55 protein-coding genes, 2 tRNA genes and 2 pseudogenes (2 of these 59 running past the window's edge) are annotated in these 57671 nt (G+C 34.8%); 47 read left to right on the forward strand and 12 right to left on the reverse strand.

What is annotated here, in order from left to right; all coding sequences use genetic code 11:
- From D0S48_RS20210 to D0S48_RS20240, 7 genes are all read left to right on the forward strand, one after another.
- Positions 1-44, forward strand: partial view of a MarR family winged helix-turn-helix transcriptional regulator gene (locus D0S48_RS20210; protein WP_144535545.1) — the final stretch only. Its footprint begins 415 nt before the window's first position; 44 of the gene's 459 nt are visible here — the last part of the coding sequence; its start codon lies beyond the left edge, outside the window; the stop codon is at positions 42-44.
- Between the two features lie 9 nt (positions 45-53).
- The gene (gene racE, locus D0S48_RS20215; RefSeq protein WP_144535547.1) at positions 54-851 is read left to right on the forward strand and encodes a glutamate racemase; all 798 of its coding nucleotides are present in this window, start codon (positions 54-56) and stop codon (positions 849-851) included.
- Between the two features lie 65 nt (positions 852-916).
- The gene (gene rph / locus D0S48_RS20220) at positions 917-1678 is read left to right on the forward strand and encodes a ribonuclease PH (RefSeq protein ID WP_151113597.1); all 762 of its coding nucleotides are present in this window, start codon (positions 917-919) and stop codon (positions 1676-1678) included.
- The gene (locus tag D0S48_RS20225) at positions 1675-2268 is read left to right on the forward strand and encodes an XTP/dITP diphosphatase (RefSeq protein WP_144535551.1); all 594 of its coding nucleotides are present in this window, start codon (positions 1675-1677) and stop codon (positions 2266-2268) included. Before rph ends, D0S48_RS20225 begins: the two co-directional genes overlap by 4 nt.
- A 14-nt stretch (positions 2269-2282) precedes the next feature.
- A complete protein-coding gene (locus D0S48_RS20230) occupies positions 2283-2789 on the forward strand; it encodes a metallophosphoesterase family protein (protein WP_144535552.1) in 507 nt (168 codons plus the stop codon).
- Between the two features lie 76 nt (positions 2790-2865).
- Positions 2866-2939: transfer RNA gene (locus tag D0S48_RS20235), tRNA-Arg, on the forward strand.
- Positions 2940-3349: 410 nt separating this feature from the next.
- Positions 3350-3733, forward strand: coding sequence for a VOC family protein (locus D0S48_RS20240; RefSeq protein ID WP_144535553.1), 384 nt, complete (start codon positions 3350-3352; stop codon positions 3731-3733).
- Positions 3734-4028: 295 nt separating this feature from the next.
- Here D0S48_RS20240 and D0S48_RS20245 read toward each other — a convergent pair whose 3' ends face one another.
- Together D0S48_RS20245 and D0S48_RS20250 are read right to left on the reverse strand one after the other, a co-directional pair.
- The gene (locus tag D0S48_RS20245; protein WP_144535555.1) at positions 4029-4511 is read right to left on the reverse strand and encodes a hypothetical protein; all 483 of its coding nucleotides are present in this window, start codon (positions 4509-4511) and stop codon (positions 4029-4031) included.
- A complete protein-coding gene (locus D0S48_RS20250; RefSeq protein ID WP_144535557.1) occupies positions 4508-4714 on the reverse strand; it encodes a helix-turn-helix transcriptional regulator in 207 nt (68 codons plus the stop codon). Before D0S48_RS20250 ends, D0S48_RS20245 begins: the two co-directional genes overlap by 4 nt.
- Positions 4715-5015: 301 nt before the next feature.
- Here D0S48_RS20250 and D0S48_RS20255 point away from each other — a divergent pair, with 301 nt between their 5' ends.
- The 7 genes from D0S48_RS20255 (at position 5016) to D0S48_RS20285 (ending at position 10699) form a co-directional block, all read left to right on the forward strand.
- Positions 5016-5348, forward strand: a complete 333-nt coding sequence (locus D0S48_RS20255) for a hypothetical protein (protein WP_144535559.1) — start codon at positions 5016-5018, stop codon at positions 5346-5348.
- 39 nt (positions 5349-5387) lie between these two features.
- Entirely contained in the window at positions 5388-5720 is a 333-nt protein-coding gene (locus D0S48_RS20260; protein ID WP_144535561.1) for an antibiotic biosynthesis monooxygenase family protein, read from the forward strand.
- A 153-nt stretch (positions 5721-5873) separates the two neighbouring features.
- Positions 5874-6416, forward strand: coding sequence for a hypothetical protein (locus D0S48_RS20265; protein ID WP_144535563.1), 543 nt, complete (start codon positions 5874-5876; stop codon positions 6414-6416).
- A gap of 270 nt (positions 6417-6686) precedes the next feature.
- Positions 6687-7826, forward strand: coding sequence for an endospore germination permease (locus D0S48_RS20270; RefSeq protein ID WP_144535565.1), 1140 nt, complete (start codon positions 6687-6689; stop codon positions 7824-7826).
- The gene (locus D0S48_RS20275) at positions 7826-9292 is read left to right on the forward strand and encodes a spore germination protein (RefSeq protein ID WP_144535567.1); all 1467 of its coding nucleotides are present in this window, start codon (positions 7826-7828) and stop codon (positions 9290-9292) included. Before D0S48_RS20270 ends, D0S48_RS20275 begins: the two co-directional genes overlap by 1 nt.
- Entirely contained in the window at positions 9276-10424 is a 1149-nt protein-coding gene (locus tag D0S48_RS20280; RefSeq protein WP_144535569.1) for a Ger(x)C family spore germination protein, read from the forward strand. Before D0S48_RS20275 ends, D0S48_RS20280 begins: the two co-directional genes overlap by 17 nt.
- A gap of 201 nt (positions 10425-10625) precedes the next feature.
- Positions 10626-10699 (forward strand) — tRNA-Arg (locus D0S48_RS20285).
- Between the two features lie 705 nt (positions 10700-11404).
- Here D0S48_RS20285 and D0S48_RS20290 read toward each other — a convergent pair.
- Complete coding sequence (locus D0S48_RS20290; protein WP_144535571.1) at positions 11405-11935, reverse strand: GNAT family N-acetyltransferase; 531 nt, start codon at positions 11933-11935, stop codon at positions 11405-11407.
- A gap of 718 nt (positions 11936-12653) precedes the next feature.
- The gene (locus D0S48_RS20295) at positions 12654-13592 is read right to left on the reverse strand and encodes an RNA polymerase sigma factor (RefSeq protein ID WP_144535573.1); all 939 of its coding nucleotides are present in this window, start codon (positions 13590-13592) and stop codon (positions 12654-12656) included.
- A gap of 514 nt (positions 13593-14106) precedes the next feature.
- On the opposite strand from D0S48_RS20295, the gene D0S48_RS20785 reads away from it, so the two are divergent.
- From D0S48_RS20785 to D0S48_RS20325, 7 genes are all read left to right on the forward strand, one after another.
- Positions 14107-14265 carry a hypothetical protein gene (locus D0S48_RS20785; protein ID WP_154310494.1) on the forward strand — a complete coding sequence of 53 codons (159 nt, stop codon included), beginning with the start codon at positions 14107-14109 and terminating at the stop codon, positions 14263-14265.
- 468 nt (positions 14266-14733) lie between these two features.
- Positions 14734-14871 (forward strand): YfhE family protein, encoded by a 138-nt coding sequence (locus D0S48_RS20300; RefSeq protein ID WP_144535575.1) that lies wholly within the window; start codon positions 14734-14736, stop codon positions 14869-14871.
- Positions 14872-15151: 280 nt separating this feature from the next.
- The gene (locus tag D0S48_RS20305) at positions 15152-16705 is read left to right on the forward strand and encodes a phytoene desaturase family protein (protein ID WP_144535577.1); all 1554 of its coding nucleotides are present in this window, start codon (positions 15152-15154) and stop codon (positions 16703-16705) included.
- A gap of 77 nt (positions 16706-16782) precedes the next feature.
- Complete coding sequence (locus tag D0S48_RS20310; RefSeq protein ID WP_225321657.1) at positions 16783-17670, forward strand: phytoene/squalene synthase family protein; 888 nt, start codon at positions 16783-16785, stop codon at positions 17668-17670.
- A complete protein-coding gene (locus D0S48_RS20315) occupies positions 17670-19172 on the forward strand; it encodes a phytoene desaturase family protein (protein WP_144535579.1) in 1503 nt (500 codons plus the stop codon). The genes D0S48_RS20310 and D0S48_RS20315 overlap by 1 nt, the downstream gene beginning before the upstream one ends.
- A gap of 16 nt (positions 19173-19188) precedes the next feature.
- Positions 19189-20313 (forward strand): glycosyltransferase family 2 protein, encoded by a 1125-nt coding sequence (locus tag D0S48_RS20320; RefSeq protein WP_144535581.1) that lies wholly within the window; start codon positions 19189-19191, stop codon positions 20311-20313.
- Positions 20314-20323: 10 nt separating this feature from the next.
- A complete protein-coding gene (locus tag D0S48_RS20325; RefSeq protein ID WP_144535582.1) occupies positions 20324-20839 on the forward strand; it encodes a glycosyl-4,4'-diaponeurosporenoate acyltransferase CrtO family protein in 516 nt (171 codons plus the stop codon).
- 79 nt (positions 20840-20918) lie between these two features.
- On the opposite strand, the gene dhaK is transcribed toward D0S48_RS20325, so the two are convergent.
- Complete coding sequence (gene dhaK / locus D0S48_RS20330; RefSeq protein ID WP_151113601.1) at positions 20919-22670, reverse strand: dihydroxyacetone kinase subunit DhaK; 1752 nt, start codon at positions 22668-22670, stop codon at positions 20919-20921.
- Between the two features lie 432 nt (positions 22671-23102).
- On the opposite strand from dhaK, the gene D0S48_RS20335 reads away from it, so the two are divergent.
- From D0S48_RS20335 to D0S48_RS20355, 5 genes are all read left to right on the forward strand, one after another.
- Positions 23103-24326, forward strand: coding sequence for a DUF819 family protein (locus D0S48_RS20335; RefSeq protein WP_151113603.1), 1224 nt, complete (start codon positions 23103-23105; stop codon positions 24324-24326).
- A gap of 121 nt (positions 24327-24447) precedes the next feature.
- Positions 24448-24783, forward strand: coding sequence for a PadR family transcriptional regulator (locus tag D0S48_RS20340; RefSeq protein ID WP_144535586.1), 336 nt, complete (start codon positions 24448-24450; stop codon positions 24781-24783).
- A gap of 1 nt (position 24784) precedes the next feature.
- On the forward strand, positions 24785-25618 hold the full coding sequence (locus tag D0S48_RS20345; protein WP_144535588.1) for a permease prefix domain 1-containing protein: 834 nt from the start codon (positions 24785-24787) through the stop codon (positions 25616-25618).
- Positions 25619-26141: 523 nt separating this feature from the next.
- Entirely contained in the window at positions 26142-27323 is a 1182-nt protein-coding gene (locus tag D0S48_RS20350; protein WP_144535590.1) for a NupC/NupG family nucleoside CNT transporter, read from the forward strand.
- A 603-nt stretch (positions 27324-27926) separates the two neighbouring features.
- Positions 27927-29174 (forward strand): dicarboxylate/amino acid:cation symporter, encoded by a 1248-nt coding sequence (locus tag D0S48_RS20355; protein ID WP_144535592.1) that lies wholly within the window; start codon positions 27927-27929, stop codon positions 29172-29174.
- Positions 29175-29410: 236 nt separating this feature from the next.
- Here D0S48_RS20355 and D0S48_RS20360 read toward each other — a convergent pair whose 3' ends face one another.
- Complete coding sequence (locus tag D0S48_RS20360) at positions 29411-30415, reverse strand: nucleoid-associated protein (RefSeq protein ID WP_151113605.1); 1005 nt, start codon at positions 30413-30415, stop codon at positions 29411-29413.
- A gap of 392 nt (positions 30416-30807) precedes the next feature.
- Between D0S48_RS20360 and D0S48_RS20365 the strand changes: the two genes are divergently transcribed.
- From D0S48_RS20365 to D0S48_RS20380, 4 genes and pseudogenes are all read left to right on the forward strand, one after another.
- The gene (locus D0S48_RS20365; protein ID WP_144535596.1) at positions 30808-31713 is read left to right on the forward strand and encodes an HNH endonuclease; all 906 of its coding nucleotides are present in this window, start codon (positions 30808-30810) and stop codon (positions 31711-31713) included.
- Between the two features lie 604 nt (positions 31714-32317).
- Positions 32318-32916 (forward strand): annotated as a pseudogene (locus tag D0S48_RS20370) (YitT family protein).
- Between the two features lie 146 nt (positions 32917-33062).
- On the forward strand, positions 33063-34658 hold the full coding sequence (locus D0S48_RS20375) for an amidohydrolase (RefSeq protein ID WP_151113607.1): 1596 nt from the start codon (positions 33063-33065) through the stop codon (positions 34656-34658).
- Between the two features lie 32 nt (positions 34659-34690).
- On the forward strand, positions 34691-36154 hold the full coding sequence (locus D0S48_RS20380; protein WP_151113609.1) for an alanine/glycine:cation symporter family protein: 1464 nt from the start codon (positions 34691-34693) through the stop codon (positions 36152-36154).
- Positions 36155-36161: 7 nt separating this feature from the next.
- On the opposite strand, the gene D0S48_RS20385 is transcribed toward D0S48_RS20380, so the two are convergent.
- Positions 36162-36635 (reverse strand): pyrimidine dimer DNA glycosylase/endonuclease V, encoded by a 474-nt coding sequence (locus tag D0S48_RS20385; RefSeq protein ID WP_151113611.1) that lies wholly within the window; start codon positions 36633-36635, stop codon positions 36162-36164.
- 679 nt (positions 36636-37314) lie between these two features.
- On the opposite strand from D0S48_RS20385, the gene D0S48_RS21035 reads away from it, so the two are divergent.
- On the forward strand, positions 37315-37521 hold the full coding sequence (locus tag D0S48_RS21035; protein WP_151113612.1) for a hypothetical protein: 207 nt from the start codon (positions 37315-37317) through the stop codon (positions 37519-37521).
- Positions 37522-37549: 28 nt separating this feature from the next.
- Here D0S48_RS21035 and D0S48_RS20395 read toward each other — a convergent pair.
- Together D0S48_RS20395 and D0S48_RS20400 are read right to left on the reverse strand one after the other, a co-directional pair.
- Positions 37550-37663 (reverse strand): annotated as a pseudogene (locus D0S48_RS20395) (IS1595 family transposase); the annotation flags it as partial.
- A gap of 94 nt (positions 37664-37757) precedes the next feature.
- Positions 37758-38636: a LysR family transcriptional regulator gene (locus D0S48_RS20400; protein WP_186318038.1), complete on the reverse strand. Its 879-nt coding sequence runs from the start codon at positions 38634-38636 to the stop codon at positions 37758-37760.
- A 119-nt stretch (positions 38637-38755) separates the two neighbouring features.
- Here D0S48_RS20400 and hutG point away from each other — a divergent pair, with 119 nt between their 5' ends.
- Together hutG and gltS are read left to right on the forward strand one after the other, a co-directional pair.
- Positions 38756-39685, forward strand: a complete 930-nt coding sequence (hutG, locus tag D0S48_RS20405) for a formimidoylglutamase (protein WP_151113614.1) — start codon at positions 38756-38758, stop codon at positions 39683-39685.
- A gap of 10 nt (positions 39686-39695) precedes the next feature.
- The gene (gene gltS / locus D0S48_RS20410) at positions 39696-40880 is read left to right on the forward strand and encodes a sodium/glutamate symporter (RefSeq protein WP_144535615.1); all 1185 of its coding nucleotides are present in this window, start codon (positions 39696-39698) and stop codon (positions 40878-40880) included.
- A 147-nt stretch (positions 40881-41027) separates the two neighbouring features.
- On the opposite strand, the gene D0S48_RS20415 is transcribed toward gltS, so the two are convergent.
- Together D0S48_RS20415 and D0S48_RS20420 are read right to left on the reverse strand one after the other, a co-directional pair.
- Positions 41028-42836: a cache domain-containing sensor histidine kinase gene (locus tag D0S48_RS20415; protein WP_191963840.1), complete on the reverse strand. Its 1809-nt coding sequence runs from the start codon at positions 42834-42836 to the stop codon at positions 41028-41030.
- A 4-nt stretch (positions 42837-42840) separates the two neighbouring features.
- Positions 42841-43635: a response regulator transcription factor gene (locus D0S48_RS20420; protein WP_186318040.1), complete on the reverse strand. Its 795-nt coding sequence runs from the start codon at positions 43633-43635 to the stop codon at positions 42841-42843.
- Between the two features lie 277 nt (positions 43636-43912).
- Here D0S48_RS20420 and D0S48_RS20425 point away from each other — a divergent pair, with 277 nt between their 5' ends.
- From D0S48_RS20425 to D0S48_RS21165, 7 genes are all read left to right on the forward strand, one after another.
- Positions 43913-45289 carry an ABC transporter substrate-binding protein gene (locus tag D0S48_RS20425; protein ID WP_151113618.1) on the forward strand — a complete coding sequence of 459 codons (1377 nt, stop codon included), beginning with the start codon at positions 43913-43915 and terminating at the stop codon, positions 45287-45289.
- Positions 45290-45420: 131 nt separating this feature from the next.
- Complete coding sequence (locus tag D0S48_RS20430; RefSeq protein ID WP_151113901.1) at positions 45421-46266, forward strand: carbohydrate ABC transporter permease; 846 nt, start codon at positions 45421-45423, stop codon at positions 46264-46266.
- A 14-nt stretch (positions 46267-46280) separates the two neighbouring features.
- A complete protein-coding gene (locus tag D0S48_RS20435) occupies positions 46281-47162 on the forward strand; it encodes a carbohydrate ABC transporter permease (RefSeq protein WP_225321658.1) in 882 nt (293 codons plus the stop codon).
- A 13-nt stretch (positions 47163-47175) separates the two neighbouring features.
- A complete protein-coding gene (locus D0S48_RS20440) occupies positions 47176-48090 on the forward strand; it encodes a dihydrodipicolinate synthase family protein (protein ID WP_151113620.1) in 915 nt (304 codons plus the stop codon).
- A gap of 17 nt (positions 48091-48107) precedes the next feature.
- Positions 48108-48806 (forward strand): N-acetylmannosamine-6-phosphate 2-epimerase, encoded by a 699-nt coding sequence (locus D0S48_RS20445; RefSeq protein WP_151109259.1) that lies wholly within the window; start codon positions 48108-48110, stop codon positions 48804-48806.
- 12 nt (positions 48807-48818) lie between these two features.
- Entirely contained in the window at positions 48819-49700 is an 882-nt protein-coding gene (locus D0S48_RS20450) for an ROK family protein (RefSeq protein WP_151113622.1), read from the forward strand.
- 270 nt (positions 49701-49970) lie between these two features.
- Complete coding sequence (locus D0S48_RS21165) at positions 49971-50093, forward strand: hypothetical protein (protein WP_255475373.1); 123 nt, start codon at positions 49971-49973, stop codon at positions 50091-50093.
- A gap of 143 nt (positions 50094-50236) precedes the next feature.
- Here D0S48_RS21165 and D0S48_RS20455 read toward each other — a convergent pair whose 3' ends face one another.
- Positions 50237-51064: a non-homologous end joining protein Ku gene (locus D0S48_RS20455; protein ID WP_144535629.1), complete on the reverse strand. Its 828-nt coding sequence runs from the start codon at positions 51062-51064 to the stop codon at positions 50237-50239.
- Between the two features lie 121 nt (positions 51065-51185).
- On the opposite strand from D0S48_RS20455, the gene D0S48_RS20460 reads away from it, so the two are divergent.
- From D0S48_RS20460 to D0S48_RS20490, 7 genes are all read left to right on the forward strand, one after another.
- On the forward strand, positions 51186-53024 hold the full coding sequence (locus D0S48_RS20460; RefSeq protein WP_225215944.1) for a DNA ligase D: 1839 nt from the start codon (positions 51186-51188) through the stop codon (positions 53022-53024).
- Positions 53025-53132: 108 nt separating this feature from the next.
- Entirely contained in the window at positions 53133-53375 is a 243-nt protein-coding gene (locus D0S48_RS20465; protein WP_144535632.1) for a KGG domain-containing protein, read from the forward strand.
- A gap of 89 nt (positions 53376-53464) precedes the next feature.
- Positions 53465-53707 (forward strand): KGG domain-containing protein, encoded by a 243-nt coding sequence (locus D0S48_RS20470; protein WP_151109263.1) that lies wholly within the window; start codon positions 53465-53467, stop codon positions 53705-53707.
- A 313-nt stretch (positions 53708-54020) separates the two neighbouring features.
- Positions 54021-54578 (forward strand): integrase, encoded by a 558-nt coding sequence (locus D0S48_RS20475; protein ID WP_191696808.1) that lies wholly within the window; start codon positions 54021-54023, stop codon positions 54576-54578.
- 243 nt (positions 54579-54821) lie between these two features.
- Positions 54822-55055 carry a hypothetical protein gene (locus tag D0S48_RS20480; RefSeq protein WP_151109265.1) on the forward strand — a complete coding sequence of 78 codons (234 nt, stop codon included), beginning with the start codon at positions 54822-54824 and terminating at the stop codon, positions 55053-55055.
- Between the two features lie 605 nt (positions 55056-55660).
- A complete protein-coding gene (locus tag D0S48_RS20485) occupies positions 55661-56464 on the forward strand; it encodes a hypothetical protein (RefSeq protein ID WP_151113624.1) in 804 nt (267 codons plus the stop codon).
- Between the two features lie 549 nt (positions 56465-57013).
- A protein-coding gene (locus D0S48_RS20490) for a glycoside hydrolase family 10-like protein (protein WP_151109269.1) crosses the window boundary here: on the forward strand, positions 57014-57671 show its beginning. 872 nt of this gene lie beyond the right edge of the window; only the first 658 of its 1530 coding nucleotides appear in the window; it begins with the start codon at positions 57014-57016; its stop codon lies off the right edge, out of view.

Here is a 57671-nt window from a genome sequence, read left to right on the forward strand (position 1 = left end):
CAACTTTATTAGCAAAATTACATCAAGAGATGAAAAAGAACTGAGGAATTGACGTGAAAGCCCCAATCGGTGTGATAGACTCTGGTGTGGGAGGTTTGACAGTTGCAAAAGAAATTATGCGACTACTTCCCAACGAAGAAATTATTTATATAGGTGATACAGCTAGATGTCCTTATGGACCTAGAACTGGCAGTGAAGTTCGTAAATTCACATGGCAAATGGCAATTGCCTTGTCTAAAATGAATATAAAAATGCTCGTGATAGCATGTAATACTGCGACAGCAGTGGCTCTTAATTCGCTAAGTAAAAAAATGCCATTTCCTGTAATTGGCGTTATTTTCCCAGGTGCAAGAGCAGCTATTAAGGCAACTAAAAAAAACGAAATCGTAGTCTTAGGTACAAGCGGTACTATTAAAAGTGGGGCGTATGAAGAGGCGATTGCTGCCTTAAATACATCAAGTAAGGTAATTCCCCTTGCTTGCCCTACTTTTGTGCCAATTGTAGAAAGTAATGAATATGAGGGAGATTTTGCTCACAAAATGGTTATAGAGGCTTTAGAGCCCTTAAAATCAGAGCATTTTGATACAGTAATCCTAGGTTGCACACACTATCCCTTACTACAAAAACATATCGAGAGTGTTGTTGGAAAGAACGTGCATGTTCTCTCCTCAGCCGAAGAAACTGCCCAGGATGTACTGGAGTACTTAGAGTATCATCATTTACAGAACCCTATTAAAGAAGCGAAGGAGCCGATTTTCTATACAACCGGATCTGTTCCTATCTTTAAAACAATTGTAGAAAAGTGGTTAGAAATGTCGAACGCAGATGTTAGAACAATTTCATTTAATTGACCCTGTTAGGAGAATCCTCAAATAGCGGGGTTTTCTTTTGCTCAGGTGAGAAAAAGGAGAAAAATATGATTAGATTTGATGGAAGAGAACCAAAACAGCTTAGAAATGTAACGATTGAAACAAATTATTTAATGCATCCAGAGGGCTCAGTATTGATAACGGTTGGTAATACAAAGGTAATTTGTAATGCAACAATAGAAGATCGAGTACCACCTTTTTTAAGAGGACAAGGCAAGGGCTGGATCACTGCAGAATATTCTATGCTGCCACGTGCAACAGAATCACGCACTCAGCGTGAATCATCCAAGGGGAAGGTTACAGGTCGTACAATGGAGATACAGCGTCTAATTGGACGAGCATTGCGCTCTGTAGTGGACCTTGAAGTAATAGGCGAAAAAACAATTTGGGTAGATTGTGATGTAATTCAAGCGGATGGTGGAACTAGAACTGCAAGTATAACTGGAGCATTCGTTGCTTTAACGATTGCATTAGGAAAACTCTATGAACAAAAGCAGCTGGCTAAGTTCCCGGTAGTAGAATTCTTAGCTGCAACAAGTGTAGGAATCGTCGATGAAATTGGTGTCGTTCTTGATTTGAATTATGTGGAAGACTCTTCAGCATCTGTTGATATGAATATTGTTCAAACTAGCGGCGGTGAGTACGTGGAATTACAAGGTACCGGAGAAGAAGCAACCTTCTCGAAAAAAGAACTATTAGAGCTTCTTGAATTTGGAGAAATAGGTATTCAACAATTAATGGATATCCAACGATCTGCATTAGGAGACCTTGCATCTAAAATTGGAGAGAAAGGATTGATAACCGAATGAAAAAAATTATTATTGCAACAAAAAATAAAGGAAAAGCAAAGGATTTTGAAGCATTATTCAACCCATTAGGGTATGAGGTTCTGACTTTACATGACGTTGCAGAGGACATGGATGTAGAAGAAACAGGAACTACATTTGAAGAAAATGCACTTTTAAAAGCTACTGCCTTGGCTGAACATTTACAGTCAATCGTCATTGCAGATGACAGTGGGCTGGAGGTAGACGCACTGGATGGGCGTCCAGGCATCTATTCTGCTCGTTATGCTGGGGAAGAGAAGAGCGACGAGGCAAACATTACAAAACTGCTAGAAGAGCTTAGAGACACAAAAGAATCCGAAAGAACAGCCCGCTTCGTTTGCGTGATTGCTGTAGCATCACCAACTATGGAACCTTTTACTGTTAGAGGAACATGCGAAGGTGCCATTGCTCAAGAGAGAAAAGGAAACAACGGTTTCGGATATGACCCTGTATTCTTTGTTCCATCCGAGAATAAAATGATGGCTGAGCTTTCAGCTGAAGAAAAAGGAGCAATTTCTCACCGAGGAAATGCTATCAAGCAATTACAATCCAAATTAACCGCTTTATTATAAGGTGGTGAATTTTCTTGAAAATATTAATTATGAGTGATACACATAAGGATACTGTAACGATGGAAGAGGTAATTCAAGTCCATCAAGATGAAGTACAAGCCATAATTCATTGTGGAGACAGTGAATTAGATGCCTCTTACTTTGAGGGGAAATCCATTTTCATTGTTGGAGGTAATTGTGATTACGATTCTAGCTTTCCCGAAGAGGAACTCATTACTTTGGACAATGAAAAGATTTTGGTGGTACATGGACATCGTCACCAAGTAAAATCTACAATATTGCCACTGAGTTACAGAGCGCAGGAAGTGGGCGCTACTGTAGTCTGTTTTGGCCATTCTCATATGCTAGGTGCAGAGTTACAAAACGGTATCCTGTTCGTCAATCCTGGAAGCCTACATAAGCCAAGGGGACGCAAAGAAAAAAGTTATGCTATCGTAGAAAAGAAAGAAAACCTTTGGCAAGTTCTATTCTTTTCTTCGGAACATAAACTGATTGAAAATGTTAATTTAAAAACTTCTTGAAATACCGTTGACATTTTTTTGTTATGATTATATAATAAATCTTGTCTTTCCTATCTGTGTGGTGGGGGAGTACTTGGTCTCAGTAGCTCAGCTGGATAGAGCAACGCCCTTCTAAGGCGTCGGTCGGGAGTTCGAATCTCTCCTGGGACGTAATTAATGTAATTGAATAGGTTTTAAAAATGATCAAACGCTTTAAAATGTTGTTTTACCAACATTTTAAAGCGTTTTTTCTATATATTTAACATTAGAGGATTTTATTATATTTTGAATACCAATACTACATATTTGTAACATATTCTATAGCCTCCGTCTGTATTAGAAGGGGAGTATCTAAAGATTTTTTCCTCCTTTTTAGTCATTTCTTTTAACACTAGAAAATAATAATTAAATGCGTTTCTACATCTTTATGACCAGCCTTTTCGGATACAAATTGTACAATCACTTCTCATAACAATGTAAGCAAAAAGCATAGCATTCAGGTATTGAATATCAAATTTACTAGCAGGATTGTTTAATAGTTATATAGAATTATTTGATATCATATCTTTGGAGGTGCTCACTTGTTTAAACCAATTGAAAATAGGATTGATACAATTTTTGTTCATGTGTCGGATTTAGAACGTTCAATAAAATGGTACAGTGAATTACTTGGGTTGCAAGTAAGAGAAGGGAATCATATAGGACCTGTATATACTTTAAATATGGGTGACAGACGCCCTGGAATAACCCTTGATAACCATATTTTTGAAGAAAATTATAAATTTATCCCATCAAATCAGCCACTCTTTAATCTTAGTGCTTCTGACATTAACGCAGCGTTTGCCCATGTCACTAAAATGGGTGCGGAGATAGTAACTGAAATTATTATTCATCCTGATTTAGAAGAGTTTTCCTTTAAAGATCCTGATGGCAATATCATAATGGTATGTACTTGTATCAGTTAAATACGAGCGAGTGCTTTGGTTAAGGTTATTTTAAATGTAAAGGTTTATTTATAGTAAAATTGCATGTTGACACCACCACTACATCTGATTAAATAAATTCACTTAATATGGATATTTAAGTAAAACAATGTAGATTTCATGGTGGTTTACTATTTAAACTAACGAGGCAGTTTTTGGCGAAATTTTCTTTTCATTTGTAAAAGAAATTGTAGAAGAGGATTTCCAATACTATAATGTTTTTTATTATGGAATATAATGGTAAAATTGCACTGAGTTTACCCTCAGTGCAATTTTTTTACTTATAATATTCTATACACCATGTAATAGCATAAGCAATGCTGGAAGCCACTATTGTTCCTGCAAATAAATATATAGGAAATGCAGGATGAAGATAAATGTGACTTGTGAAAAGTATCATAATTACCATTGCCGACATTACAGTCAGTGTAAAAGTAACATGAGAAGCCTTGGTTGCTTTATTGGTGATGATCAACTCCCGTTCATCAGCTTCTTGAAACTCTCCGAATTTCAAAAGGATGTCAGCCCGTTTTCTTGGTTTTAATTTTACAGACAGAATGGAGTGAAGCAACATTAACAAGATGCTGATTATAAATGGCCATAAACTAAATTTCACGTTAACTAAAAGTATTTCACCGTTTGCCAAACCCCGTTCAAATTCGTCCATTAACCAGATGTTTTCAAACGCAAATGCCACTGCATATGCAAATACGCTTATAACAATGATCTTGCTGATACTTTCAAATAAAACAATCTTCACTTGCCATCCCCCTTATAAAAGATTTTCTCAATCGGCTCCTGAAATACTTCAGATATATTCATTGCCAATAACAGCGAAGGGACATAGGTCCCTTTTTCCAGTGAGACAATGGTTTGACGTGTTACACCTACTTTTTCCGACAAGTCCTTTTGCGTAAGGTTGGATCTAGCCCTCAGTTCTTTTAATCGATTCTTGACCTCCATTTTTTCCCTCCCGCGATTCATTTCATTAAATGTAAAGTATACCGGACATAAAGTAAAGTATTTCTTACCTTGAAATGGATTTCAATTTAATTGCCAAGGTTTTCGACCACATCATTTCTGATAATTAGTAATGAACTATATATTTAGGGAATGAGTGATAAATAAATCAGTTGAGAATATTAAAAAGGATGAGTAGTGGTGAAATTAGGAAACAGGAGAGTTTTTTTAATTAATTGACTTATCGTATACATTTGTATACAATAACGTTAGTATACAAATGTATACGATTGGAGGTTCTTAAATGAAAAATGAATCCCATAGAGGTAGACGTGGTGGCCGTTGCGAAGAAGGAAATGAACAGGACGGTAAGCATGATTTAAGAAGAGGTGCCAAAACGTTTCGACGAGGTAGAGCTCTTGCCTTTTATGAAATGATGAATACCAAATCTACTTCTTTGAAGAAACAGTTAGAAACACCTGAATTGCAATCAATTAATCCAGTTTTAGTGGGTGAGTTGAAAGCGGTTGAGATGTTAATGGATGAGTTTGCACAGTTATTTGAATTAGTAGAAGTTGAAGAAAGTCAGGCGTCTGAGTCTGGTATAGAATCGCAGGATTTAGAAACAAAACAATAACTTTCAAATTTAATAGTAATATATCATGGAGGGATGACAATGTTCGTACAAATTCGCAAGTGGACAGTGACAGAAGGAAATTCAGATAAGGTGCTGGAGCGTTTCAAGAAAAAACCAGATCAAGGACCTTCTTTAATAGAGCAACGTGAAGGTTTTATCAGCCGTGAGCTGTTAGTGAAAAATGTTCGTCGCGGTGAGGAAGAAGTAGTGATGATTATACGCTGGGAATCTGAAGAAGCATGGAAGGCATGGGAGAAGAGCCCTGAGCATATTGCAGGACACAAAAATAAAATTAAAGAGCATGGTGGAAAACCACCTAAGCCTGAGTATGTGATCTCTACTGAGCATGGTAATTATTCAATAGTTGAATAAAATAGAATGTACACGAGCAAGTTGACTAAAATCAACTTGCTCTTTATGTTTGGATTATATTATGAAATAGACAACTAAAAGAAATATAAAAAATTTAGTACATGATAATATATAATTTAATTTACAATATAAACCAATAAAGGGAGTGGGAGAATGGGAGATATTTTTAAAATCCCTAAAAAAATGAGGGGTTTATTTTATGCTATTATTATTTCTATTTTAATATTGCTTGTAGGTTGCTCACAAGGGAATTTAATTTCTGCTGAACCAATTGATATTGGAGTGGTGGGTGAAGTGTCACTTCCTGAATACGATAATGTCACCTACACTTCTATCAGTGTAGAAGAAATATTGACGAATGATATTATAAAGGAAACATTTCAATTACTTGTAATTGGTGAGGATTATCTAGAGAGTGTATCAGAAAAAGAATATATTGATGCTTTTTATGAAAAGGAATTGACAGTCCTATTCATGAAGTCTGCTAAGGGACATATTCCTTTTATGGAGCCGGTCACACTTGATTTACCTAAAACCTATCATGATTACAATGATGGGCCAAGAAAAACAATAATAATAACAGAGTATAAAAAAGACTCTCCCCTGACTTATAAGTCTATGGACTATAGTGAAGAAACATTTATTAAAGAGGACTTTGAAAATATCTTCCGTCGTTTTTACAACGAAAATAGGTAAAGAACTTAGTTTGGTTTTTAAATTGAAGGGCGTATTCGGGATTCTATTCCGAGTACGTTCTTTTTTTAGTTAAAACATTAAGCAAAGCTGGCGTTCATTTCCATCAAGCATGAAATCAATAGCAAAGTGAATATGTGAGGAGTTAAATTGAACATTATTTAAGTCAGTTTGCTATAAAAAATTTAATTTGTAAATTTACATTTCATCCTTATAAACACTTCGAAAGTTGTCAAAACTGGTAAGTATTATAAAACGTTAGAAGGTATGAAAATGAAAAGAGTCGGACCGATTAGTATTATACATATTGTTGCCTTGTCAATGACCATGATTGGACTAAAAAATCATGTGACAATTTTACCTCCCATTTTAAAAATTGGAGGTAGAGATGGATGGATGTCCGTCATTTTAGCAACGATTATTATATTTGGGTGGATTTTTCTACTTTATTATGTTCATAAACAAATAGGTCAGCAAAAGTTAACCCAATGGTTAAAAGAAGCGATAGGTCCCAAAATGAGTACTCTATTTCGATATGTTGTAAGTATTTTCTTAATCGTATTGGCTGCAGTAACGATGCGAGAAGCTATTCAATGGATGAAAACAACATTTTTACCTACCACGTCAATTCTTGTTTTATTAATAATTTATATTGTTTTGTGCATCCTATTAGCTACTACTAACATTCAAACTATAGCAATCCTAAATGTTATTGTTTTATTTGGTGTATTAGTATTAGGTTTTTTTGTAGCATTCGTCAATATTCAAGTGAAAGATTATTCATTATTAAGGCCATTTTTGGAACATGGATGGGAGCCCGTGATTAAAGCGACTGTTTATCCTGCGGCCGGATTTGTAGAATTGGTACTGCTTCTATTTTTACAGCAGCATATGAAGGAAAAGATGAAATGGTATCATTTTGCCATAATATTGTTTTTGTTAATGGGTCTAACTTTGGGACCATTACTTGGCGCTATTACAGAGTTTGGACCAACAGAGGCAGGTAAGCAAATCTATCCAGCCTATGAAGAATGGGGTTTAGTGTCAATCGGTCAGTTTATCGAGCATTTAGACTTTTTTTCAATTTATCAATGGTTGACAGGAGCATTTATTCGAGTGGGACTTCTCCTATTCATTGCTATTGAGCTGCTTAATATAAAAAAAGTTAAGCATGTATGGTTTATCATTACTCCAGTGTTCATCGCAATATGCCTAGTTTTAACCATAATAAGTGACAATTTATTTCTTAACTTTAAAGGTAATTACTTTCTGATAATAACTTTCATATTCTTTTTTATAGTATCCATTTTCTTGTTTATCGTAGCTTTATTTAATAAAAACAAAAAGAAAAAGAAGAAGAAAAAGAAAAAGAAAAAGAAAAAGAAAAAACGTAGGGAAGTGAGTGAAGCATAGTGAAGCCGACAGAGGAAGCACTGGATCTTCAAACATACAAAAATCTATTTAAAAAGAATGCAGATGTAGATTTTCAATTGTATACTTATGGACAATATAAAGTTCATTTTATCACTTGTGACTCTATGGTAAATCTTCAGCTTTTGAATGAAGTCATTGTCCCAAGAGTTCAAGAGACATGTGCACAGGTAGAGCAAACACCGCTTGAGAAAACAATATTAGAGAAACTTCATATTCCTGAACTAAAAATACTAAACACGAAGGAAGAGGTTATTACAAAGCTGTTTAATGGTTATTTAATACTATTTTTTGAAGATGAAAATCTTACATTTTCAAGTAATATATCAAAGAAGCCCAACCGAAATCCAGAAGAGTCTAGAATGGAAGTACTTATTAAGGGACCAAGAGATAACTTTATAGAGGATATTTCGGTTAATATTGCTTTAATAAGAAAAAGACTACCAACCAATTCCTTAAGCGTAGAAAAAATGGAAATAGGCAGAAGGTCTAAGACAACTGTCGCCATACTCTATATGGAAGACATTGCCAGCAAGGAAATACTTCAGGATATTTTAAAGCAGTTAAATGAAATTGATGTAGATATTCTCTTTGGTGGAGAGTTATTAATGGAAAGAGTGAACAAGAGATCACTTGTATTTCCGAAAAATGATTATACAGGAAGGCCAGATTTTGCAATGCAAGCGTTAGTAAGGGGAAGGTTTCTTATATTAGTAGATGGAGTTTCCTATGTTGTTATTACTCCGGTAAATTTATTTTTGCTTTTAAAGGCTGGCGAGGATATAGAATATCCAGTTGCTTTTAGTACTGCAGAAAGGCTATTGAGAATAGTAGGTCTTATGGTAGGTGTAGCCTTGCCAGCTTTTTGGTTAGCGTTAACTACTTTCCACCAGGATCAAATGCCTTTTCAATTACTGGCAACAGTAGTCCAAAATAATACAGGCCTTCCGCTCCCTTCTGCTCTAGAGATGCTTATAATGTTAATCATGTTTGAGCTTTTTAGAGAAGCGGGACTACGATTACCAAGTGTAATAGGGGGAACCATTAGCGTAGTTGGAGGTATAATAGTTGGGGACGCTGCGATTAGGGCAGGTTTGACAAGTCCGGCAATGATTGTTGTTATTGCTATATCTACCATCGCTACTTTTACACTAGTCAATCAATCCCTTGTTACTGCCGTTAGTGTTGTACGAATCATTATGATTCTTATTACATCTTTTCTTGGCTTATTTGGATTTTTTGTCTCCTTATATCTTTTACTTCTTTACTTATCAAACATTAGAATATTCGGTGTGTCTTATATGAATATTGCCACAGATCTCAGCTGGGCAACCATTAAAAAATCTTTATTTAGACCACCGGCTACTGATTATAAGGACCGTCCAAATTCACTAGATCCGCAGGATTCTACTCGATTAGGGGGAGCAGAAGATGAAAAGAAGAATTAAACAATTTTGCATTATCTGTTGCCTTCTTCCTTTATTAACAAGCTGCTGGGACGCGGATGAGCCAAACAAAATACGATATATCTATGGGGTTGGTATAGATTACAAAGATGGAAAATATGAGATATATGCTCAAATTGTAGATTTTATTAATATTGCTAAAACGGATCAACCAATTCAGGATGCTATCCAAGCGGAAGTAGGCAGGGCTAAGGGTAACACCGTAGAAGAGGCTTTCTTTGAGTTATACCAATCCATGGATTTAAAGCTTTTTTGGGGACATATGACGTATTTAGTTTTTTCGGAAGAAGCATTAAAAGAAGGGCGAGCTAATACGATCATAAACTCTTTTTTACGATACCGAGAGATTAGATACCAAACGTGGATTTATGCAACGAAAGATTCTGTAGAGGATGTATTGTTGCTCGATCCATTATTCAATAATGCATTGACCAGACTTAAGCTTGCAGATCCGATGAACTCCTATCAGCAAGAGTCTTTTATAGAACCGATAGATTTTCGAAAACTAGTTATCCGTTTAAACGAACCTAGTCACGAAGTGAACATACCATATATAAAAATAGATGACAAATGGAATTCTAATAAAGAAAAAGATAAATTGCCAAAATTTGACGGTATTGGTATTCTTACACCAAAGGATCTTAAAGGATTTGTAACAGGGGATAAAATTAATGGTCTACAATGGATGTCCAAGGAAACAAAAAGAGGTGAAATCACAGTTCCTCGGGAAGATGAATTTGTTACAATTGTAATAGATAATCTGAAAATAGATGTAGAGCCAAAAATACAAGGGGAAGAAGTAAAATTTGATATTAAACTAAATATGAACGCTTTATTAAGTGGTTTTGAAGGTACAATAACAGAGAAGGAGGTACGTTCTTTTGTTAAGAAGCAAATAAAAAAAGAAGTTGAAGAAACTTATCTAGAAGGATTAGATATAGATGTGGATATATATCGATTATCAGAATATATGTATCGAAAAGATCTAGAGGCTTGGAAAAAGGTCCAAAAGGATGGAAAAGTACCGTTAACAGAGAACTCGATTAGTAATCTTACCGTAGATGTCAATAAGGTATACTCAGGTAGAAAATCATTCAGAGAAACTGTCGAATAGATTAATGATTATTTGATTAGGTGCAGAATCTCAGCAGGGAATTTTACAATATTTTAGAGGTAGTGCGATATAGAGTAAGGATAAAGTTGAGTTCCTTTCCAATTATTTTATAAAAAAAATTGAATTCCTATTGACTTTATCCTATTATTATTAGATAATATATATTGTCTTTCCAATATTTTATTAAGGAAAGAAAATATTGTCTCAGTAGCTCAGCTGGATAGAGCAACGCCCTTCTAAGGCGTCGGTCGGGAGTTCGAATCTCTCCTGGGACGTACAGTTAAACACAATTCAAGCTTTGATGTGACAGGGCTTGATACAGATAAAGGATGCTAACACAGATTATACCACTGTGAAAGTATCCTTTTTTTGTCCCTACACTGATTCTTCCCTCTTAAATATATGGAGGAATCAGTGTGACAAAGACAAACAGTATTTTTGAAGTAAGCACAAAAATTAGCTTATTTCAACTCGCAGTAAAGCAACAACCCATTAAAAAACAAGGTAACACTTAGAGAGGTAATGGAGATCTTGTAGTAGCAAATGCAGTTAAGTGGATTTAGAGAAAGAACAATTACAGACTACAATGGATACATAAAACTGATTAGAGATTACAAAAGTAGATTTTAAAAAGGATATTACAGCAGATACAGTGTAATTGTGGTTGAATCCCATAAGGGTATCCAATCAAACAAAGCTTACACACGACTAAAACATCTAAAAGCTATCTAAGGTTAACATTGGTGGAATAAGTCTAAGTTTTAGTAGAACATAATTGCATGATAGATAAAAATAATGTAGTAATCCACACCTATGCAGGTATTGATAATTGGATGAAAATTTTAAAAACATTGTAGTGTTAAGGCGTATTAGAACCAAACTGTGAAGTAACTTAGGATAGAAAATAAGGGCACCTAATAGGACAACAATATGAGAAAAAAACCTATATCTCGAGAGATATAGGTAAGAAAAATTTAACTTCAATCCGTTTTTAATAGTGAATAAATATTGATGTCTATTAAGTTTCCTTTTGATTTTTCGTATTGTCTTAATGTTCCTTCAAATGTGAAATTTAATTTTTTTAAAACGTTAATTGAATTTACATTTGCAGGTTCTATTTTGGCTTCAATTCTATTTATTTTTAATGTTTCTAGAGCATAATTAATCAACGTGTAAATAGCCTCTGTAGCATATCCCTTGCCCCAATAGGTTTTAGCAATTTCATAACCTATTTCGGCCTTCTCATTTTCAAAGTCTATCGAATTTAAACCACACGTGCCAATTATTTCACTGGATTCTTTTTCAATTATACAGAAACGAATAGCTTTGCTAGATTGAGCCAATTCCTTAAACATTTCAATTATTTCTTCTGCTTGAACTTCGTGTGTAAAGCTAGAGATGTTCATGAATTTAGTAACATCTGGGTCAGACCAAATTTTAAATAAGCTAGGTGAATCTGATGTTTCCATTTTCCTTAAATGTAATCTTTGAGTTTGTAGTTCATTTATCAATACTTTTACCTCCAATTTTTTAATCAGTTGGATGAAAAATATTGCCATCTGCGCATAGTTCAGTCCCTTCGAGTTTAGTTTTATTATACATTGAGTCAACAATTAAAGGAACTTTAAAATAGAAAATCACAGCTTTTGCGGGCACTAGGCCCTAGAATTTTAGGGTGTCCTTAAAAAGGTAAGGGTTAAAGAATGATGATACAAAGTTCGTAACATAGCGTCGCAAATTAGTGTTCAAATTGCCGATTATTGATATTTTTCGAGTGTATGTATTCTAAGGTACTACGCGCCGTCAGGTTATACACAATCAAAGACAAACAGTATTTTTGAAGTAAGCACAGAAATTAGCTTATTTCTACAAGGAAGTAAGGCAACAACCCATTAAAAAACAAGGTAACACTTAGAGATGTAATGGAGATCTTTTCGCAGCAAAATGAAAGAAGTGGATTTAGAGAAAGAACTATTACAGACTACAATGGATACATAAAACTGTTTAGAGATTACAAGAGTAGATTTTAAAGTGGATATTACAACAGATACAATGTAATTGTAGATAATAATTATGGAGTAATCCACACCTATACCAGGGGGGATTATTGGGCAAAAATTTTAAAAACATTGTAGTGAAAAGGCGTATTAGAAACAAATTGTTAAGTAGAAAAGTTGAGAGCAGTGCAAAGGACACAATAAAAGGGACAACAATTGTCATCCCTAAAACTCAACTCCAATCTACCGGTGGTTTTACTAACTGCGCCTTCATTCCAAGCTCTTCAGCGGCAGCTAAAATAAATTCTTTTCTGAAGAAATAACTTTTATGGCTTACTATTTTTCCGTTTTCAATTTCTTGCTGCTGAATGTCGTGAATTTCAGCATTATCGTCTTCAGAAGTTAACACAACAATAACTGGTTTACCCCACAGATAAATTTCACGTGCTGTGTGACCAGGCAAACCAAATTTTAAAGAACCTTTCAACATTTCATCTTTAGAAAATTCCTGGAATCCAAAGAAGGCTTCGTTTTGTGCTTGTTCACTAAATAGTCTTAACATACGTTTTAAATCTCCATTATTAAAGGCTTCTAAGTATGCTTGGATGGTTACGTTATGACTTTGTGTGGCTATTTTAGTTTTTGCTTTAGAGAAATCCAAAGAATCTATTTTTCTTCTCGCTCTTTGAACAGAGGAATATACACCACCTGGAGTGCTTTTGACAATCCCAGCTACTTCATCTGCATTAAACTGGAAAATATCCAACAATAGAAACGCTGCTGTTTGTTTAATAGTCAAATTCGACTCCAATGATATTAGAATTTCTTCCAATAATAAACGATCCGAAAAATCAGTGTTTTTCTCAGGTACTTCATCTAAAGTTCCTATTTCCCGTTTAAGTTTTCTACACTGATCGAGCCAAGTGTTTGTTGCAACTTTGAATAGATAGTATTTTTTGTTAGTAATCTCACTCCAACGTTGTGGGAGTAATCCAAAGGATTTAATCATAGTCTCTTGATAAAGATCCTCGCCATCCCAAGGAGAACCGGTAACATATTTACAATAATTCCAAAGGTCTGCTGAGTATTCAGAAACTATCTCTTCAAATTCATCTCTTAATTTTCGAGCTTCATCCACAAATATTTTGTTAATGTTTTTGCTTTCTTCCATATAGCTACCCTCCTAATGTTCTTCAATTAATAGACGTTTGAGAATAGAAAAATTATACGACTTAATATAAATAATTTAAAGATGATGCGAGAATAGTGAGACTATCTACTAAACCGTTCGTAGAGGTTACATTGCATTTGATAGTTGATCATCAATCCTTCGTAACACTTAGAAAAGTAATATTAAAGTCAAATTTAGGAGATAAAATTTGTAATAGTTTAAGGAAGTTTTAAAAGAAGTTGGACTTACCCATTGAATAAACGAATAAGTACAAATTACTTACATAAAACAATCATCTTGCAAGATAGGTAATTAAAATTATAACTGAACTAAAGAAAGCGAGTGCATGGTGAATATACCAACCTAAGTATATTTATATAAGGTGCTTACAGGTTATAGTTTTCTTTTTTTAGTTAAAATTAAAAATATTCTAAAAATAAAAAAGGGTTTTAACGAATAATGTAGAAATTAGAAGTGTAAGACAAAATATCAAGGAAATGGAAGTGTTTAATTCGTGAAAAAGAAAAAATCGATGTTTTCAATTTTAGGTGTTTTATTAGTTTTGAGTTTATCGTTTGGAACAAGTGCTAGCGCACAAGTACCTGCACCGGAAGCTGGCGGCGGTACTCCTATAAAATGCATTCCAGGTAAACCTTGCCCTATTGGACCGTAATGGTTTATTACAGAACACCAAATTCTATCAAAATAGAATTGGTGTTTTTTTTATGTCTTAAAAAGTACAACCTCTCGATATTTTATTGGTAAAGAAAGTTCTATTGGAGATTAATCTTTTATTTTCTAGACCAACTAATTCCATTTCGTGTGATTGGTTTATATTCTTTGTTTTAGAAAAAAATTCAGTAAAGACTATATTTTTAAAAGACCAACTTTTTAACTTATGTTTACAAAAATTCTCCGTAATTATATATCTATGTCTTATTTGAAGTTTCTTGGCGAAGTTGTCTAAGCTCTCGTAACACTTAATATACACTTCTGGAGATGGTTTTTCTATTTAGGAAACTTAATCCACCTTTAAGATAAATGAATGTGTATTACACCTTTTTTATTTGCCTCATATTATTTGTATATCTATCTTTCCATAAGAACAACATAATATGAATACTTAGAAAGGAGTGTTTAAATGCCAGATCGTAAGCCGCCACATGAGCAACTGACCGTAAAAGACAATGGATTGACTTCAACTCAAGAGGTTTTGTACCAGCAAGAATTTAAAAAGGCTGATAAAGCTACATCAAAAAATGATCAACAGAAAAGGTAAGATAACTTACTTTTATAAAAACACCATGCTTTTAAAAAGCGTGGTGTTTTTTGTCTTCTTGAAAATATTTTATTTTCCTGACACGATAAATTAATAATTCGTATATAATGTTTGTATAACTTATTTTAAAATAACCTTATACAAAAGGTTTGACTTTTGTATAAGGTTTGTGAATAATTAAATAAAATAACCAAACATCCAAACATCCAAACATCCAAACATCCAAACATCCAAGCTAAAAGTATAGACAGGTTAAAAGAAAAGAGAAGGAGAATGTACAATGCCAAAAAGTAAAAAGAAAGTCGTGGTAATAGGAGCAGGTGTTGCTGGATTAGCGAGTGCTATTCGTCTCCAGCATGCAGGATATGAAGTAGAGCTATATGAAAAGGAGGCATTACCTGGAGGGAAAATGCACCGAATAGACATGAATGGTTATCAATTTGATCTGGGACCAAGTATTGTCATGATGCCTGAGCTATACCGAGAAGTGTTTGAACTAACTGGAAGAGATCCCGACGATTACATACCTATGCAAAAAGTAGACCCAATGTATTCTACATACTTTGGATCAAAAGCAGAGGAAAAATATGATATTTCTTCTGATTTGATTGAGTTGATGAAAACGTTGGAAAATATTTCTGAGGAAGATTCGAAGGGATTTTTAAAATATTTACAGGAAATATACCAGCGTTATCTTGTAGCAAAAAACCATTTTCTTCAACGACCTTTTCGAAATTTTACGGATTTTTATAATCCAAAAACGATTCGACAAATGTTTAAGCTAAAAACGTTTGATAGTGCAGACCATTTTATTGGGAAATACGTAAAAAATGAGCGTATTAAACAAATTCTTAGCTTTCAAACTTTATACATAGGAGTGTCACCTTACAATGGACCTTCTTTGTATACTATTATTCCAATGATTGAAATGCTCTACGGAGTTTGGTTTATCAAGGGTGGAATGTATACAATGGCTTCTTCGATGGAGCGTTTGTTCAAGGAATTAGGTGGCAAAGTTTACTACAATGCATCTGTAGATGAGGTGCTTATAAAAGAACAAAAAGCTTATGGTATTCGCGTCAATGGAAAAGAAATTCTAGCTGATTACGTTATGTGCAATGCAGACTTTCCTTACGCTATGAAGAATTTAGTGAAGGATACTAAAGCGAAGGGAAAATATACAGATAAAAAAATCGATAGTATGAAATACTCGTGTTCGTGCTTTGTTATGTACTTAGGAATGGATCGAAAATACGAGGAATTAGACAATGTACACAATTTCTTTATAGCCGATGAGCTAGAAAAGAACTTAAACGATATTTTTGATGGTAACAAGCTAGAACAGCCTTCTTTCTATGTATACGTTGGCTCTAAATTAGACCCAAGTCTGGCACCAGAAGGAAAGGATGGTCTATATATCCTTGTTCCAGTTTCTGAGCTATCTTCCTCGAAATATGAATGGACCGATGAGACGGTTCAATATTATCAAAATAAAGTAATGCAGTCATTAAAGAATGTTAAAGGATTCGAAAATATTGAAGAAGAAATAGTCGCAGAAACTTATATGACTCCTAGGGATTTTGAGTCTAAGTTCAATGCTTATAATGGTGCTTGCTTTGGGCTACAACCAACTCTTACACAAAGTAATCACATGAGACCGCAGAGCAAAGCAAAAAACTGTGAGAATCTGTACTTTACTGGAAGTAGTACTCATCCGGGTGCAGGAGTGCCGATTGTATTACTATCTGCAAAAATTGCTACTGAAGAGTTACTTTTAGATGATGGAATTAAAGAAAAAAATGAAGTTGGTTTACCAGAACTTGTGACGAATTAAAAGATTCTCTTTATATAAAAATAGAGTGAATACTTGATAGTTTTCAAATTTCGAAAAGATAGAAGGAGGCGAAAGATTTGGTTGCAAAAAGGGTCTCACCTATAGAAGATTCCTATCGTTATTGTGAAGAAATGATTAAACGTAACTCGAAAAGTTTTTACTTTGCGTTTAAACAATTGCCAAAGGAGAAAGCAAATGCAGTATTTGCAATCTATACTTTTTGTAGGAAGGCTGATGACAGTGTCGACGAAAACAATACAAAGGTTACCCAGAAGGTAGCATTAGATCAGTTAGAGGCAGAGTTACGATTATTCGAGCAAGGCAAGGAAATCGACCATCCGGTGTGGCTAGCGCTTCGGGATGTATTTAACCGATACAATATGGATATAGCGCCTTTCTATGATCAATTGAAGGGGCAAAGAATGGATATTGATTTTAAAGAGCCAAAAACCCTTTTAGAACTAGAGAATTATAGCTATTATGTTGCTGGAACAGTTGGGTTAATGCTTTTACCTATAATTGCTGAGGATTCAACATTAGATTTACGGGAGCAGTCTATCAGTCTTGGAATAGCTATGCAAATTACTAACATTCTTCGTGATATCGGGGAAGATTACAGTAGGAAGAACCGAATTTATCTACCAGAATCTTTATTGAAATCAGAGTTATATAGTGAGTATGATTTGAAAAACGCAAAAATAAACATCCAATTCATTCGAATTTGGGAGTTATTAGCTCATCGTGCAGAAGAATTATATGATCATTTCTATGAATCAATCTTTTACTTTGATGAGGATAGCCGTTTTCAGGTGCTACTTGCTGCTAGAATCTATCGTGGCATATTAAATACAATCCGTAAAAATGATTATGACTGTTTTCACACTAGAAATTTTGTATCCCCTCTAGAAATGAAAAAAATTCATCAAGCAACTTGCTTTGATATGAAAGGGCAGGTGTCATCTTAATGAGCAAAAGTAAAAAAACTGTAGTTGTAGTCGGAGGTGGTCTAGGGGGTTTATCTGTAGCTATTTCTCTTGCTCAAAACGGTTATTCCGTTTCCCTTTATGAGAAGAACAAACATTTAGGAGGCAAACTGAATCGGTTGGAGCAGGAGGGATTCGGGTTTGATTTAGGCCCATCCATTCTCACTATGCCACATATCTTTGAAAGAATATTTAAGCGCAGCAACCGCGAAATGTCAGATTACATTTCTGCCTATAGATTAGAGCATGAATGGCGGTCTTTTTTTACAGATGGAACAACAATTGACCTTTACGGAGACCTTGAAAAAATGGCACAAGAAAACCTGAACCTCTCAGCAAAGGATATGAGGGAATACCAAGAATTTCTACATTACGCTAAAAAGATTTATGATGTGACAGAAGAAGGGTATCTTGGAAAAGGATTGGACAGTACAATGGATGTGTTTCGGCAGCATGGTTTTATAGAGTCACTAAGAGGCTTTGATTATTTTTCGACTATGTATGATGCTATAAAGAAAAGAGTGAGCAACCCTAATTTACGTACGATGCTTTCTTATTTCATCAAATATGTTGGTTCCTCCCCATATGATGCACCAGCTGTGTTAAATATGATGATTTACATGCAGCATGCACAGGGTGTTTGGTATGTTCCGGGAGGTATGCATGGAATTGCAAGTGGAATGGTGAAGCTTGGGAAGGAGCTTGGTGTATCCTTCCATACTGGAGAAGAAGTAAAGCGTTTACATAGAGATGGAGCTAAACGAATTGCTGCAGCAGAGCTAGCGGATGGTAAAAAGGTAACAGCAGATTATTTTATCTCTAATATGGAGGTCATTCCTGCATATGAAAAATTATTGGAGGAAGAGCCAAAGTATATAGAGAAGCTAGAAAAGAAATTTGAGCCCTCCAGCTCGGGGTTAGTGTTGCATCTAGGTGTGAATAAATTATATCCACAGCTTGCCCATCATAACTTTTTCTTTTCCGATAACTTAAAGGAGCAAATGGATCAAGTCTTCCATCGTTATGAGCTGCCTCAGGATCCAACAATATACTTAGTGAATACAAACAAGACTGATCCGAATCAGGCTCCAAAGGGTCATGAAAACATTAAAATATTGCCTCATATTCCATATCTCCAGGACCAGCCATTTACTGAAGAAGATTACATGGCTTTAAGAGAACGTGTGCTCATTAAACTAGAAAATATGGGATTAGAAGGCCTTCGGCAGCATATTGTCACTGAAGATATGTGGACCCCACATGATATAGAGCGAACGTATTATTCACATCGTGGCTCTATTTACGGGACGGTTTCCTCTAAAAAGAAAAATCACGGGTTTAAAAATGCAAAGCATAGTGAGCTATATGACAATTTGTACTTTGTTGGAGGTACTGTCAATCCGGGTGGGGGAATGCCAATGGTTACACTTAGCGGTCAGCAGGTTAGTGAGATGATTTTGGAGAGAGACAGAAAAGAGTCATAAGGAAGAGGTGGGGCTAATGATAGACGTACTGTTCATAATTGCATTAGCAATAATCATTATGGCTATAGTGTGTGGTTTTCTTATGCTATGGAAAATCCCTCTCTCGGGACAAACGGGCAAAGAGCTATCTGGACAGCCTTCTATATCTGTGATAATCCCAGCAAGAAATGAGGAGGGGCGATTACAGCCATTGCTCGAGTCCTTACAAATACAATCACTTATCCCAAAGGAGATTATAGTAGTCGATGATGAATCTACAGATAAAACTGTACAAATTGCAAAAAAGTTTGGGGCTATAGTTAAACAAACTAATGAAAATTACCAAAGATGGAAAGGAAAATCCGCAGCTTGCTGGATAGGTTCTGAGGCAACTACTGGTGAATGGTTATTATTTTTAGATGCAGATGTAAGGTTGGAACATAAGGATAGTTTGAAATCTTTGGCTATAAGTTTTCAGGCGCAAGGCACTAGAGGGATTTTATCCATTCAGCCTTATCACAAGGTCCATAAACTTTATGAAAACTTTTCGGCTATCTTCAATATTATGGTGATGGCAGGTATGAATCTATTTACTTTTTGGAGTAATCGATTACAAGGTGCAGGAGCATTTGGTCCATGTATTTTGACTACAAGAGCGGATTATATGGAATCAGGCGGACATTTTGTGGTAGGAGAAGCAATAATGGATGATTTTGTGCTTGCGAAAGCATTTAGAAAAATTGGTCTCCCAGTTCATTGTCTGGGGGGAAGGGGTGTACTTCATTTTCAAATGTATCCAGAAGGCATGAAGTCACTTGTAGAAGGCTGGTCAAAGAATTTTGGAACAGCTTCCCAGTCAACCCATCCGTTTGTTATGACACTTATTAGCATATGGATGAGTGGAGGATTCCTTCCATTAGCTTTGTTTTTAACGGCTGCTTGTGTTAATTCTCTAACATGGATTTTCATAGCTCTAATTTGCTATGTTGGATTCATGACTCAAGCTTATTATCTCGCTAGTCGGACGGGTAATTTTCAGTTTTATATGTTTATCTTTTATCCTATTCTATTCTTCTTTTTTACTGGTGTTTTTATGTGGTCCCTATTTCGAACTAAGGTGTTACGTGCAGTCACATGGAAGGGTAGAAAAATCAGATTGTAGGGGTGGTTGATTGCAAATAATACATCTCCCTATATTTTGGACTATTTTAATAGATATTGGAGCATGGGCATTTTTTCATATTGTGATTTCGCTTTCCATGGCAATAATTCCTGTTCATTTTTTTGAAAAAGAAAATTCTTTATATAAATTAAGGAAATGGGAAAAATCAGGTGAATTATGGGAACGACTTTTTAGTGTAAGGCTGTGGAAGCATTTAATCCCTGATGGAACAAAGGTAATACGAAAGGGATTTGAAAAGAACATCCTGGCTAGCAACGATAAACGTTATCTTAAACTTTTTGTTATTGAGACTAAAAGAGCAGAGTTGACCCATTGGGTTTCAATCTTGCCGGCCGGCCTATTTTTCCTTTGGAATCCTGCATGGGCAGGCTGGATTATGGTAGCATATGCTCTTTTGTTTAACTTACCAATTATTATAGTTCAACGGTATAATCGTCCTCGTATAGAAAGGTTTCTGTCTAGAAAGAGAAAAACTAGAGTTACTAAAGAGGTTGTCTTAAAGTAGGCTTTAATTCTTTAGATTTCCTATATAAAGAAAAGACCTATCACTAGTACAATCAAGTGATAGGTCTGTTTATTTTTTTCTATTTAATGGAACGAGCAAGCTCGCTAAAAATGACCCCTAATCCAAAAGCACCTGCATCTGGATAACCAAGACTTCGTTCACCTACTGTTCCAGCACGACCCATACGAGCTACAATGTCTTTGGTCTTTTCTGCACCTAAGACTGCAGCAGCAGCTCCTTGTTCAAATGCTCGCTTAAATGTTGTGCTAGATGAACTGCTATCCATCCATGAATCTGCACAAGGTATTAACGCATCAATCAATGTTTTATCTCCAACTTCTGCCCCTCTACCAAATGAACGCTCTCCAGTCGATTGAATTCCTTTCACTGCCTCTTGTAGCATTTCAGCAAACTCAGCTATAGTTAATTCCATCTTGCCATCTGTTATTTTTCCAGCCGCACGGAAAGCAGAGCCCCAAATTGGTCCTGATGCCCCACCGCAATACTCCATAATAACGAGAGAGCATGAGTGTAAAAAGGAACCGATAGTAAGTTCGGGCTGTTGAATAATATCACTCCATTCTCGCTTCAATTGCTTGAATCCTTTTGCAACACTCATTCCGAAATCTCCATCTCCAGCATGAGAATCTAACTCACAGAAAGGTACTTCATTATCTATTATTACTTCACTCATTTTATCTACAAGGTAGATCATGTTGGGTAATGATAATCTTTCATTTTGAATCACAGAAAAACCTTCATTAGTTTCTGTTTTAAATGAGACTGGCTTTTCGCTTTCTTCCTCAATAACTTCAATATATTCGACGGAATCAATCGGTCCAACTATTTTAAAAGAGGGTGTATCACTAGGACTAGACAGTAAGTTTTTTAATTCATCGTCTAACTTCATGAAAGTAAGGGAGGCACCAGCCATATCAATGCTTGTCATATAATTGCCTACAAAAACGCGATTCACCTTAATATTTTTACGTGATAGCACTCGTACAACTGAATTATTTAACAAATACAATTCCTGTAGTGGAGTTGCACCAAACCCATTGACTAATACCGCAATCTCATCCTTTTCATTCACGCCGAGGTCTTTTAAAAGGTCCATGGTCATTCGCTCTGCCAATTCATCTGCGGAAAGCATTTTCTCTCTCTTTATTCCTGGCTCACCATGAATTCCTACTCCGTACTCTATTTCATCCTCTGCCAATTTAAAGGTTGGCGTACCTTTTGCAGGTACAGTACAAGAGGTAAGAGCTATACCTATGCTCCGTACGTTAGCTGCAGCTTTTTCCGCTGTCTTTTTAACCTCTAATAGTTCTCTACCTTCTTCGGCAGCAGCACCTGCAATCTTATGAACGAAAACAGTACCTGCAACTCCGCGTCTACCTACAGTATAAAGACTGTCTTCTACTGCAATATCATCATCTACCTTTACGTATTCAACGTGAATGCCATCCTCAGAAGCTAAAGCAGCCCCATTTTTAAAATTCATCATATCGCCACTATAATTTTTAAGAATCATCAAAAGACCTTTTTGACCAGCCGTAGCCTTAATGGCTTGATAAACCTGTATTTGAGAGGGTGAAGCAAATATATCTCCACACACAGCAGCATCCAGCATACCCTTACCAACAAATCCAGCGTGGGCGGGCTCATGTCCACTACCGCCACCACTAATAATACTTACCTTGTTGTCATCGATAGCTTTCTTTTTAATAATTTTGTACTTCTTTAAAAATTCTAGCTCTGGATGTGCTAAGACTAATCCATTACACATTTCCATCACAAGGTTTTCAGGTTGGTTCATGATTTTTTTCATATGTATTGCTCCTTATATAACTAATTTAGTTCTGCATTAATGTAGCATACTAAATTATAATACAACTATTGAAAGCTATCCAATAACTCGAGGGAAATAAAATTTTGAAAATTTAAATATTACGAATATAATAGAATTAAAGAAAAAGAAAGTTGGTGTTTTCTAGAGGGTAAGTATAAAACATAAAATTTATATTCAAATGAGTTAAATTCATAATTCCAATAATTATAAAGAACACGAACAATCGAGAAGAGAATAATGATATCTAAATGCTGTCAACGAGTAAAATGTAATTGATTTACGCTTTAGGGGGACGCTTTCCGTGGGGTGAGTGATAAGCCATCACCGCCTGCAGCTCCAATTACTCGTAGAGCAAAGCTCGTGTTTACTGGTAAAGTACTATTATGAAATTAACTAAACTAGGAGGAATTTATGGGAAATACACTAATCCAAGCAGATGACACACTTACACTTTGGGGAATCATTGTTATCGTTGCTTCATTGAGTATTTTTTTGGAGCAGAGATTTAGCTGGGCGGCGAAAATAACTGGTGCCATTATCGCTTTATTGATAGCCATACTCTTATCTAACACGGGGATTATACCAACTGAATCCGCTGTTTATGATTCGGTATGGAGCATTATTGTTCCACTTGCAATACCATTACTATTATTTCATGTGAATATTAAAAAGCTGTTTAAGGAAAGCGGCAGACTTTTAATGATATTTTTAATAAGTTCGGTAGGTACTGTTGCTGGAACAATTATAGCATTTTTTATATTAAAGGATCATATACCATTACTCAATAAGCTGGCTGCTATGTTCAGTGCTAGCTACATAGGTGGAGGGGTTAACTTTGCAGCAATGTCTGCTAAGTTTGAAACGCCGGGGGAGTTAGTTTCATCGGCGGTAGTTGCAGACAACTTAAATATGGCGCTTCTTTTTGTTATATTAATGGTTATTCCTACTATGCAATTTTTCCGTAAAAAGTATAAAACACCACATATAGATGAGTTAGAATCTCAAAGTAATAAGGATCAAGTAAATCAGTCAAAAGCCTATTGGAAGGCGAAGGAGATATCCCTAAAGGATATAGCTTTGTCGGTAGGAACGGCGTTTGCATTAGTTATTTTAGCTAAAAAGGTATCTACTTGGTTTGATACTCTTATTCCTTCTGGAGAAGATGTAAACTTTCTACTAAACCTGTTAAACGGATTAATAGGAGATCAGTATTTAATGTTAACGACATTCACTTTCCTAGCTCTTTTACTGTTTCCTAAATTCTTCGATTCATTAAGTGGGAGCCAAGAAATTGGAACCTATCTCATACATATTTTCTTTGTAGTGATTGGTATTCCTGCTTCAATTCCATTAATCATAGAAAATGCACCGTTATTGCTAATTTTTGCTTTTATCATTGTAGCAATCAACTTAATCGTATCTTTGGTAGGGGCGAAGGTCTTTAAATTTGAACTTGAGGAAACACTGTTAGCAGTAAATGCAAATATCGGCGGTCCCACTACAGCCGCAGCACTGGCAATTGCAAAGGGATGGAGTAATCTAGTAGGACCAATCTTAATTGTTGGAACACTGGGATATATAATTGGAAACTACGTGGGTACTTTCTTAGGACTGTGGTTAGAGGGCTTTATGTAAAATAATTTTATAAAAATAGCATTGCAGTCGCAATGCTATTTTTTTTGGTTAGTACAAAATAAATAATACCTTGCATTATTAGGTAATATAATTTATAAATAATAGTAAGGTGGTGTAAAAAATGGAAATAAATAAAGAGGTGTTGAAGGGGCATATTGATACACTCATATTATCTCTGTTACAGAAAAACGATCGCTATGGATATGAAATCGCTAAAATCGTTCGAGAGAAAAGTAACAATCTTTTTGAACTAAAGGAAGGAACACTTTATTTGTCTTTAAAAAGATTGGAGAAAAACAATTGGATAGAGTCCTATTGGGGTGATGAACAAGGGCCCGGTGGAAGAAGAAAATATTATAAGCTTACTTCCCTTGGAGAAGTGGGCTACAAGGAAAAATGCAATGAATGGTTATTTGTAAAAAAAATAATGGATTCTTTTTTGGAAGGAGGAGATTAATTTGAAACAAGTAGATTTATTTGTTAATTCTGTTTATCAAAACACAAAAGGAAATAAGAAAGAGATTCTTGAAATGAAAGCTGAGATGAGAACTCATTTATTAGAAGCTGTCCATGATTTAAAACAAGAAGGTATAACTGAAGAGGAAGCTGTTAAAATAGCCATATCCAGATTCGGAGAGGAAAAAGAAATTCGTACCATTCTTGGTGAAATGTTTAAAGCCCAACAAGTATTTGCTAAATGGATTTTATATTTATCACTAGCTTTCCTTGTTTTATTTTTATCGGTTTTTGGTTGGCTTTGGCAAAATGCAGAAGAGCAATCGTCTCAAATATCTAATGTAGCAACAGAGATAGCAACAGTTTTAGAAAACAAAACTACTATTACACCTGAAATGATAATGGCGATAGAGAACTCTATAATAAAAACTGATTTCATAACTACTGTTAAGATATTTGATGTGAGGGGAGTCAAAGAGGGTGAGAAACCTGGCGACTACTCGAATGTATTTGAATATGTTGAAGAAGCAACTCCAGACTATAAATTTAATCAAGCAGTTTGGTCCCCTGAATGGCTAAAGCCAGCCTTTTATCCATATGGGAATGGAGATGATCAGTGGTTCGTTAGTATGGAGCAAAGAGTGTTTAGTAAAGTGATGACAATCATTTTATTTGTGGGAGTAACAATCTATTGGACTTTGTTCACAATTTGGGCAACCATCAACGCTTATCATCAGAAGAGGTTAAATATTGCTTGGATTATCATATTTGCTTTATCGAATATTTTTGGCTTTTTAGTATATTATCTAGTTGGTAAAAGAAAAGTTATGGCTTAAAAAAATTTAAAAATAAACCTATAGAGGAAGAATGATGTATGGCAAATACTCATTCTTCCTTTGTTTTTGTTGAGAAATTTGAACTAATATATACTCTAATATTCGAAAAAAGACTAAATAACTAATTCGTTTATATCAATTCAAAGGAAAATTTAGAATATTAGGCATTTAGTCATTCTAAAGATTTTAAAATATCAATTATTTGACTTCTATAATATTCGCAATGTAGAATGACAAAATGACGTAAAAGTATCAAGAGACAGTGAAGGTATAATGTTGGTTTTTAAAGGAAATCTCATTCGAATTATTTGAAAGCGTTTTTGTTTGCTGTCTTACAAGATAAGTGAAACGAGCAGGCAAAGTTAAGTCAATAAATATATGCATTTCACATCATTTTGAAAGCGGTCACAAATGGTTTTCTAAAAATTTATAATTTCTTCATTTGATACCTTGATGCTAAGACGAGCTAAGAAAATACAACAAGTTGTATAATCAAAAAATAATAAAAATTGAGGTATAGAGAATGTCAATTTTAATAGGAATAATAGGATTAATTGTAGTCTTTGGATTAGCTTACTTAATTAGTAATGATAAGAAAGCGATTAATTTTAAAGCTGTTGGAGTTATGTTAGTTCTTCAAGTCGTATTAACTTTAATCATGTTCAAGACAACTGTGGGACTGACTGTAATAGAAGGTATTGGTAATGGTTTTACAAAAGTTATTAATATAGGGCGTGAAGGGGTAAACTTCGTAGTTGGAGGTTGGGTCCCAGAAGGCGGCTCAGTATTCTTTATAAATGTATTAGTAATTTTAATTTTTACTTCTATGTTACTTTCAGTTTTAACTTACTTACGTGTCCTACCACTTATTATTAAATATTTGGGAGGATTCCTGTCTAAAATTACAGGGCTTTCACGTGTAAGTACTTTCCATGCTGTAAATAATATTTTCTTCGGTCAATCAGAAGGAATCTTAGCTATTAAATCACACGTACTTAAAATGGACAAAAACAAGTTGTTTGTGATGACAATCACATCTATGGCATCTGCATCTGCATCCATTATGGGTTCTTATATCACTATGTTACCTGCTAAGTATGTTTTAGGTGCAATGGCTCTAAATGCATTGTCAGGTTTGATTATTGGTATAATTATTGCTCCTGACTCTTCTAAGGAAGAAGAAATTATCGACATCAAAGAAGCATCTCAAGCAAAATCTCTATTTGAATCTATCTCAATGGGAGCATTAGATGGAGGTAGAGTGGCCTTAATTGTAGCAGCTATGCTAGTTGCTTACGTAGGATTAATGGCGTTAATAGACGCAGGGTTCCAAGCTGCGATCGGTTTAACGTTTACGGAAATTTTAGGATATGTATTTGCGCCGATTGCTTGGTTAATGGGTGTACCTGCAAGCGAAATTTTAGTAGCCGGTCAAACGATGGGTACGAAGCTTGCAACTAACGAATTTGTAGCAATGCTTCAATTCAGAGATCAAATTCCTAATCTTTCTGAGAAAACAGTTGCAGTAGTTTCGGTATTCTTAATTAGCTTTGCGAATTTCAGTTCTATTGGAATAGTTAGTGGCTCTCTACAAGCTATCAACGGAGAAAAAGCTTCTATCGTTTCAAAACATGGTCTTAAGTTATTAGTCGCTTCTACCATGGTTTCTTTCTTAACTGCAACCTTAGTTGGGATATTTATTTAAGCTTCAATCTTAAATAGCGTCACTCTCTTTATTGGGAATGATGCTATTTTTTTATAAAGATGTGTATCGAACTAAGATATTTATTTAACATAAATGAAGGAACCAATAGATTTCTAATTTTTTTATTATTTTTAGATTAGATTGTAGTTAATTGTGGTACTTATATATTAGTAAGTATAGATTTAGTTGTTATTGGAAGATTATTGGTTTTTATGGAAATTTAGCATTACAAAAATTAGTTACTCGTTGATTCTAGGTGATAATACAATATTGTAAAGTTGGCTGAGTTAATTTCATAAATAGCACTTTACCAATTAAATATGCACATTTCTTATTTGTTCATTGTAGCGGAGGGTGGTGTTGGCTTATCGCTCACCTCAATGAAATATTTTATATTGCTAGAAAAGCATGTAATTGTTCGTGTTTTTTCATAAAAACAGAAATTATGAAATTTATTCAACTATAATATTTTTACATAATAATTTGTCGGAAAAATTACTTAATGCAGAATACTTCAACTAGAACAATGAATAATCTATTTAGCTAATATTCTATTAAGCTGCCAATAATTTTTTGATTATATATTTAGTAAAGGGTGATTGAATGAAATTAGCAACTAGGATATTGTGGGCTTTAGTACTTGGTGCGGTTGTCGGAGTAATTTTAAATATCGTAGCACCAGAATTTTTTAAAACGGCAGATAGTTATTTGTTTACACCACTAGGAACAATCTTTTTGAATCTTATTAAGATGTTAATAGTACCTTTAGTATTCTTCTCAATAGCTGTAGGGGTTGCTAATATAGGAGATCCAAAATCGTTAGGGCGTATGGGCGGAAAGGCAATGCTTTTCTTTTTAGCAACAACCGCTGTAGCGATTACTATAGGGATAGTATTAGCACTTGTTTTCCAACCAGGGAACAGTGAAAACTTTGATGTAGGATCAGTTGAGTACGAAGCTGCAGAAGCACCACCAGTTTCAGAAACATTGCTTGGAATAATTCCAGCTAACCCTGTTGAAGCAATGGCTAGTGGAGATATGCTACAAATTATTTTCTTTGCGGTATTTATTGGTTTAGGAATTAGCTATTTAGGAAGCAAAGTGGAAAGTGTCCAAAGGTTTATGGAGCAGGCAAATGAATTAATGATGTTTTTAGTGACATTAGTGATGAAGTTTGCACCAATTGGCACATTTGGATTACTAGCTTCAGCTGTAGGGAAGCAAGGTTTTGATGCTCTAAAAGTAATGTTTATGTATATGGTAGTCGTCTTTTTAGCATTACTAGTTCATTCAGTTATCGTCTATGGTTCCGCACTTAAGCTTTTAGCTAAACAAAATCCGTTGAAGGTCATTAAAGAATACTTACCTGCTTTAACAGTGGCGTTTAGTACTTCTAGTAGCAGTGCGACCTTACCAATATCTATGGAGATTGCACAAAAAAAATTGGGAGTGCCAAAAGGGATCAGTAGTTTTGTTCAGCCTTTGGGGGCGACAGTTAATATGGATGGAACAGCAATCATGCAAGGGGTTGCGACAATTTTTATTGCTCAGGTATATGGAGTAGATCTATCGTTTGTCCAAATGCTTACAGTTGTTTTGACAGCAGTGCTTGCTTCAATCGGTACAGCAGCTGTCCCAGGGGCTGGTATGATTATGCTAGCGATGGTGCTAGAGTCTGTTAATCTTCCCGTGGAAGGGATCGCATTAATCATTGGTATTGACCGATTACTTGATATGACAAGAACAATGGTCAATTGTACAGGTGACTTAACATGTGCACTTTATGTAACTGAAAGTGAAAAGAAACATCAGAAATCTAGAACAGTGGAATCTACTTCTACGATTAATTAAGTAATAATATAAAAAAGCTATTTCAAGGATGAATAATCACAACTTGAGATAGCTTTTTTTGTAGATTTAATGTTATTAACTCGAGCGAGGAGAGGAATTGACATGGCAAGTATAATGGGTTATTTCGCTGATTCCTAGGAAAGCTATCACGATTATTTTATCCCATGTAATACTCTGTTAAAATTATATTGTAGCTTGAGCAGTCTCTAGCTTTTCTCAGCAGTGACAATATAATTCTATACTTCCTCCTGAAAATAAATCTTATAAAACTTTCGCTTGGTAACCTCATCATAGCCAACTTCTATAAGCTGATCTACTTGATCAATATCCCGAACATTCACTTGAATTTCAATGTTGGAATCCAGCTTAATTTTTCGCTTATAAATTTTTTCTGACTTAGCAATTGCACTTTCAGATATGACAGTTTCATATGGCTTCACCGAATTAACTATAATATCTTTTTGAGTTTGATCTGCATTGTCAAAAACCGTTTCAATATATTCGTCAACTTCAAATGTTTCTTCATTTCTAAAGTAATCAAGCGTTTTGTTTAGTAGTCCAAGCTTTTCGGTATTCGTGAAGCTCTCTTCTTTAACTATTAGTTTTTTGCATTCTGTTAAAGCTAAATTAGTTTTATGGAAGTGTTCATCTGCCACTCTAATATTCAGAAAACGTTCCTGCCAGTAAACAACATCTTCCTTTTTCTTTGTTTTCATGAAAATTGCAGGGGCTGCATCTGGACCCATATCAATGATTACTGCTATATTGTTGATTTTCCTTACGTTAATCCCATCTACACCGTTTACTATTACTTTGTCTTGTTCATTTTTAATATCTAAATACATCTCTTTTTCATCAATTTTAACGATAGCAAGAGCTTTTTTAGTCTCTGTATTCCATATGCAGTTTTCAAACAATCCAATAAATAATTCTCCGTTTTTTATATTAGGATGCTGAGAAACGCTTTGTAGATGAACTGCAATATTTTTTGATTGCTCTAGGAAATTATTTTTGTTATCAAAAATGCTATTTAAATATGTGTAAACTTCATTTAGCCCTAGGTCTGTTTGATGGAAGAAATCATATTGTTGCTCAAAATCTACTTTGTTAAATGCCAATTGTGTGAATGCAGCCTCTAGCATAACTTCTGGTTGTAAATATATTTCGTCACCTAAAACAAGTGAATCGCCTACATAATGCACTATATATCGATCTAACTTACTTTCATTTACTTCTAACACTTCTTCACCTTCTATATTAGAGTTCTAGATATTCTACCATATCATATTCTAGAAGCTATTTTCATATATTTTTTTCACTTATTTTTGTTAAAGGATGGTAAGAGAAACCTGTTTCCTTAAAAGTATTAAATCCAATGAGCAAAGACTTATAACCGTTCGCCCTTTGTTTCAGTATTTTCGTCAAGCGAATCCGATGAATCCCCCTAAAGATAGGTGAGAGAATAACCGCTAGCTGCTCTTTTCAACAAAGACAGTGTTCATATATCTTATAGCGAAGGCGGCCTTCTAACTAAATCAATCTAACTAAAATTGGAAGACAGTTGATCGTATAATGCATTGATAATTTTTTGCTATAATATATATATGGATTAAGAGAGTAGAGGTACATATATATGAATTTTTATATCGTCATGCAAGGACAAACGTATATAGAAGAAAAAGAAAATAACATTATTTGGTCTAAACAGGTCGATAAAAGTGGTATGCATCCACATTTTTGGGAGCGAATGAAGGAAGTCAAAGCAGGGGATTGTATTTTTCATTACGTAAAAGGTGACATTGTAGCTGTCAGTATTGCTAAAAAAGATTGTTACGAAGCAGAAAATCCCTATGATGCTCTTTATAAAAAAGTTGGTAATAAGGTAGAAACTTCATACGAGGAACTAAATACTCCATTAAATATTAAGGATAATTTTCAGGAGATAGAGCTATTTCTTCCGATAAAATATTCAGCCTTTCAAGAAAACGGGGATGGTAACCAGGGATATCTTTACCCGTGTAATGAACAATTGGCCATCAAACTTTTAGAGTTAATAGCTGACAACAATGTAAATTTAGAAAAACAGGAGCAGCTTGAATTTGCTATTAGTTCGATTCTATTAAAGGAACCTAATCGACTTCTACAAATTATTGCAGTAATGGAGTCTGAAGCAAAAGTAAAAATTCGCAAAGGACTTCAGAAATTTAAGCAGACGCTTTCCCCTATATGGGATAACCAATGTGCTATATGCAACATCGACTCTCCTGAACTATTACATCCTTGCCCATCAAAACCTTGGAAGGATAGTACTGAGGAAGAAAGGCTAGACCCTTATAATGGAATATTGCTTTGTTATAATCATGAGGCTTTATATGAGAAGGGGTATATAGCATTTGATGGTCAAGGAAAAATCCATATTTCTGCCCGTATAGAAGAAAGGGATTACGATAAATATCGAATTCATTCGAAGATGCGCATTAATAGAAAAGAAGAAAATAAAAAGTACTTTAAATGGCATAAAAAAAATGTATTAAAATAATCGGCTTTCCATCCTGAAAAGGATGGAAAGCTTTTTTAGATAGAGGATAGGGCAATTTTTTTTGACTAGCCTATCTTTGATATTACAATTTTTCATAGAAATATTTGACTTTATGATGGAATAAATAGAAAATTATGTATACATTATTTAGATTTAAAAATAGCATCTTGCATCAAAAGATATATTATTCATTTTGTAAATTGCTTTAGGAGGTTAGTTCAGTGACGAGCAGTCAAGAGATATCATCTTAAAAAATTCTGATATCTAATTATGCAAAAAAAGAAGGGGGTTTATGGAATGGAGAAAGATCTTTATTCTCCAAGTTTATCAGGGGAACAATTCAAAGTTAATATCCATTTTCGGTGCATACTATCAGTGCGATTGTATCTAATTACTTCTCCTATTAATAGGTTAGCTAGTGACTATCACAGCTAGCCTTTTTTAATTGAGTTAATATCTTAATAGCATCTTATCTACAACACACAAATATAAATCTCTTTCTATTTGGTTTATTAGCCTATATTCCGAATAACGATTTGAAATTAGACATTTTGTCCTCTTTCCAATCATAAATTAAATACATATCCAGACAGTGGAGGTTAATATGTATTTATTTAAAAAGGGTTTAGTTATTATTTTTGGCAGTATCTTTATAGCCCTGGGTATCAATTTGTTTTTAGTTCCCTATGAAATACTAGATGGTGGAGTCATAGGTATAGGGTTAATTTTTAACTATTTGTGGGGAGTTAAGACTGGTGCGACAATTATTCTATTTAGTATTCCCATCTTTGTTGTCGCTTGGTATAAATATCGAGAATATTTTTATAACAGTCTACATGGAATGATCATTTCTTCTTTCTTTATTGACTTATTTAAACCATTTAGTCAGCTAGTGATCTTGGAATCTGTTCCTAGTGCTTTAGTTGGTGGGTCACTAGTGGGAATTGGTATAGGTTTTATGCTTAGATATCGGACAAGTACTGGGGGACTGATTTAGTTGCACAGTTTATAAGTGCAAAGACGGGTGTAAACGTAGGTATAAATATTTTTGTTATTGACTCACTAGTATTAGTTGTAGGTGGATTATTGCTGTCTATGGATTCCTTTTTGCTTTCAATCATGACCATTTTGTCTGTTGCTCTGTCAACTAGTCTCATAGCTAGAAAAACAAAACCCCATCCTAATTCACCTATAACAGCATAGTGTTTTAGCTATAGTAGATATATTTCTACCTAGTTCTAATCTGCTCTTCTTAATAAATTCTATAATATAAATTGAATTAATTTTATCTGAATATTAAAATAAATTAATAGAATCAAATTATGATGAAAAGGGGAGAGAAATGTCATATGAGAATAATGTATACAAACGGAAATATTTTTACGATGAATTTAGAAGAACCTCTTGTACAGTCTATAGTAATCGAAGATGAAGAAATTATAGATTTAGGAACCAATGAAGACATGATGCTTCAATGGGGAAGGGATAATACAACAGTCATAGATTTGGACGGTAAATATGCGTTTCCAGGGTTAATAGATAGTCATTTACATATTTCGAGCGTTGGTATTAATGCTCAAGAGCTAGATCTGACAGGTATAGAGTCAAAAGAGAAGCTTCTTAATGTAATAAGCAATAAGGCCAGGTTAATTCAACCTGGAGAATGGATATTAGGGAGGGGCTGGGATGAGAATATATTTCCTGATAAACAAATTCCAACAATTGAAGAACTAAACTATGTCTCACCCGACTCTCCATTATTTCTTCCGCGAGTTTGTGGTCATGCATTTCTAGTGAATACAAAAGCTCTAGAGCAAAGTGGTTATCATGATAAGCTGTCTGTACCGTATGGAGGAACAGTAGTTACAAGCACCGAAACAAATAAACCCACTGGACTATTACTTGAAACTGCTTCTACTATTATTACAGATCGTATTCCTATTAAAAGCTATGAACAGCTTAAGCATGCTGTAAAGTGGGGGCTGGAGGATGCTTTAAGAGTTGGTTTAACAGGTATTCATACGAACGACCCAACTTACTTGAATGGTGCTAAGCAAACTTACAAGCTATTTAATGAACTAATAAATCAAGAGGGGATTGGTCCTAGAAGCAATCTTTTAATGGACTATAAATACCTGGAAGAATTAAAGGATGCAGGAATGTATGCAGGGTATGGAAACAATAAAGTGATGATTGGTGCTATAAAGTTCTTTGCAGATGGTGCATTGGGAGGTAGAACGGCACTTTTGTCCGAGCCCTATGCAGATAGTTCAGGTAATTACGGGAACGCTATGTATGAGAAGGAAGAGCTATTGCAACTAATGAGAAATTGTAGAGAATTTGATATGCCGATAGCTGTCCACACCATCGGTGACCAGGCTTTGATAGATGTTCTGGATAATCTCGACAAACTGAAGCCAGTTGCCTACAGGGACAGATTGATCCATGTGTCTATTCTAAATGACCAATTAATCGAACGATTAAAAAGTCCTAATCGCATAATCGATATACAACCTAGATTTGTACCAAGCGATTATCCTTGGATTGTTGATAGGTTAGGAGAGTCAAGAGCTAATTTGTCTTATCCATTTAAAACGTTGCTAGAAAAAGGTGTCATTACAGCCGGAAGCTCAGATGCACCTATCGAACCGTTAAATCCCTTATTAGGAATTCATGCAGCTGTTACCCGTAAAAAAATTGGGGAAAATCATAATGGTTATAATGAGGCAGAAAAACTCTCCATGTATAAAGCCTTTAAAATTTTTACGGTAGGGGGTGCCTATGCTACGAATGAAGAGAATATGAAAGGAACGCTAGAAAGAGGAAAGCTTGGAGATATGACAGTACTCAACAAAAATCCATTTAGTATGGAATGTGCAGATGAACTTTTAGAAACAGAAGTTGAGATGACAGTAATTGGCGGTGTTATCAAGTACAGAAAGTAGCGTATGTAAATAATTTAATAGGGGGATGAAGCATGGACGCGATATTAGAAACAATAGTAGGCTGGCTTTGGGGTCTTCCACTAATTTTCACGGTCTTGTTTGTAGGAGTTTACTTTTCAATTGGTAGTAAACTATTCCAATTTGGTTATTTGCCTCATATTTTTAAGGTGACTTTCGGCGATTTATTTAAGAAAAGAGATAAATCAGAGGATTCTAAGGGTATACTGACACCTTTTCAAGCTGTAAGTACAGCTATTGGTGGCAGTGTCGGTGTAGGGAATATAGGTGGAGTGGCAACAGCTATAGCAATAGGAGGACCAGGTGCTGTATTATGGATGTGGCTTACTGCATTGCTAGGGATGATTACTAAAACTGTAGAGGTAACTCTATCGGTTTATTATCGCAATACCGATGAAAAAGGTGATCCTTTTGGAGGACCTACTTATTATATGGAAAAGGGACTTGGTGAAGAAAAAAACTTTAAATATTGGAAAGTACCAGCTATACTTTTCGGAATTGGAATTTTTACTACATTCTTTATCACTCTTCAAAATTATACGATTTCTGAGGCATTAAGCTCTTCTTTTGATATTGGTATGATTCTAGCTTCTTTTATTTATTTAGTTCTCATTTATATTATTATCTATGGTGGGATTAAACGTATTGGTGAAATTGCTAGTAGACTCGTTCCATTTATGTGTATTTTCTACGTATTGGCAGGGCTGTTTATAATTTTTAAGAATTATTCGGAGATCATTCCGGTGTTTAGTTTAATCTTTGAAAGTGCCTTCACTGGTATCGCTGCTGTAGGTGGATTCGCTGGAGCGGCAATTGCCCAAGTAATTCGGATGGGGGTAGCTCGTGCTGTCTACAGTAATGAAGCGGGCTGGGGAACTTCTCCAATGATTCACTCTACAGCTAAAACGAGTCATCCTATTAAACAAGGAATGTGGGGCGCAGTGGAAGTATTTGTAGATACAATCATCGTTTGTACTATTACGGCATTTACAATCATTATTACTGGTGTTTGGTCATCTGGACTGGATGGTGCAGCCTTAACGCTATCTGCTTTTGAAATAGGGATTGGTGAATTTGGTAGATACGTTATCACTATTTCAATATTTCTTTTTGGCCTGACTACATCTACTGGTTGGTATACGTATTATGAAATTCTATTAAGACACGTCTTTGGAGATGAGAAGAAGTTAACGTTAAAATATAAGATTTTACTATGGTTTAAATGGCTTTACCCAATACCAGGGTTTTTAATGGTTGTGTATGCGGTTACTTATAATCTACCAGGTAAAGCGGTATGGTATTTTGCGGATATCACTACAGCAATTCCAACCTTTGTAAACTTAGTTGTCTTGTTATTTTTAAGTAAAAAATTCTTTGAATTATTAAGAGACTATAAGGCTAGATATTTAAACATAGGTGTTGTAGACCCTAACTTTAATGTGTTTTATGAGGACAGATTAAAAAAGAAAAACAAATAAACTTCACTCATAAAGGTGTCTCTGTGTTAGAAACAATCGTGTTAGTTCGAACAAACGAACCTTCATGATTGTTTACTACACTGGGACGAACAAATTCTTCATACTTCTCCGTTAAAGCCTCATACCGCTCCGCATCAAAATCCTTTTGTCCTCGCATGTATTTTTCTTTTAGATTAAAATAACATATCTCGAAATATTCCTCGTTATGATGATGAACGAATGGATCCGTTATTTGTTCAAAAGGTACATCTGTGAAATAACGCTCCATTTTATCTAGCGTCCTAATATTAATGTTGCGAGCACGCATTTCATTTAGAACAAGTTGTGTATAGGCAAACAAATCCTCTTTCGGATAGTCATAAATATAATTTATCAAAATATGTCTGTCTTCCTTAGCAAATATACTATTTAACTCACGCCACTGTGCCAACAGCTGAGATTTTGGCAAATTCCTTAGTAAACTTTGGTGCCATAAGCGCAAACAAAATCATCTCCTGTTCAATCTATTTATCGTGAAAATAGACAGTCTTGTTTTAATTTCCTGATCTTTTTTTCATTAGCGATTTCCTGTTATCATCCTTCGGTAAGAAAAGTGGATTTAGACATATACTTTTCATTTTGCCCTGTTTTTATTCAGGACGCCTGTTATTCTATAATACTACAATACACTGACTTCGATTGAGTGAATTTGTCTTACTATTGTTGCATTCTTTCTGGGAGGCAAACGGAAAATTTCCGTATTGCTAGATCCAAAATATAATCTAATTACTCCTGCAACCTACCAATTGGCAAAAGTCCCTTCTGGCAAAGCTAATCATAAAGAATAGAAATTTTTGGATATGTTAAAGGTAAAGGTTGATAATAGCAAATAGTATGGTGAGACATACTGCTTTGGATTAATTTACTTTAACCTCAACTGGATATTTATGTTAAAATAAGGCTAAGTTTGTGAACGAACTAACTTAAAATAACTGAGGTAGTCTAGTTGAATAAGCAGGGTATTTTTGATAAGGAATCGAATTAGTTATTATTTAGGAAAGCTTTTTTGTTATTCAACTAAAGAGGCTATTTTCTCCAAGAAAGGTAAAGTGCTTTATTTATTGAAGTAGGAACAAAGGATTTAAATAAAAAGCATATATTTAATGTGAGGAGATGATTCTTTGGTTAGTCTATTGGAAAACATATTCCAAATATCAGCAATAATACTACTCCTATGTTCATTCTATTATTATAGACATTTTAAAAAAGTTAAGAGAGAAAGAAAGCTAACCTCTTTTGAACTTTCAATTTATATCATAACTCAAGTTGCAATTTTTCTTTGTGCAGGTAGTTATCTACTTCTGTTTTTGGATAGAAATTTTGGATAAAAATTATTAAGCTAATGTGGTGCGTTAGATTCGGAAGGACTCTTCGTCCTTTATGGCTTTCTAATAAGTATGTTTCATCTACTTCTACTAATCCTTCAAATATACTGATACTTTCTTTTGCTAGAGCAGACAGCACTTTATGCTATGTTAATCCGTAAGATTTTTTTCATTCTCATTTAAAAAAAGCAAACGCTCAGAGTAATTCTCTAGAGCGTTTGTTTTATTGCTGTATTTATTTAGTGCATCGTCTTTATGAGGTTAAATAGCTTTAATATGCTCTCCGGAAAAGTGCGGTCTTTCATGGTACTTAAATACACATTTCGATTTAGAAACTTACTTTGTACTTGGCGTGATATTAAGCTTTCTGATAAATGGTGGTTGACATAGTGTTCAGGCAGGAGGGCAATTCCTAGCCCTTCCTCTACCAATACTTTTATCATTTCAAATCTTTCTATTTTATATTGAATATTCGGCGTGACATTTTCCTGTTCAAACGCTTTTAGTATTTGTGCACTCGTTTGAAATTCTGGCATACCTATTATCAATGCTTCTTCTGCAAAGTCTATTAGTGAAATTTTCTCCTTCGTAGCAAAAGGATGATCTTTTTTACTTAACACGACGTAAGGTTCGGTATATAACAATTCACTTTTTATTTCCTGATCTACAATATACTGATTAGTTATGACACCATGTACGTTTAAACCCAATAACGCTTGACGGACGGTTTGATTATACAATGTATCCATTAATGTAATTTGGTTTTGTGGGTATTGTTTTTGGTAAGTAATAATTACTTGTGAAAACCAGTAATTCGCTGACTCGATCATGCCTAATCGAATTTCTAACTGCTCGCCTTTTGCAAACTCTTTTAACTCGGTATCCATTACTTCGAATTGAGCAAGTAAACTTTTCGAACGTTCATAGAATTGTAATCCTAATTCTGTTAATCGAAATTGTTTGGTTGTACGTTCTATAAGCGGTGCACTGATTTCTGTTTCTAGTGTTTTTATAGCATTACTTAATGAAGGTTGTGATATATGTAAGGCTTTTGCTGCTCTTGAAAAGCTTTGATATTTTACTATAGCATTGAAGTAATACATCCTTCGTAAATCCATTTCACACCTCATTTATAGTTTTAAACTATTATAATATAAAAAAATAGTATTTGTTATTATAAATATATAAAAATATAATGAAAACATGAATTTTTCAGTTTATAAGGAGTCGAAACATATTGTTAAAAAAAACTGATTTGAGTGTTTGGCAAGGCCGCATAGATCATGAAACGGAACTGACTTACTTTCGTTATCATCAAATTGTTAAAACGGAATCCATAACTAAACAAGGAATAGTTGGATTGATAGGTTTTTCTTGCGATGAAGGTGTACGACGTAACAATGGGCGTATTGGTGCAAAAGAAGCTCCTCTTGCTTTACGCAAGCAGTTATCATCGCTGCCATGGCGTAATCATATTCATATAAATTCCTTATTCGATTTGGGAGATATCGTTTGTGAGGGGCATGAATTAGAGCAGGCGCAGCGGGAACTAGGAGATAAAGTTTCTGACATTTTAACAAAGGGAAAGGCAATTGTACTTGGAGGCGGGCATGAAACTTTATACGGGCAATATTTAGGGGTGCGTAAAGCAGTAGGCCCAGACGCTTCCATAGGTTTGCTTAATATTGATGCACACTTTGATATGCGTTCTTATGACAATCAAGCCTCTTCTGGCACTATGTTTAAGCAAATTTTAGACGAGGATCCAAATGCACATTATTTTGTATGTGGCATCCAACAATATGGAAACACGACGGCGTTATTTGATACAGCGGCTAATTATAATGTACAGTATTTTTTAGATGAACAATTGGATTCACCTCAGTTTACTAAGGATTTAAATAAGTTCATGGATGCGTATGATGTATTACTCGTTACTCTTTGTATGGATGTCTTAAGTGCTGCAGAAGCTCCAGGCGTCAGTGCACCATCTCCATTTGGTTTATCCGCTTTAAAGGTTCGTGACATTTTACGTCAGATGATTTCGCATAAAAACACTGTAAGTTTCAGTATCTGTGAAGTTAATCCGACACTCGATATAAACAATCAAACAGCAAAATTGGGGGCTTACTTTATTAATGAAGTAATTATGAATAGCTTCGAATAACCAAAGGGGAATGTATATGGCTATAAATCAAATTACAACACTATGTCTAGCAGTAACATTATTTTTAATAGGTTCATTTTTAGTTAAAAGAGTTGGGTTTTTAAATCGTTTTTGTATTCCAGCTCCTGTTGTGGGAGGCTTACTATTCGCTATTTTAGCGACGATTTTGAAGGGTTTCGACATTATCGAAATTACATTAGATACTTCACTACAATCTATTTTCATGATTACATTTTTTACAACTATTGGACTCGGCGCGAGTTTTAAACTTGTTAAGTTAGGTGGAAAATTGTTAGTAATCTATTGGTTGGCTTGTGGATTCTTAGCCTTAATGCAAAATGTGATTGGAGTTTCTTTAGCGAAAGTAATGGATCTTCATCCATTAATCGGTGTTATGGCTGGAGCTGTATCCATGGAAGGGGGACATGGTGCCGCTGCTGCTTTTGGGGAAACAATTGAAGGCTTAGGCGTTCCTTCTGCCGTATCAATTGGAATGGCAGCAGCTACATGTGGACTAGTAGCTGGTGGACTTGTTGGTGGTCCTGTTATAGGGTACTTAATCCGCAAATTTAACTTAAAGCCATCTTCAGAAGAAACGGAAGCATATGTTGAGAAATCAGAACATCCGATTACAGAAAAATCATTCATGATGCAAGTTTTCTTAATCACTTTTTGTATGGCGGCTGGTACATACGCAGGGGAATTGTTCTCTACTTTAACAGGGTTTGTATTACCTGGTTATGTAGGTGCTATGTTCATAGCAGTAATCGTTCGTAATATCGTTGATCGTTTCAAGCCTAAATTAATCAACATGAAAGAAATCAATTTAATCGGTGATATTTCCCTTGGTATTTTCCTATCAATGGCATTAATGAGCATAAAGCTATGGGAAATCGCAGATTTAGCCTTACCGTTATTTATCATCGTTTTAGTACAAGTAATCTTCATCGTATTATTCGCAGTGTTCGTTCTTTTTCGATTGCTCGGAAAAAATTACGATGCAGCAATTATGGTATCGGGTTTCCTTGGACATGGCCTAGGTGCAACGCCTAACGCAATGGCCAATATGTCTGCAGTTGTTTCTAAATTTGGTCCATCACGCAAAGCATTCCTAATCGTGCCGATTGTAGGAGCATTCTTAATCGATGTTTTCGGAATGCCAATTATTATTACAACAATTAATCTATTTAAATAAAATATTGGAACCAATAGAATCCGAAAAGCGCAAACGCTTGAAAACTCAAGTGTTTGCGCTTTTTTATTTAATATCGAATATATAGGTTCACTTCTTAATAATTGGTCCCCATAAATGAAGAATAGAATCCATAATAGAGTTTTCGTATCACGAAAGTGCTGGAATTCGTACAGTTATAGTGGTGCCTTCACCTAAAACGCTATCAATGGTAATTCCATATTTGTTTCCAAAATAATAGCGAATTTGTTCATGTACATTTTTGAGCCCGATATGCTTTTCCGTTAATGTGTTAGAGGATTCGTCTAAATAAGCTCGTAATTGTTGAAGTTGCTTGTTGTCTATCCCGACTCCATCATCTCGAATCATGATGAGAAGATCCTTGTCCAAGAAAGTAGTAGTTACTTCTAATATACCGGCTCCAAGCTTGGGCTCTAAGCCATGGACAATTGCATTTTCAACTAGAGGCTGAAGAGAAAAATGTACTATTTGTATTGAACCACTTTGTGGTGCTAAGTTTTCTAAATACTGTATTTTATCTCCGAATCTCATTTGCTGTACTTGTATGTACAAGCGGATATGAGTCAATTCTTCTTCGACTGTGATAGTCTCTTTACCACTTTGTATAGTGATTCGAAATAACTGTCCTAGTAATCCAATCATTTCAGCTATCTCTCTTTGTTTGTTTATAACTGCTTTCATTTGAATGGATTCTAAGGCATTTGCTAAAAAGTGTGGATTTACCTGACTTTTTAGTGCTCGGTAATGCGCAAGTTGCTGTTGTGCTTTTAAGTAAGAGGCTCGCTCAATATACGCCTGTAAATCAGTGACCATTTTGCTAATCCCTTGATATAGGCCTCCAAACTCATCCTGACGGTCGCTAGTTAGGTTTACATCGAATTTTCCGCTCCCTATTTTTTTCACTTGCTTACTTAAAAAGATAATCGGTTTCGTAACACGGGAATATAAGATCACCATGAATAACATAGCCATTGCTAGTGAAAATAGTGCCAACCACAAAATAACCTGACGAAGTAGGTTCGCGTGCTTCGTCATTTCCTGTTCATCAATATATTGAATAACTGTCCACTGTGAGTATGGAGAAGTAACGTAGTTAAAAAAAGAATTAACTCCTCCTATCTCAGCATAGAAGCTACCGGTATCCTCCTTAGAGTCAGAAATGCCTAACAAAGTGTGTGTCTTAAATGTCTTATCAGAATTAATCTGATTTAGATCGGAGGCATAGACAACCTTGCCGATATCATCGAGAATGATAAAATTTCGATTGCTATTCTCGGATAAGTTTAAGATATTCCGTAATGAATCTAAACGGATATCTATAAGTAGAACACCCAAAGGATTTCTAGTACCGCTTTTGTTTATGACTCTGGCAATGGATATAACTGATTCATTCGAATTTGGTCGATGAAATGGCTCATGTGTACCAAACAAAACTACCTTACCTTTTTGTTCCATAGTTTGTTGATACCATTCCTCACTCGAAAGGCTACTAACATCGTAAACAGCTCTTTTAAAGCTAGAATAAAAAACGCGATTATCTAAAAAGATTTGTACACTATCAACATTCTCAATAGTCATTTCAATACTACTTATGAAGCGTTCAATTGCATTCTCGTATTCTATACTTTGAACATAGTCCTTTTCCGAGTCAGTTTTCCCCCAATTTTCTAGTGCATTTTGAAGCCTACTATCCATATGAGCCGTAAGAGCACCGATCTCTACACTTCGTAAGTATTGATCGAAATTAAATGATAAATTATTAAGAATAAGGTTTGAACTATTTTGATATTCATTTTTAGCTGATTGTATAGAAAAAATATAAATAATAACAGACAAAATTAGTAGTGGAATAGTAATTGTTATAATCATCATGACAAAGATTTGATAATTAACATGTTTAAACTGAAAAATTTGAAAAAGTCGCTTCAATAGGCTCATCATATTATATCCTTAACTGTTTTCTATATTCCGTAGGTGTCATTTGCGAGACACTTTTAAATAATTTTACGAAGTGCTTATAGCTTTTATATCCACACATAAGAGAAACCTCGGTAATGGAGTATTTAGATTCTTTCAGACATTCTAAAGCATATCCAATTCTGATTTCGCTTACAAAGGTCATGTAATTCATGTTTAGTTTTGTTTTAAATAACCTGCTTAAATAGGATGGATTATAAAAGAAATGCTCAGCAACCATATTGAGCGTTAATTCTTGATTGATATGTTTTTTTATATAGGATTCAATTTTCTTAAAAAGTTGTAGATCCTCTTGAGTAAGGAACTCCATCTTTTTCAAAAGTTGAGAGGTCCCAAGTAAATCTATATTTTTTTCCGTATTTACTTTGGATTCAAGTTGTTTGACACGGATTTTTTCTATACATTCCTTAATAACTGAAAAACTCTTTTCATATTGTAATGGTTTGAGTAAGTAATCATGAACACCGCCATATTGAATGGCTCTTTGTGCATACTCAAACTCACTATGGCCAGTTAAAATAATGAATAAGGTTTCAGGGAGTTTTGTTCGTAGACTACCGATCATCTCAAGCCCATCCATCACCGGCATTCGAATATCTGTTATGACTAAATGAGGCAATTCAACTAAGGCTATATCTACACCGTCCTTGCCATTCTCTGCCTCAACAATTGTTTGTATGCCTAATTCCTTCCAATCGAAATAATGCTTTAATCCAGAACGAATGATAGGTTCATCTTCAACAATCATCAATTTATACATCATATTCCCCCAAAATGATTAATTAGTAGTTATTGTTTTAGAAGATTTGTAACTATAGCATTTTTTGTATTTGCTATAGTGTACACGATAAAGAAGATTTTCCCAATACTAATTATATGAACATTCTAATAATTATATATTTTTCAAGTATACATGTCAGAATAGGTGTATGAATGTAAAATACAAAGGATTGTGAAGTTTTATTTTTGACTTTAAGATAAAAACAGGAAATGAAAGCGTTTACCGATATTTCCATAATTGTATTAGGGGGGATACTATGCAAGGTTCAAAAAGAAGGTTCATTTTGTTTATCGTAATTGCATTTGTCGTATCAATGTTTTTGGCAGCGTGTAGTCAGGAGGCTGGGAACGACAATGAAAAGGAGAATGATTCAACAAAAGTTCCGGTATCTAGCGACGGCAAATCAGTAGAAATAACATGGTGGAATTTCCCGAACTTCCAGGCTTTAGATGGAAAAGTAGGAAAGTATGAGGAAGAAATTATAGCTGCTTTTCAGGAAAAGAATCCTGACATTAAAGTGAATTTAGAAATGCTGACTTTTGAAGGCGGACCTGAAAAGTTGAATGTAGCAATTGCTACGAATACAGCACCTGATGTAATTTACGATGCTCCTGGAAGAATTATTGACTGGGGCAAGAAAGATTTGCTTGCACCGTTGAATGACATGATGCCAACTGATGTAATGAACGATATTTCTCCAGCTCTATTAAAGCAATCGATGGTCGGTGACCAAGTATATATGTACCCATTCAATACAGGACCATTCATGATGGCTGTTAATAAAACATTATTCGAAGAAATCGGTGAACTAGATTTGTTACCTTTAGATCGACCAGATCGTACATGGTCGGTTGAGGAATACGAGAAAGCATTAAATGCGGTTAAAGAAAAAGCACCAGGTATTATTCCCTCTGGGTTTTATGCAAAGAGTGTAGCAGGAGACCAGGGAACACGAGGCTATATTACAAACTTAGGTGCAAGCAGATTTTTAAATGAGGATTATAGTAAAGTGGCGATTAACTCTGCCGAAGGCGTGAAAGGACTTGAGTGGGTAGTGCAGGCTTCGAAGGATGGTCTAGTTGCACCTGGTGCTGCTTCACTTGAGGCAGGAGATCATAACGATTTATTCCTACAAGGGAAAATGGCGTTCGCTATTAACTATTCTGCTGTACTAAAATCATTGTTTGCTCCAAATAAAACAGAAGACTTTGAAGATGTTTTACTACCTTATCCAACTCCTGATGGATCAGATCCGAAGCTAGAGCCATTTCTTGGGGGTTTAGCTGTCTTCAATAATGAGGACGACAAAAAAATAGAGGCTTCTAAGAAACTAATTGATTTCATCGTGAACGATCCTGAATGGGGCAAGAAAAACCTTATCCAAACAGGAGGATTATCAGCTCGTAACTCAGTTACTGGTCTGTATGAAGGTTCTGAGTATGATTATTCAGAACTAGCACGTAAGTTTATAACAGATCCTCCAACAACTGCAGATGGTTATGCAGAGATTCGTACTTTCTGGTTCCCAGCGTTGCAGGAAGCAATTCTTGAAACGAAAACACCAAAAGAAGCGTTAGATGATTTTGCGGAAAAAGCAAATGCAACGATTGAAAAAGCAAAGTCTGCAAACTAAAACGGATAAACAAAAAAGGAGCAACATCTTTGATGTGTTGCTCCTTTCTATAAAAGAATTAGGATTGGGGTGGTAGAAAATTGTTAGCAACTATTCGTAAGCCAAACAAAAACAAATTGCTAGATTGGTTGATGAGTTATTTGTTCTTGTTACCAGCGTTAACATTTTTCCTCATTTTTGTTGTATATCCAATGTTAAGAGGAATATACATGAGTTTTTTTGATTATAGCATTACAAATTTTGAATTCATTGGGTTGGAAAATTATGTAACGCTATATCATGATGAAACCTTCCATAAGTCAGTTATAAATACGATTGTATTAGTTGCTGTTGCAGTTCCTATAGTTATTGGTTTTTCTATTTTTGTTGCGATGTCAATTTATAAGAAAAGTGAATTTATCCGATCATTTTGTAGAGGTATATTTTATCTACCAGCAGTTACCTCTGTCGTCAGTGTTACAGTAGTTTGGGGTTGGATCTATCATCCAAACTTTGGATTACTTAACTATGTGACAAACTTTTTCGGTATGGATCCAAAATCCTGGCTTGGTGATCCAAAAACTGCATTAATGGCCATAACCGTAATATTAATCACGACATCTGTTGGTCAGCCAATCATTTTATATGTTGCTTCCTTAGGTAATATTCCTACAAGTTATATAGAGGCGGCCCAAATTGATAGAGCTACACCAGGACAAATTTTCCGGAAAATTATTTGGCCATTATTAATGCCTACAAGCTTATATGTAATTGTCATTACGACTATAAATTCATTTCAGTGCTTTGCTCTTATACAATTACTCACCTCTGGTGGACCGATTTATAGTACTTCGACAGTGATGTATGGTGTTTACCAACAGGCATTCCTTCTAGGTAATTTTGGTATAGCTTCTGCCATGGGTGTCATTCTAGCCATCATCATTGGAATAATTTCAATTATTCAATTTAAATACTTAGGAAATGATGTGGAGTATTAAAAGGAGGGAACGTTTTGAGAATAACATCTCCATTAAAGATTAAGAAGAAAAATAATGTACTTGGAAATTTAAAATGGTTACGTAAATTAAGCGTTTTTAAAATAATCTCAACTATTATATTAGTCCTCTCTGGACTGTTCTTTATTTTCCCACTCTATTGGATTGTTACTGGTGCATTCAAATCTCAAGTTGTAGCAATCACGATTCCACCAGAATGGTTTCCACTTAATCCTATACTTGATAATTGGATAACATTATTTAGCAATCCAGTTTGGCGTTGGACGTTTAATAGTTTCTTTATCGCAAGTGCTGAGATGATTGCCGTATGTTTTGTAAGTGCAACTGCAGGCTTCGTACTTGCTAAAAAAGTATTCCCTGGTCGCAAGCTGATTTTTATCGCACTGATCGCTGCTATGGCGCTACCTAAACAGGTGATTTTAGTTCCATTGTTTACGATGCTAACCGATTTGGGCTGGGTTGATACATATAAAGGACTTATCATTCCAGCAATCGGCTGGCCATTTGGTGTTTTTTTGATGAAGCAATTCTCGCAAACAATACCAAATGAACTTTTAGAAGCAGCAAAAATAGATGGCTGTGGTGAAATTCGTTCCTTTTTTTATATCGTACTACCGATGCTAAAACCAGCTATAGGTGCACTGGCGATTTTTACTTTCATGCTAAGTTGGAATGATTATTTTAGTCAACTCGTAATTACACGTTCGACTGATATGATGACTTTGCCCTTAGGCATTGCCACGATGCAAGGAGAATATAAAACAGATTATGGAGTCATGATGGCAGGTGCTGCATTAGCTTCAGTACCTATGATTATCATTTTCATGTTATTCCAAAAGTCGTTTACACAAGGAATTACGATGGGTTCTATCAAATAAGGAGTGAAAGAATATGCAACTAAATATGTTTAAAGGAATTATACCTGCTTTTTATGCCTGTTATGATGAGGCAGGAGAAGTATCACTAGAAAGAATAAAAAATTTAAGTACCCATCTCTATGAAAAAGGTATCCGAGGCCTCTATGTAGGAGGAAGCTCCGGAGAGTGTATATATCAAACGCTTGATGAAAGAAAAGCAACACTAAAATGTGTTGCTGAAAACCTGCAGGGAAAAATTACACTAATCGCACATGTCGGAGCACCTTCAACAAAGGAAAGCATTGAACTAGCGAGGTATGCAAAAGAAGTAGGTTATGATGCGTTATCTGCTATTCCTCCAATCTATTTCAAGCTCCCTGAAAGTGCAATTGAAAAGTACTGGACGGAAATTATGGATTCAACAGATTTGCCTTTTATCATTTACAATATTCCTCAAACAACTGGCTATAATCTTTCTGTTCCGTTACTGAAAAGATTATTAACAAATGACAAACTAATCGGCGTGAAAAATTCTTCTATGCCAGTTATGGATATCGAGCGATTTAAAGCAGTAGCACATGAAGACTTTATCGTTTTTAATGGTCCAGATGAACAATATGTGTCTGGTAGATTAATAGGTGCAGACGGTGGGATTGGTGGGACATATGGAGTGATGCCAGAGTTATTCCTAAAAGCAGAGGAATTTATTTCAGCAGGTAACTTCTCAGATGCCAGAAAAATTCAACATGATATTAATGACATTATTATCGCACTATGTTCATTGAATGGTTCAATGTATTCCGTTATAAAAGGTGTTTTAAAACTAAGCGGAATAAATATCGGCAGTGTAAGAGGTCCTTTAGAGGCAGTAACTGGAGAGGATATTAAAAAAATTGACGACATTAAAAACAAGATTGATGAAGCAATTGTGAAATATCAAACGATTTAGTGTGGGGATGTTTATAAATGAAAACTAAACAGGAAATTTTACATTCCATCCAGCATGAACTCATAGTCTCTTGTCAGGCACTTCCTGATGAGCCTCTGCATAGTCCATACATTATGGCAAGAATGGCTTATGCAGCGATGATGGGTGGCGCTAAAGGGATTAGAGCAAATAGTATTGAAGATATCAAAGAAATAAAAAGAACAGTAAATCTTCCAATCATAGGAATTATAAAACATGTCTATAGTAAATCAGAAGTTTTCATCACGCCAACTCAAAAAGAAATAGACTTACTCTATCGAGAAGGCGTCGATATTATAGCGATTGATGCAACTAATAGATTGAGACCAGACGGTAAAGTAATAAGCGAGGTTTTTCCAGCTATTCGAAAACAGTATAGTGATCAACTATTCATGGCTGATTGCTCTACTTATGAAGAAGGAAAACAAGCTTATGAATTAGGATTTGATTGCTTAGGCACAACACTTAGTGGTTATACAGAATATACTCAAGGTACAGAACTGCCCGATAAAGTGCTAATAGAAAAACTAGTGAGAGATTTTCCTATACCAGTTATTGCAGAAGGTGGGATTTGGACACCAGAAGAACTAAAGTGTGTGTTTGAACTAGGAGCATACTCAGCGGTTGTTGGAACTGCAATAACAAGACCGATGAATATTACTAAAAGATTTGTAGAAGCGATGAAATCCAATGGGTAAGGATGAAGCTTTATGAAAATATTAGCTATAGATATTGGAGGAACATCTATTAAGCTTTGCCTTTCTGATGAAAGAGGGAGCATATCAAATTTTAGAGAATACGAATCAGAAGCAAACATGGGAGCAGACCATCTAATTACAAGAATAATACAGTTAATAACGAGCAATTATGAGGATTTTCAAGCCATTGGAATTAGTACTGCAGGGCAAGTTAATAGCGAAGATGGCTCAATCATTTATGCAAATGAAAACATATCTAAATTTACTGGGATGAAGTTAAAGGATATTTTTGAAGATAAGTTCGATGTCCCTGTGCTTGTTGAAAATGATGTTAATGCGGCTGCATTAGGAGAAAAATATTATGGTGTAGGTAAAAAATTTGAAGAGTTTTTATGTTTAACCTATGGAACAGGTATAGGCGGTGCAATTGTTTTAAAATCAGGAATATACAAAGGTTTTAATGGCTGTGCAGCTGAGTTTGGTCATATAATTTTACAACCGGGTGGCAAGAAGTGTACTTGTGGACGTCTTGGATGTTATGAAATGTATGCCTCCACTAGAGCGTTAGTGGAAAAAGCAAAAGAGTTTGAAAAAAAGTATGTGAATGGTCGAATAATTTTTGAAGAACTTGAACAAGGAAATATAGAATTAGAGAAAATATTAAATGAGTGGATAATTGATATAGCGTATGGCTTAGTTTCATTAACACATATCTTTAATCCACCCGCCATTATTTTAGGTGGCGGAATAATGGAGCAGGATAAATTAGTATCATTGGTAAATAGTAAAGTTAAAGAACTAATAATAGGAAGCTACTCCGAGTTAGAAATAGTAAAGGCGTCGCTTGGTAACAAAGCTGGACTACTGGGTGCAGTGTCTTTGCATATGTATTGATCGCAAATAAAGTTACTGGATTGCACAAATGGTTTTGTATTCAAATAGAAGAGTAGAAATATACAATAGTTACTGAATAAACAAATAGTCAGCCCTACAATCGTCTTTACCTTACTATAAGGGGACGGTTTTTTTTATAAATAATTCTTATGACTACTGAATTGATAAAACAATAAAAATTATTGAGGGAGTTTCTAAAAAACTATTTACTAAGCTATCTCTAGTATGTAAATTAAAAGGGTATCTTTTAATAATTCATGGAGGTTAATAATGCCAACAATTGCGCTACCAGGTTTTCTACTTATTATTAGCATCCTTGCTTTTATAGCAATTATTGCGCTTTTGATTGTTTTCATTACAACAAGCAGATCTCAAAAAGACAAAAGGAAATAATAACCACTTTGTGAAAAAATTTTAAGTGTTGTCTGAGACAGAGGGATGAAGGAAGTTACGTTATTTTATGTAACAAGTGAACAATGAATAAAGAACAAACAAAGCCCCCTATAAAGGAAGGCTTTACTTATTGATGATTAAACTTAAGACGTCTTTGCCTTTGGAGTTCTTTTCCGGGCAGGAGTCTTTTTCTTTTTCGTTTTGTCTAAGGACGCTTGGAGTGCCTCCATTAAATCAGTAACATTTGATGCAACAGCGGGCTGTTTACTGTCAGCCTCTACAGTTGGGTTACTAACTTTTTTCTCTTCAATTAATTCCATAAGTGCCGTTCGATAATCATCCGTATACTTGTCAGGATTAAATTCAGTAGTTAGCTGATCAACTAATAATAGAGCAGTTTCTAATTCCTTTTTTACTACAGTTTGTTCAAGAGGAATATTCGGGACATCCGAAGCATTTCTCACCTCATCCGGATAATGGATGGTTTCCATCACTAGCATTTCCTTATAAACTCGAACCACTGCTAACTGCTCTTTAGCCCTAATAATAATTTTAGCCACTCCAATTTTTCCAGAGTCCTCTAGTGCTTTTCTTAATAGTGAGTATGCCTTCGAACCACCGCTGTCTGGAGCCATAAAGTAACTTCTTTCAAAAAATATAGGATCAATCTCTTCAAGTTTGACAAAATCAATTATTTCAACGGCTTTATCCTCATTTTCTTTACGTAGTTTTTCAAGTTCCTCTTCATCCAGTACTACAAATTTATTTTTAGAGTATTCATAAGCCTTCACAATGTCATCACTCTTCACTTCTTCACTGCAGCCCTCGCAAACTTTCTTATAGGAAATGGGCTTCATGCATTCCTTATGAAGCTGGCGAAGTTTAATGTCTTTATTTTCAGTTGCAGCATGAAGCTTAATAGGAATATTGACTAGACCAAAGCTAATGCTTCCTTTCCAAACTGTATGCATATATTTCCACCTGCTTTTCCTTTTCCCTTACTATGTAATCTTTTGACTCGTTTTATGTATTAGGAAGATAAAATAATCAAAAGCTAACAAAAAAGGAAAGTAGGGGAATCATATTAAACCGATGCTTTTAACTGCAAGTGAGAATATTCCTTTGGATAAGGATTGGCTTTATGAAACTAAATATGATGGATTTCGCTGTATTTTAGAATGGGAGGTTGAGCCTATTTTAAAAAGTAGAAATGAAAACATCCTCAATAAAATGTTTCCGGAAATTATACAATTTTGTTATACCATTGAAGAGCAAGTAAAACCCCATTTACCTTTAGTTCTGGATGGAGAAATCGTACATTTGATTAATAGTTACAAAAGCCATTTTACAATCGTGCAAACAAGAGGAAGAATGAGAAAAAAAGAGGCAATTGAAAGCCATCTATTACATTTCCCTTGTCATCTTGCTATTTTTGATCTTTTAATATATAAAGGCAAGGACATTACTAACAAAACACTTGCTGAACGTAAGGAGAAGCTCTCTCTTTTATTCAAAAATCTTAAACTGCCATTAAACATAAATAGCGAGGATAATAATCGTTTACAAATGATTGAGTTACATAAGGATAGTAAGCCACTATGGGAGAAAATTGTAGCTCACAATGGAGAAGGAATGGTGGCAAAGAAAGAAAAAAGCAGATGGACAAGTGACAAGCGTTCCACTGATTGGCTAAAGATAAAAAACTGGAAGATTACAACCATCATCTTAACAGTTTTTGATAAGAGTAATAATTATTTTTTTGGTGCGATTTATGATGAAGGACAATTAGTAGATGTGGTCAATTTTAGTCATGGTTTAATGGAAGAAGAGCTAGTTACTCTTCAAAAGTTTTTTTATAGCAATGGTCAAAAAATTGGGAGAAATAAGTGGCAAATTGAACCTTCTATATGTGTGGATATTGCCTCTATAGATTTTGACGGAAAAAGCTTAAGAGAGCCTAGATTCCATCGATTTAATCTTGAATGTGATCCGTTAAACTGTACGAGAAGAAAATTTTATTTACAATTATATTCACTTCCTGAAAATGTGAAGGTTACCCATCCTGATAAGCCATTATGGATTTCAAATGATATAAAAAAAGAAGACTACCTATACTATCTTCAGCGGGTTTCGTCCTATATGCTTCCTTTTTTACGAGACCGTTTACTTACTGTCATTCGTTATCCTCATGGTGCAATTTCAGATGAACTTTTTTATCAAAAGAACTGGGAGGATAACGTTCCCAATTATGTGAAGACTAAGTTCTTTGAAGATAATAGGTATGTCCTTTGTAATAATATCGAAACACTTCTATGGTTAGGGAATCAGATAGCTTTAGAATTCCATATACCATTTCAAACTATTCATTCAGAATTGCCAACAGAAATTGTGTTTGACTTAGACCCACCATCAGTGGATTATTTTTGGATGGCAGTGGATGCAGCTCTTAAAATGAAAGCTATATTTGATAATTTTTCTCTTATTTCATTTGTCAAAACATCTGGAGGCAAGGGATTACAAATATATATACCTTTACCTAAAAATTTATTTTCTTATGAAGAAACTAGGATTTTCACAAAGTTTGTCTGCGATTTCTTATGTGAACAAAATCCTGATATTTTTACTACGGAACGAATGAAAAAGAATAGAAATAACAAGTTGTACTTGGATTATGTGCAACATCATGAAGGAAAAACAATAATTGCTCCATATTCTACTAGAGGAAACGACGGTGGTTTTGTCGCTACACCCTTAAAGTGGGAGGAGGTTAACAAACAACTAAGTCCGACTTTTTTTTCGATACCAATTGTTTTGGAAAGAATTGAAAAGCACGGAAATCTATTTAACAACTTTTGGCATGTAGAAAACGGAGAAGCATTCAAAAAAGTACTAGAACAGTTAAAAAACATATTAAATATTCATAAGAGCTAAGAGAAACCTCCTATTTTTGCTTTTAAATGTTTTAGCTATTTTCAGATGGGAATATGAATAGTGAGCTCGAATCAATAGCTCAAAACATGAATGAGGAGGAATTGTTATATGGCTAACAACAACCAAAACAAACGTGGACGAAGCATGTCAGTAGAGGAAGCGGGACGTAAGGGCGGAGAAGCAACCTCTAATAATCATGATCGAGAGTTCTACGAGGAGATTGGCCGTAAAGGCGGAGAAGCAAGCAACGGCTCCGGCAACAACGGTAATAATGGAAGTAATGGCAAAATGAGTCGAGAAGAAGCAGGTCGCAAAGGCGGCGAAGCGAGTCGTCGAGGCTCCAACAACTAAATTAGAATATTAAACCTTTGAAACAGATGAACCTTAGAAGAAGTCTTTAAAAATAACTAAAATGATCACACTATAGGAGGATGATTGAAATGGCTAACAACAACCAAAACAAACGTGGACGAAGCATGTCAGTAGAGGAAGCGGGACGTAAGGGCGGAGAAGCTACCTCCAATAATCATGATCGAGATTTCTACGAGGAGATTGGCCGTAAAGGCGGAGAAGCAAGCAGCGGCTCCGGCAACAATGGTAATAATGGAAGTAATGGCAAAATGAGTCGAGAAGAAGCAGGTCGCAAAGGCGGCGAAGCGAGTCGACGGGGCTCAAACAATTAACTTTCCATTTAAAATTAATAATTTACAACAAAATTAATTATTTTATACCCAAGTCTTAAATGACTTGGGTATTTTTTTAGTTATGCCTATAACAGGAACTTTATATTATGGATAGGAGCTATTTTCCTCCTTGCATTAGTAAAATCATGCATTGGAGTCTTCTTATTATTTCCTTGGAAATGATATCAGGATAACGACACATACTTGAAATATCGATGCAAACTAATTGTAAAAATGCATTTATCATTATATAGTATAAGTCGTTGGTCAACTTGTCCTTGGAAAAATTCAAGTAAGGGGAAAAGATAACTAAATGAACGATTTTCAAATAAACTATGGAATTGAAGAACTGATCAAATCTACTGTAAAAGCGGTAGATATGGAGATAGAAATTAGAAAAGATAATTCTGGAATTAATATGAGCTACAACTTTATAGGAAACTATATTGGAGTAGATATGAATAGGCTACTTATAGCCAAAAGTGAAATGCCGGCATTAATTTCTTTGGAATTATATGTGAAAATATTGACGATTCATGAATTAGGTCATGCTATTGATCGCAATGCATTAATGAGTACTTTAGACCGTACAATTGAAATATATAACATAAAGCAAACTCATACTCTAAAAGAGCTCTATAATGATGTAAATCTATTAGAGATACTTCTGGAAGAACATGAAATGAATCTCTCATTTGAGCAAACTGCTTGGTCGAATGCGGAGAAACTCAATCAAATATACAATATAGTAGAACCTATGTATTTTGAAAAAGTAAAGAAACATAGCTTGTCTACCTATACAGATTCATACCAAGCAGATCAATCCCTGTATAACCTTCTTATAGAAGAAACAAGTGAACAAATTGCATAATTATTGATGGCCATCTGTATAGTAGTTTAGCAGATGGCTTTTATTAGTATAAGAAACTGATTAGTTTCATAATAGTACATAGTTTATTTTAAATCGTCCTATCTTGCGTGCTGGTAGGTCCAAAAGGAAAACAATTATATTTTATTTCTCCCAAATTATACATTACTCAAAAAAGGTCAGGTTTCACACTGGTATTAAAGGGAATATATATAATAAATCCATATAGAAAAGAGGGAGATTTAAATGGACAAACAAGTGAAGAAAGACATGAGACAGCCGAATAGCTTTCAGGAGCAGGATCCAAGTAACTCAAACTCAGATAAACAAAGCGAAGATAAAGATATGAGACAACCAAATAGCTTTCAAGAGCAGGGTCCAAGTAACTCAAACTCAGCTGGACAAAGCGAAGATAAAGATATGAGACAACCGAATAGCTTTCAGGAGCAGGATCCAAGTAACTCAAACACAGATAAATAAAGCGAAGATATGGATATGAGGCAGCCGAATAGCTTTCAAGAGAACAGGATTTAAATCATACAATTCCTGAAAAATCTCTTCCTAAAGATAGCAAATAAAAAAAATCTCGATGAATGATACAATTAGCAGACAAAAAGACAGCAAAACAAATTAGATTTTAAAGGATATTCCATAAAAAAAATTAGGAATATCCTTTTTAATTTAGTTAATTTCATCACTAGCACTTTACCAGTAAAACACGAACTTTTGTCCATGGATGATTGGAGCGGCAGGCGGCGACTCCAGTGGGGTGAGTGAGAAAGATAAGGTATCACAAACGTGCGCGTAGAGGGCGGTGGTGGCTTATCACTCACGCCATGGAAAGCGTCCGCCTAAAGTGCAAATCAATAACATTTTACTCGTTGAAAGCATTTAGATTTCATTATTCTCTTCTCAATTGTTCGTGTTTCTATATAATAATAGGAATTATGAAATTAACGCAATTATGCATAGAAGATTGAATGTAATTACTGATTTTACAAATAATTCATCTTGTAATTAGAACATAAGTAAGAGTTAGTATAAAATAAAACATATACATAGAATACAAAAGGCGGCTGAACATAGTGAAAAAGAAAAAACATAACCTCCAGACAAATGAGAATCTGATCGTGTTTCCGGGAATGGTGGAAACCTTAATAAGTGACGGCCTTGCATTTGCTGAAGAGAATAATTATATGAAAGCAGCAGCTTGCTTCGATGAGGCTAAGAAATATGTAGAGCTGGACGACATAATTTTAAGTGTATATGTACTTACCTTGCTAGAAACTAGAAGAGCAATTGAAGCGAAGGAAATATGCGAAGGTTTGTTAGAAGAGAAATCTCCCGTATTTGAACAAATTGTTGAACTCTATTTGACAATCCTGTTAGATTTGAAGGAGTACGGAGAGTTAAATAGAGTGATAAACAGAATATTAAAGGAATATAATTTTTCAGAGGAACGGAAGATAAATTTTCATCAGCTGAGAGATTTAAGCAATAGACTTTCAAACGAAACGAATATTTTAGAAGAGGAGGATGAAGCTCCTCTTGACCCTATCGAAAAGGACAAACTTGAGTTAAAGTCATTCACACAGTTAAGTTTCACGGAACAAGAACAGATTTTGCAACAAGCTTTTTACAAAAATATTTTACAAGCAATTCCTGAGATTAAAGCTATTACAGAATGTACAGACATATCTCCAACAGTCCAAACCTTAGCTCTATTGCTATTAGGTAGTGCAGGTGTGACGGAAGAAGTTTCTATTAGCAAGTTTGGTTTATCACAAAAGGTTATTCCTTCTTCACCACCTCCACATACTGGTGTTGATCGAATGGAAGAGATAAACCAGCATATCCAAGAATATCTTCAAAAGACCCTACTAAGCTAATGCTTACGACTGAACTTGTTCATCGTCATGCATATGCTTTATTTCCATTTGATTGGCAAGGCTATAAAGATGAAGAGATTGCTACGGCTTACATTCAGTTTGTACAAATAATGTTTGGGAAGAAAATCTGAACACTAATCCTTTATTGGATTTTATACAGACAGTAGAAAGTTCGATTGAAAAATAAATTCTTTTTCAAATCCTTTTTTTAGTTATTCAAAATATCTTTTCATAAGAATAGGAAAACTCATTAGTTATTACTGGAATTCAGTAGTAATTAATGAGTTTTTTTTGAAAGAATTTGAAATTACATTTTATTAAGGACAAAAATTACATTGACTTTTATTACCGATTAAAATAACATACAAATTATTGCTAATATTTAATAAAATGCAATAATTTTACATATTTAAATTTAGTTTTATGGCAATTTTCTTCTGGTTTCAAACTATTAACTTAGTATTATATAAAGTTTAACTCAAAGGGAGGTCTTAAATCATAGGTTAAGTTAAAAAAAGAAAAAAGGAAGTATAAAAAAGGAGGAAAAGAATGAATAAGGGGTATATTAAAACCTTTTTTGCTGTGTTGCTTATGTTCACCCTAGTCTTTACAAGTATAGAAACAGGAAGTGCGGTGGGAACAATTTCTCCTAAAGTGGAAATGAGGGCTTCTTGGATATCTACCGTCGCAAATATTGATTTGAAGCCAGGGATGGATGAAGCTGCTTATACATCATGGGCTCGCTCTACAATAAAAGAGTTGGAGCGAAAAAATTTTAATACAATTGTTTTTCAGGTAAAGCCGACAGCAGATGCTCTATATCCATCTGAGCTGGCGCCTTGGTCTCGTTATATAACTGGGTCTAAACAAGGGACAAACCCTGGCTATGATCCTCTGCAAATAATGCTAGATACAGCACATGAACATGGTATGGAATTACATGCTTGGATTAATCCTTATCGCGTTACAATGGCAAATCAAAAACTAGACGAATTAACATCAAATAACATTGCTTCTCTTCATCCTGAATGGGTGGTGAAAAATGGAACTCAATATTATTTGGATCCGGGCATTCCAGGTGTTCAAAGCTACTTAATAGACGCTGTAAAAGAACTAGTTACTAAATACGATGTAGACGCTGTTCACATGGATGATTATTTCTATCCAGGCGTAAATTTTGATGATGCAGCAACTTATTTACAATATG

It is taken from the genome of Psychrobacillus sp. AK 1817 (assembly GCF_008807035.1).
Classification (GTDB): domain Bacteria; phylum Bacillota; class Bacilli; order Bacillales_A; family Planococcaceae; genus Psychrobacillus; species Psychrobacillus faecigallinarum.

What these genes read in the sequence shown, in the direction of transcription:
- rph (WP_151113597.1), top strand. Translation starts at nt 917, where the DNA reads ATGATTAGATTTGATGGAAGAGAACCAAAACAGCTTAGAAATGTAACG.
- D0S48_RS20225 (WP_144535551.1), top strand. Translation starts at nt 1,675, where the DNA reads ATGAAAAAAATTATTATTGCAACAAAAAATAAAGGAAAAGCAAAGGAT.
- D0S48_RS20250 (WP_144535557.1), bottom strand. Translation starts at nt 4,714, where the DNA reads ATGGAGGTCAAGAATCGATTAAAAGAACTGAGGGCTAGATCCAACCTT.
- D0S48_RS20255 (WP_144535559.1), top strand. Translation starts at nt 5,016, where the DNA reads ATGAAAAATGAATCCCATAGAGGTAGACGTGGTGGCCGTTGCGAAGAA.
- D0S48_RS20260 (WP_144535561.1), top strand. Translation starts at nt 5,388, where the DNA reads ATGTTCGTACAAATTCGCAAGTGGACAGTGACAGAAGGAAATTCAGAT.
- D0S48_RS20265 (WP_144535563.1), top strand. Translation starts at nt 5,874, where the DNA reads ATGGGAGATATTTTTAAAATCCCTAAAAAAATGAGGGGTTTATTTTAT.
- D0S48_RS20270 (WP_144535565.1), top strand. Translation starts at nt 6,687, where the DNA reads ATGAAAAGAGTCGGACCGATTAGTATTATACATATTGTTGCCTTGTCA.
- D0S48_RS20280 (WP_144535569.1), top strand. Translation starts at nt 9,276, where the DNA reads ATGAAAAGAAGAATTAAACAATTTTGCATTATCTGTTGCCTTCTTCCT.
- D0S48_RS20295 (WP_144535573.1), bottom strand. Translation starts at nt 13,592, where the DNA reads ATGGAAGAAAGCAAAAACATTAACAAAATATTTGTGGATGAAGCTCGA.
- D0S48_RS20300 (WP_144535575.1), top strand. Translation starts at nt 14,734, where the DNA reads ATGCCAGATCGTAAGCCGCCACATGAGCAACTGACCGTAAAAGACAAT.
- D0S48_RS20305 (WP_144535577.1), top strand. Translation starts at nt 15,152, where the DNA reads ATGCCAAAAAGTAAAAAGAAAGTCGTGGTAATAGGAGCAGGTGTTGCT.
- D0S48_RS20315 (WP_144535579.1), top strand. Translation starts at nt 17,670, where the DNA reads ATGAGCAAAAGTAAAAAAACTGTAGTTGTAGTCGGAGGTGGTCTAGGG.
- D0S48_RS20320 (WP_144535581.1), top strand. Translation starts at nt 19,189, where the DNA reads ATGATAGACGTACTGTTCATAATTGCATTAGCAATAATCATTATGGCT.
- dhaK (WP_151113601.1), bottom strand. Translation starts at nt 22,670, where the DNA reads ATGAAAAAAATCATGAACCAACCTGAAAACCTTGTGATGGAAATGTGT.
- D0S48_RS20335 (WP_151113603.1), top strand. Translation starts at nt 23,103, where the DNA reads ATGGGAAATACACTAATCCAAGCAGATGACACACTTACACTTTGGGGA.
- D0S48_RS20340 (WP_144535586.1), top strand. Translation starts at nt 24,448, where the DNA reads ATGGAAATAAATAAAGAGGTGTTGAAGGGGCATATTGATACACTCATA.
- D0S48_RS20350 (WP_144535590.1), top strand. Translation starts at nt 26,142, where the DNA reads ATGTCAATTTTAATAGGAATAATAGGATTAATTGTAGTCTTTGGATTA.
- D0S48_RS20355 (WP_144535592.1), top strand. Translation starts at nt 27,927, where the DNA reads ATGAAATTAGCAACTAGGATATTGTGGGCTTTAGTACTTGGTGCGGTT.
- D0S48_RS20365 (WP_144535596.1), top strand. Translation starts at nt 30,808, where the DNA reads ATGAATTTTTATATCGTCATGCAAGGACAAACGTATATAGAAGAAAAA.
- D0S48_RS20375 (WP_151113607.1), top strand. Translation starts at nt 33,063, where the DNA reads ATGAGAATAATGTATACAAACGGAAATATTTTTACGATGAATTTAGAA.
- D0S48_RS20380 (WP_151113609.1), top strand. Translation starts at nt 34,691, where the DNA reads ATGGACGCGATATTAGAAACAATAGTAGGCTGGCTTTGGGGTCTTCCA.
- D0S48_RS20400 (WP_186318038.1), bottom strand. Translation starts at nt 38,636, where the DNA reads ATGGATTTACGAAGGATGTATTACTTCAATGCTATAGTAAAATATCAA.
- gltS (WP_144535615.1), top strand. Translation starts at nt 39,696, where the DNA reads ATGTATATGGCTATAAATCAAATTACAACACTATGTCTAGCAGTAACA.
- D0S48_RS20415 (WP_191963840.1), bottom strand. Translation starts at nt 42,836, where the DNA reads ATGAGCCTATTGAAGCGACTTTTTCAAATTTTTCAGTTTAAACATGTT.
- D0S48_RS20420 (WP_186318040.1), bottom strand. Translation starts at nt 43,635, where the DNA reads ATGTATAAATTGATGATTGTTGAAGATGAACCTATCATTCGTTCTGGA.
- D0S48_RS20425 (WP_151113618.1), top strand. Translation starts at nt 43,913, where the DNA reads ATGCAAGGTTCAAAAAGAAGGTTCATTTTGTTTATCGTAATTGCATTT.
- D0S48_RS20430 (WP_151113901.1), top strand. Translation starts at nt 45,421, where the DNA reads ATGAGTTATTTGTTCTTGTTACCAGCGTTAACATTTTTCCTCATTTTT.
- D0S48_RS20440 (WP_151113620.1), top strand. Translation starts at nt 47,176, where the DNA reads ATGCAACTAAATATGTTTAAAGGAATTATACCTGCTTTTTATGCCTGT.
- D0S48_RS20445 (WP_151109259.1), top strand. Translation starts at nt 48,108, where the DNA reads ATGAAAACTAAACAGGAAATTTTACATTCCATCCAGCATGAACTCATA.
- D0S48_RS20450 (WP_151113622.1), top strand. Translation starts at nt 48,819, where the DNA reads ATGAAAATATTAGCTATAGATATTGGAGGAACATCTATTAAGCTTTGC.
- D0S48_RS21165 (WP_255475373.1), top strand. Translation starts at nt 49,971, where the DNA reads ATGCCAACAATTGCGCTACCAGGTTTTCTACTTATTATTAGCATCCTT.
- D0S48_RS20455 (WP_144535629.1), bottom strand. Translation starts at nt 51,064, where the DNA reads ATGCATACAGTTTGGAAAGGAAGCATTAGCTTTGGTCTAGTCAATATT.
- D0S48_RS20460 (WP_225215944.1), top strand. Translation starts at nt 51,186, where the DNA reads ATGCTTTTAACTGCAAGTGAGAATATTCCTTTGGATAAGGATTGGCTT.
- D0S48_RS20465 (WP_144535632.1), top strand. Translation starts at nt 53,133, where the DNA reads ATGGCTAACAACAACCAAAACAAACGTGGACGAAGCATGTCAGTAGAG.
- D0S48_RS20470 (WP_151109263.1), top strand. Translation starts at nt 53,465, where the DNA reads ATGGCTAACAACAACCAAAACAAACGTGGACGAAGCATGTCAGTAGAG.
- D0S48_RS20475 (WP_191696808.1), top strand. Translation starts at nt 54,021, where the DNA reads ATGAACGATTTTCAAATAAACTATGGAATTGAAGAACTGATCAAATCT.
- D0S48_RS20480 (WP_151109265.1), top strand. Translation starts at nt 54,822, where the DNA reads ATGGACAAACAAGTGAAGAAAGACATGAGACAGCCGAATAGCTTTCAG.